The organism is Caulobacter sp. AP07 (assembly GCF_000281955.1).
Taxonomy (GTDB): domain Bacteria; phylum Pseudomonadota; class Alphaproteobacteria; order Caulobacterales; family Caulobacteraceae; genus Caulobacter.
Genome location: NZ_AKKF01000145.1, coordinates 1 through 55,016, shown reverse-complemented (window position 1 = coordinate 55,016; position 55,016 = coordinate 1). Strand labels below are relative to the sequence as shown.

At 70.1% G+C, this 55,016-nt stretch carries 54 protein-coding genes and 1 tRNA gene (1 of these 55 running past the window's edge); 30 read left to right on the top strand and 25 right to left on the bottom strand.

The features are described from left to right. From PMI01_RS11795 to PMI01_RS11770, 6 genes are all read left to right on the top strand, one after another. Positions 1-1,641, top strand: part of the annotated coding region (locus PMI01_RS11795) for a family 20 glycosylhydrolase (protein WP_007668459.1) (this coding region is incomplete at its 5' end). 431 nt of the annotated region lie to the left of the window's left edge; 1,641 of its 2,072 annotated nt are in view. 26 nt (positions 1,642-1,667) lie between these two features. Further along, entirely contained in the window at positions 1,668-4,193 is a 2,526-nt protein-coding gene (gene ptsP / locus PMI01_RS11790) for a phosphoenolpyruvate--protein phosphotransferase (RefSeq protein WP_007668457.1), read from the top strand. A gap of 3 nt (positions 4,194-4,196) precedes the next feature. Further along, positions 4,197-5,975: an N-acetylglucosamine-specific PTS transporter subunit IIBC gene (gene nagE / locus PMI01_RS11785; protein WP_007668455.1), complete on the top strand. Its 1,779-nt coding sequence runs from the start codon at positions 4,197-4,199 to the stop codon at positions 5,973-5,975. Positions 5,976-5,989: 14 nt separating this feature from the next. Then, the gene (locus PMI01_RS11780; protein WP_007668453.1) at positions 5,990-7,582 is read left to right on the top strand and encodes a tryptophan halogenase family protein; all 1,593 of its coding nucleotides are present in this window, start codon (positions 5,990-5,992) and stop codon (positions 7,580-7,582) included. Further along, positions 7,579-8,295, top strand: coding sequence for a DUF6445 family protein (locus tag PMI01_RS11775; RefSeq protein WP_007668452.1), 717 nt, complete (start codon positions 7,579-7,581; stop codon positions 8,293-8,295). Before PMI01_RS11780 ends, PMI01_RS11775 begins: the two co-directional genes overlap by 4 nt. 337 nt (positions 8,296-8,632) lie before the next feature. Then, positions 8,633-9,472, top strand: coding sequence for an alpha/beta fold hydrolase (locus PMI01_RS11770; protein ID WP_007668451.1), 840 nt, complete (start codon positions 8,633-8,635; stop codon positions 9,470-9,472). A gap of 75 nt (positions 9,473-9,547) precedes the next feature. On the opposite strand, the gene PMI01_RS11765 is transcribed toward PMI01_RS11770, so the two are convergent. From PMI01_RS11765 to PMI01_RS11740, 6 genes are all read right to left on the bottom strand, one after another. Continuing rightward, positions 9,548-11,221: an alpha-glucosidase gene (locus tag PMI01_RS11765; RefSeq protein WP_007668449.1), complete on the bottom strand. Its 1,674-nt coding sequence runs from the start codon at positions 11,219-11,221 to the stop codon at positions 9,548-9,550. A gap of 87 nt (positions 11,222-11,308) precedes the next feature. Next, positions 11,309-11,398 (bottom strand) — tRNA-Ser (locus tag PMI01_RS11760). A 137-nt stretch (positions 11,399-11,535) separates the two neighbouring features. Then, positions 11,536-11,961: a PaaI family thioesterase gene (locus PMI01_RS11755; RefSeq protein ID WP_007668447.1), complete on the bottom strand. Its 426-nt coding sequence runs from the start codon at positions 11,959-11,961 to the stop codon at positions 11,536-11,538. A 68-nt stretch (positions 11,962-12,029) separates the two neighbouring features. Then, positions 12,030-12,872, bottom strand: coding sequence for an MBL fold metallo-hydrolase (locus PMI01_RS11750; RefSeq protein WP_007668445.1), 843 nt, complete (start codon positions 12,870-12,872; stop codon positions 12,030-12,032). A gap of 111 nt (positions 12,873-12,983) precedes the next feature. Continuing rightward, positions 12,984-13,721 (bottom strand): hypothetical protein, encoded by a 738-nt coding sequence (locus PMI01_RS11745; protein ID WP_007668444.1) that lies wholly within the window; start codon positions 13,719-13,721, stop codon positions 12,984-12,986. A gap of 94 nt (positions 13,722-13,815) precedes the next feature. Next, positions 13,816-14,892, bottom strand: coding sequence for an RluA family pseudouridine synthase (locus PMI01_RS11740; protein ID WP_007668443.1), 1,077 nt, complete (start codon positions 14,890-14,892; stop codon positions 13,816-13,818). 63 nt (positions 14,893-14,955) lie between these two features. On the opposite strand from PMI01_RS11740, the gene PMI01_RS11735 reads away from it, so the two are divergent. Next, positions 14,956-17,466 (top strand): TonB-dependent receptor, encoded by a 2,511-nt coding sequence (locus tag PMI01_RS11735; RefSeq protein ID WP_007668442.1) that lies wholly within the window; start codon positions 14,956-14,958, stop codon positions 17,464-17,466. Positions 17,467-17,621: 155 nt separating this feature from the next. Then, positions 17,622-19,331 carry an alkaline phosphatase D family protein gene (locus PMI01_RS11730; protein WP_007668441.1) on the top strand — a complete coding sequence of 570 codons (1,710 nt, stop codon included), beginning with the start codon at positions 17,622-17,624 and terminating at the stop codon, positions 19,329-19,331. A gap of 14 nt (positions 19,332-19,345) precedes the next feature. Here PMI01_RS11730 and PMI01_RS11725 read toward each other — a convergent pair whose 3' ends face one another. Beyond that, positions 19,346-19,975 carry a LysE family translocator gene (locus tag PMI01_RS11725; RefSeq protein ID WP_007668440.1) on the bottom strand — a complete coding sequence of 210 codons (630 nt, stop codon included), beginning with the start codon at positions 19,973-19,975 and terminating at the stop codon, positions 19,346-19,348. 81 nt (positions 19,976-20,056) lie between these two features. Continuing rightward, positions 20,057-20,458: a phosphoribosyl-AMP cyclohydrolase gene (hisI, locus tag PMI01_RS11720; protein WP_035035917.1), complete on the bottom strand. Its 402-nt coding sequence runs from the start codon at positions 20,456-20,458 to the stop codon at positions 20,057-20,059. Positions 20,459-20,467: 9 nt separating this feature from the next. On the opposite strand from hisI, the gene PMI01_RS11715 reads away from it, so the two are divergent. After that, positions 20,468-21,346 carry a DUF817 domain-containing protein gene (locus PMI01_RS11715; RefSeq protein ID WP_007668438.1) on the top strand — a complete coding sequence of 293 codons (879 nt, stop codon included), beginning with the start codon at positions 20,468-20,470 and terminating at the stop codon, positions 21,344-21,346. A gap of 65 nt (positions 21,347-21,411) precedes the next feature. Here PMI01_RS11715 and PMI01_RS11710 read toward each other — a convergent pair whose 3' ends face one another. Further along, complete coding sequence (locus tag PMI01_RS11710; RefSeq protein ID WP_007668437.1) at positions 21,412-22,950, bottom strand: UbiD family decarboxylase; 1,539 nt, start codon at positions 22,948-22,950, stop codon at positions 21,412-21,414. A 131-nt stretch (positions 22,951-23,081) separates the two neighbouring features. Between PMI01_RS11710 and PMI01_RS11705 the strand changes: the two genes are divergently transcribed. After that, on the top strand, positions 23,082-24,818 hold the full coding sequence (locus PMI01_RS11705; RefSeq protein WP_007668436.1) for a DUF4153 domain-containing protein: 1,737 nt from the start codon (positions 23,082-23,084) through the stop codon (positions 24,816-24,818). A gap of 56 nt (positions 24,819-24,874) precedes the next feature. On the opposite strand, the gene PMI01_RS11700 is transcribed toward PMI01_RS11705, so the two are convergent. From PMI01_RS11700 to PMI01_RS11685, 4 genes are all read right to left on the bottom strand, one after another. Further along, entirely contained in the window at positions 24,875-26,680 is a 1,806-nt protein-coding gene (locus tag PMI01_RS11700; RefSeq protein ID WP_007668435.1) for an ABC transporter ATP-binding protein, read from the bottom strand. Positions 26,681-26,700: 20 nt separating this feature from the next. Beyond that, positions 26,701-26,973, bottom strand: coding sequence for a DUF454 family protein (locus tag PMI01_RS11695; RefSeq protein ID WP_007668429.1), 273 nt, complete (start codon positions 26,971-26,973; stop codon positions 26,701-26,703). A 196-nt stretch (positions 26,974-27,169) separates the two neighbouring features. Beyond that, entirely contained in the window at positions 27,170-27,439 is a 270-nt protein-coding gene (locus PMI01_RS11690) for a hypothetical protein (RefSeq protein ID WP_007668427.1), read from the bottom strand. 119 nt (positions 27,440-27,558) lie between these two features. After that, complete coding sequence (locus tag PMI01_RS11685; RefSeq protein ID WP_157223763.1) at positions 27,559-27,852, bottom strand: hypothetical protein; 294 nt, start codon at positions 27,850-27,852, stop codon at positions 27,559-27,561. A 248-nt stretch (positions 27,853-28,100) separates the two neighbouring features. On the opposite strand from PMI01_RS11685, the gene ubiA reads away from it, so the two are divergent. Beyond that, a complete protein-coding gene (gene ubiA, locus PMI01_RS11680; RefSeq protein WP_007668424.1) occupies positions 28,101-29,039 on the top strand; it encodes a 4-hydroxybenzoate octaprenyltransferase in 939 nt (312 codons plus the stop codon). A 19-nt stretch (positions 29,040-29,058) separates the two neighbouring features. Here the strand turns inward: ubiA and PMI01_RS11675 are convergent, their stop codons facing one another. Further along, entirely contained in the window at positions 29,059-29,397 is a 339-nt protein-coding gene (locus PMI01_RS11675) for a lysozyme inhibitor LprI family protein (RefSeq protein ID WP_007668421.1), read from the bottom strand. Positions 29,398-29,464: 67 nt separating this feature from the next. Between PMI01_RS11675 and PMI01_RS11670 the strand changes: the two genes are divergently transcribed. The 5 genes from PMI01_RS11670 (at position 29,465) to PMI01_RS11650 (ending at position 32,535) form a co-directional block, all read left to right on the top strand. Further along, positions 29,465-30,406 (top strand): fatty acid desaturase family protein, encoded by a 942-nt coding sequence (locus tag PMI01_RS11670; protein ID WP_007668419.1) that lies wholly within the window; start codon positions 29,465-29,467, stop codon positions 30,404-30,406. Between the two features lie 40 nt (positions 30,407-30,446). Further along, complete coding sequence (locus PMI01_RS11665) at positions 30,447-31,106, top strand: class I SAM-dependent methyltransferase (protein ID WP_007668413.1); 660 nt, start codon at positions 30,447-30,449, stop codon at positions 31,104-31,106. Positions 31,107-31,148: 42 nt separating this feature from the next. Continuing rightward, positions 31,149-31,505 carry a VOC family protein gene (locus PMI01_RS11660; RefSeq protein WP_007668408.1) on the top strand — a complete coding sequence of 119 codons (357 nt, stop codon included), beginning with the start codon at positions 31,149-31,151 and terminating at the stop codon, positions 31,503-31,505. Positions 31,506-31,573: 68 nt separating this feature from the next. Continuing rightward, the gene (locus PMI01_RS11655; protein ID WP_007668406.1) at positions 31,574-32,023 is read left to right on the top strand and encodes a hypothetical protein; all 450 of its coding nucleotides are present in this window, start codon (positions 31,574-31,576) and stop codon (positions 32,021-32,023) included. 167 nt (positions 32,024-32,190) lie between these two features. Continuing rightward, a complete protein-coding gene (locus tag PMI01_RS11650; RefSeq protein ID WP_007668402.1) occupies positions 32,191-32,535 on the top strand; it encodes a hypothetical protein in 345 nt (114 codons plus the stop codon). Between the two features lie 100 nt (positions 32,536-32,635). Here PMI01_RS11650 and PMI01_RS11645 read toward each other — a convergent pair whose 3' ends face one another. Beyond that, positions 32,636-33,526: an NAD-dependent epimerase/dehydratase family protein gene (locus PMI01_RS11645; protein WP_035035914.1), complete on the bottom strand. Its 891-nt coding sequence runs from the start codon at positions 33,524-33,526 to the stop codon at positions 32,636-32,638. 65 nt (positions 33,527-33,591) lie between these two features. On the opposite strand from PMI01_RS11645, the gene PMI01_RS11640 reads away from it, so the two are divergent. From PMI01_RS11640 to PMI01_RS11630, 3 genes are read left to right on the top strand one after another with little or no spacing between them, the layout of a single operon-like run. Next, positions 33,592-33,945 (top strand): MmcQ/YjbR family DNA-binding protein, encoded by a 354-nt coding sequence (locus tag PMI01_RS11640; protein WP_007668391.1) that lies wholly within the window; start codon positions 33,592-33,594, stop codon positions 33,943-33,945. Further along, positions 33,942-34,586 (top strand): Pr6Pr family membrane protein, encoded by a 645-nt coding sequence (locus tag PMI01_RS11635; protein WP_007668388.1) that lies wholly within the window; start codon positions 33,942-33,944, stop codon positions 34,584-34,586. Before PMI01_RS11640 ends, PMI01_RS11635 begins: the two co-directional genes overlap by 4 nt. A 19-nt stretch (positions 34,587-34,605) precedes the next feature. Further along, entirely contained in the window at positions 34,606-35,445 is an 840-nt protein-coding gene (locus PMI01_RS11630) for an aldo/keto reductase (RefSeq protein ID WP_007668385.1), read from the top strand. A 134-nt stretch (positions 35,446-35,579) separates the two neighbouring features. Here the strand turns inward: PMI01_RS11630 and ppk2 are convergent, their stop codons facing one another. Further along, positions 35,580-36,341, bottom strand: coding sequence for a polyphosphate kinase 2 (ppk2, locus tag PMI01_RS11625; protein ID WP_007668383.1), 762 nt, complete (start codon positions 36,339-36,341; stop codon positions 35,580-35,582). 46 nt (positions 36,342-36,387) lie between these two features. On the opposite strand from ppk2, the gene PMI01_RS11620 reads away from it, so the two are divergent. Continuing rightward, positions 36,388-37,104 (top strand): 16S rRNA (uracil(1498)-N(3))-methyltransferase, encoded by a 717-nt coding sequence (locus PMI01_RS11620; RefSeq protein WP_007668381.1) that lies wholly within the window; start codon positions 36,388-36,390, stop codon positions 37,102-37,104. 34 nt (positions 37,105-37,138) lie between these two features. Here the strand turns inward: PMI01_RS11620 and PMI01_RS11615 are convergent, their stop codons facing one another. Continuing rightward, positions 37,139-37,513, bottom strand: coding sequence for a VOC family protein (locus PMI01_RS11615; RefSeq protein ID WP_007668379.1), 375 nt, complete (start codon positions 37,511-37,513; stop codon positions 37,139-37,141). Between the two features lie 294 nt (positions 37,514-37,807). Here PMI01_RS11615 and PMI01_RS11610 point away from each other — a divergent pair, with 294 nt between their 5' ends. After that, positions 37,808-39,166, top strand: coding sequence for a glutamate--cysteine ligase (locus PMI01_RS11610; RefSeq protein WP_007668376.1), 1,359 nt, complete (start codon positions 37,808-37,810; stop codon positions 39,164-39,166). Between the two features lie 88 nt (positions 39,167-39,254). Here the strand turns inward: PMI01_RS11610 and PMI01_RS27470 are convergent, their stop codons facing one another. Both PMI01_RS27470 and PMI01_RS11605 read right to left on the bottom strand, forming a co-directional pair. Next, the gene (locus PMI01_RS27470) at positions 39,255-39,416 is read right to left on the bottom strand and encodes a hypothetical protein (protein ID WP_007668374.1); all 162 of its coding nucleotides are present in this window, start codon (positions 39,414-39,416) and stop codon (positions 39,255-39,257) included. Between the two features lie 107 nt (positions 39,417-39,523). Continuing rightward, positions 39,524-40,078, bottom strand: coding sequence for a DUF427 domain-containing protein (locus PMI01_RS11605; RefSeq protein ID WP_007668371.1), 555 nt, complete (start codon positions 40,076-40,078; stop codon positions 39,524-39,526). Positions 40,079-40,264: 186 nt separating this feature from the next. Between PMI01_RS11605 and PMI01_RS11600 the strand changes: the two genes are divergently transcribed. Next, positions 40,265-42,166, top strand: a complete 1,902-nt coding sequence (locus tag PMI01_RS11600; protein WP_007668369.1) for a peptide MFS transporter — start codon at positions 40,265-40,267, stop codon at positions 42,164-42,166. Between the two features lie 59 nt (positions 42,167-42,225). Here the strand turns inward: PMI01_RS11600 and PMI01_RS11595 are convergent, their stop codons facing one another. Next, positions 42,226-42,690 (bottom strand): cupin domain-containing protein, encoded by a 465-nt coding sequence (locus tag PMI01_RS11595; RefSeq protein ID WP_007668367.1) that lies wholly within the window; start codon positions 42,688-42,690, stop codon positions 42,226-42,228. After that, positions 42,687-43,433, bottom strand: coding sequence for a hydroxyacylglutathione hydrolase (gene gloB / locus PMI01_RS11590; RefSeq protein ID WP_007668365.1), 747 nt, complete (start codon positions 43,431-43,433; stop codon positions 42,687-42,689). Before gloB ends, PMI01_RS11595 begins: the two co-directional genes overlap by 4 nt. Positions 43,434-43,510: 77 nt before the next feature. Between gloB and PMI01_RS11585 the strand changes: the two genes are divergently transcribed. Then, positions 43,511-44,347 carry a class I SAM-dependent methyltransferase gene (locus PMI01_RS11585; RefSeq protein WP_007668364.1) on the top strand — a complete coding sequence of 279 codons (837 nt, stop codon included), beginning with the start codon at positions 43,511-43,513 and terminating at the stop codon, positions 44,345-44,347. Further along, positions 44,344-44,688, top strand: a complete 345-nt coding sequence (locus tag PMI01_RS11580) for a P-II family nitrogen regulator (RefSeq protein ID WP_007668349.1) — start codon at positions 44,344-44,346, stop codon at positions 44,686-44,688. Before PMI01_RS11585 ends, PMI01_RS11580 begins: the two co-directional genes overlap by 4 nt. 130 nt (positions 44,689-44,818) lie before the next feature. Here PMI01_RS11580 and PMI01_RS11575 read toward each other — a convergent pair whose 3' ends face one another. Beyond that, entirely contained in the window at positions 44,819-46,375 is a 1,557-nt protein-coding gene (locus tag PMI01_RS11575; protein ID WP_007668341.1) for an MFS transporter, read from the bottom strand. A 92-nt stretch (positions 46,376-46,467) separates the two neighbouring features. On the opposite strand from PMI01_RS11575, the gene PMI01_RS11570 reads away from it, so the two are divergent. Next, a complete protein-coding gene (locus PMI01_RS11570) occupies positions 46,468-47,997 on the top strand; it encodes a phospholipase D-like domain-containing protein (RefSeq protein WP_007668339.1) in 1,530 nt (509 codons plus the stop codon). Here the strand turns inward: PMI01_RS11570 and PMI01_RS11565 are convergent. The 3 genes from PMI01_RS11565 to PMI01_RS11555 form a co-directional block, all read right to left on the bottom strand. Continuing rightward, positions 47,933-48,730 (bottom strand): endonuclease/exonuclease/phosphatase family protein, encoded by a 798-nt coding sequence (locus PMI01_RS11565; RefSeq protein ID WP_035035901.1) that lies wholly within the window; start codon positions 48,728-48,730, stop codon positions 47,933-47,935. The genes PMI01_RS11570 and PMI01_RS11565 overlap by 65 nt on opposite strands. Next, positions 48,727-49,395, bottom strand: a complete 669-nt coding sequence (gene metW / locus PMI01_RS11560; RefSeq protein ID WP_007668337.1) for a methionine biosynthesis protein MetW — start codon at positions 49,393-49,395, stop codon at positions 48,727-48,729. The genes PMI01_RS11565 and metW overlap by 4 nt, the downstream gene beginning before the upstream one ends. 154 nt (positions 49,396-49,549) lie before the next feature. Next, on the bottom strand, positions 49,550-50,701 hold the full coding sequence (locus tag PMI01_RS11555; RefSeq protein WP_007668336.1) for a homoserine O-acetyltransferase MetX: 1,152 nt from the start codon (positions 50,699-50,701) through the stop codon (positions 49,550-49,552). Between the two features lie 101 nt (positions 50,702-50,802). Between PMI01_RS11555 and PMI01_RS11550 the strand changes: the two genes are divergently transcribed. The 5 genes from PMI01_RS11550 to PMI01_RS11530 are packed head-to-tail and all read left to right on the top strand — an operon-like array spanning position 50,803 to position 54,999. Then, positions 50,803-51,315: a SixA phosphatase family protein gene (locus tag PMI01_RS11550; protein ID WP_007668334.1), complete on the top strand. Its 513-nt coding sequence runs from the start codon at positions 50,803-50,805 to the stop codon at positions 51,313-51,315. Beyond that, complete coding sequence (locus PMI01_RS11545) at positions 51,312-51,656, top strand: DUF952 domain-containing protein (protein WP_007668332.1); 345 nt, start codon at positions 51,312-51,314, stop codon at positions 51,654-51,656. The genes PMI01_RS11550 and PMI01_RS11545 overlap by 4 nt, the downstream gene beginning before the upstream one ends. Next, positions 51,653-52,729 (top strand): quinone-dependent dihydroorotate dehydrogenase, encoded by a 1,077-nt coding sequence (locus PMI01_RS11540; protein WP_007668331.1) that lies wholly within the window; start codon positions 51,653-51,655, stop codon positions 52,727-52,729. The genes PMI01_RS11545 and PMI01_RS11540 overlap by 4 nt, the downstream gene beginning before the upstream one ends. Then, complete coding sequence (locus PMI01_RS11535) at positions 52,726-53,463, top strand: TVP38/TMEM64 family protein (protein ID WP_007668330.1); 738 nt, start codon at positions 52,726-52,728, stop codon at positions 53,461-53,463. The genes PMI01_RS11540 and PMI01_RS11535 overlap by 4 nt, the downstream gene beginning before the upstream one ends. Positions 53,464-53,472: 9 nt before the next feature. Next, entirely contained in the window at positions 53,473-54,999 is a 1,527-nt protein-coding gene (locus tag PMI01_RS11530) for a sensor histidine kinase (RefSeq protein ID WP_007668329.1), read from the top strand. Positions 55,000-55,016 lie beyond the last annotated feature (17 nt).

The window sequence follows — 55,016 nt, the reverse complement described above, 5'->3', positions numbered from 1 at the left end:
GCGGGCCGCGATCCCAAGACCGGCAAGGCCATCCGCTACGGCGGCTTCTACACCCAGGACCAGGTGCGCGACCTCGTCGCCTACGCCGCCGCGCGTGGGATCACCGTCGTTCCCGAAATCGAGATGCCGGGCCACGCCCTGGCCCCGCTGGTCGCCTATCCGCAGTACGGCATGACCAAGACCCCGCCGCGCCAGAACATGGGCGACTGGGGGGTGTTCCCCTACCTCTACAACACCGACGACCAGACCTTCGCCTTCCTCAACGACGTGCTCGACGAGGTCATGGACCTGTTCCCATCGCAGTACATCCATGTCGGCGGCGACGAGGCGGTCAAGGACCAGTGGAAGGCCAGCCCGGCCATCCAGGCCAGGATCGCGCAGCTGGGCGTCAAGGACGAGCACGGCTTGCAGAGCTGGTTCATCCAGCGCGCCGAGAAGCATATCAACGCGCGCGGCCGGCGGATGATCGGCTGGGACGAGATCCTCGAAGGGGGCCTGGCTCCCAACGCCACGGTGATGTCCTGGCGGGGGATCGACGGCGCGGTCGCGGCCGCCTCGCAGGGCCACGACGCCGTCCTGGCCCCCGACAGCACGCTCTATATGGACCGCCGCCAGAGCGCCTCGGCCGACGAGCCGCCCGGCCGGCTGAAGATCATCAGCCTCAAGGACGTCTACGACTTCGACGCCGCGCCCGCCGCCCTGACCGAGGCCCAGCGCGCCCACATCCTGGGCCTGCAGGCCACCGCCTTCACCGAGCACATGCGCACCGACGAGCGCCTGCAGAAGATGACCTTCCCGCGCCTGGTCGCCGTGGCCGAGAACGGCTGGACGCCCGCCGCCCGGCACGACTGGAACAGCTTCACCGCCCGGCTGCCGGCCGAGATGGCGCGGCTGGACGCCCTGGGCGTCGCCCACGACACCGTGCCGTACGAGCCCCAGGCGACCCTGACCCCGGCCGAAGGCGGCAAGGTCTCGGTGGCCCTGGCCTCGGGCCTGGGCCTGGGCGAGATCCGCTACACCGCCGACGGCGCCGTCCCGACGACGGCCTCGCCGCTCTACGACGCGCCGCTGGACGTCGCGCCGGGCAAGACGATCCGTGCTCGGACCTTCCTCGACGGCCAGGGTTTCGGCCGGGTCCGCGACTATCCCGTCAGCCTGCTGGCCGCCAACACCCGCAGCAGCCACCAGCTGGAGGTGTGCGGCAACGGCATCAACCTGTCGCTGGAAGACGACGCGCCGGTGAACGGTCAGCGGGCGGTGTTCGCGGTCGACCTGATGAACCCATGCTGGGTCTGGAAGGGCGCCGACCTGTCGTCGGCCCTGAAGCTGACCGCCCGCATCGGCCAGGTTCCGTTCAATTTCCAGATCGGCGCCGACAAGGCCAAGATCCCCTTGCGAGCCCCAGCCACGCCGGCCGGCGAACTGGACGTGCGCCTGGACGGCTGCGCGGGCGAGGTCATCGCCGCCATTCCCTTGGGCGCCGCCGCGCGCGGACCGGGCCTGGGCACGGTGTCGGGCGTGCTGCCCGCCCGCGCTGGCCGACATGACCTGTGTCTGACCTTTACAGCGCGCAGCGTCGAGCCGACGCTGGTGCTCGACCAGGTGACGCTGACGGCCGCCGGCAAGAGCGGCAAAAACTAGAGTTTCAAGGAAGCAGGGAAGCGTCCGTGTCCAATTTCGTACTGTCCTCGCCGCTCAAGGGCTGGATCGCCCCGCTCGACGAGACGCCCGACGCGGTGTTCGCCGAGCGCATGCTGGGCGACGGCCTGGCCATCGATCCGCTGGGCTCGACCCTGCACGCCCCCTGCGACGCGCGGGTCATCTCGGTGCACGGCACGCGCCACGCCATCACCCTGCGGGCCGACAACGGCGCCGAGATCCTGATGCATGTCGGCCTGGAGACCGTCGGCCTGGGCGGCGAGGGCTTCGAGGCCCACGTCCAGGACGGCCAGGCGGTGAAGTCGGGCGACAAGCTGATCAGCTTCGACCTCGACCTGCTGTCCTTGCGGGCCCGCAGCCTGATCACCCCGATCGTCATCACCAATCCCGACGCCTTCCAGATCGTCCGCCGCGAGCAGGACCACGTGGTCTCGGTCGGCGACTTCCTGATGGAGCTGGCCCCGGCTGGCGGCGCGGCGGCCGTGTCGCCGGTCGCCGAGGGCGAGGTCGTTCGCGAGGTGGTCGTGCCGCTGGCCCACGGCATCCACGCCCGGCCCGCCGCCCGCATCGCCGAGACCGCCCGCAAGTTCGCCGCCGAGGTGGCCCTGGTCGCCGTCAACCGCCGGGCCAGCGCCAAGAGCCCGGTGGGGGTGATGTCCCTGGCCATCCGCCACGGCGACCGCGTCAGCGTGGTGGCCAGCGGCCCCGACGCCGAATATGCGGTCATCGCCGTCGTCGAGCTGATCGAAGGCGGCATGGGCGAGAGCGCCGACCTGCCGGCGACCGCCGCTCCCGCTACCATGGTCGAGGCCGTCCGTGCGAACATGCCCAGCGAGCCGGGCCTGCTGCGCGGCGTGATGGCCGCGCCGGGCTTGACCATCGGCCAGGCGGTGCGCTTCGTCTCCAGCGACATCGTCGTCGTCGAGGCCGGGACCGGCGCGGCCAACGAGCGGGCCGCCCTCGAGGGCGCGCTGGCCCATGTCCGTGCCCGCATCGAGAAGGCCGCCGGCAAGGGTGACACCGCCCGCAAGGCGATCCTCGGCGCCCACCTGGCCTTCCTGGAAGACCCCGAACTGGCCGCCGCCGCCCACCGGCTGATCGCCGACGGCAAGGGCGCGGGCTTCGCCTGGCGCCGCGCGGTCGGCGGCTATGTCGAGGCCCTGCGCGGCCTGGGCGACCGCCGCCTGGCCGAGCGGGTGGACGACCTGATCGACCTGGAGCGCCAGGTGCTGCGCGCCCTGACGGGTGAAGAAGACGAGGCCCGGGTCCTGCCGCCCGGCGCCATCCTGCTGGCCGACGAACTGCTGCCCTCGCAACTGATGGGTGTCGAGGCCGGCCAGGTGGCGGGCTTCTGCACCGCCAAGGGCGGTCCGACCTCGCACGTGGCGATCCTGGCCGCGGCCATGGGCATCCCGGCGCTGGTCGCCGCCGGTCCCGGCGTGCTCGACGTGGCCGAGGGCACGGGGCTGATCCTCGACGCCGAGGCCGGAAGCTTGCGGATCGGTCCCGACGCCGCCGCCCTGGCCGCCGCCCAGACCGCCATCGCCGCCCGCCACGAACGCAAGGCCGCCGCCAAGGCCGCCGCCCACCAGGAAAGCCGCACCGCCGACGGCGTGCGCATCGAGGTGTTCGGCAATGTCGGCTCGCTGAACGACGCCCTGGCCGCCGCCGCCAACGGCGCGGAAGGCAGCGGACTGCTGCGCACCGAGTTCCTGTTCCTGGAGCGCGAGACTCCGCCCGACGAGGACGAGCAGGCCCGCCAGTACCAGGCGATCGCTTCGGCCCTGGACGGCCGTCCGCTGATCATCCGCACCCTGGACGTCGGCGGCGACAAGGCCGCGCCCTACCTGCCGATCCCGGCCGAGGAGAACCCGGCCCTGGGCCTGCGCGGCGTGCGCGTCAGCCTGTGGCGGCCGCACCTGCTGAAGACCCAGTTGCGGGCCATCCTGCGGGTCAAGCCGCTGGGTCAGTGCAAGATCATGGTCCCGATGATCGCCAGCCTCGACGAACTGCGCGCCGTCCGCGCCGTGCTCGAGGAGGCCAAGCGCGAGATGGGCGTCACCGAGCGGATCGAACTGGGGGTGATGATCGAGACCCCGGCCGCCGCCGTTACCGCCGACCTCTTGGCCGCCGAGGCCGACTTCCTGTCGGTGGGCACCAACGACCTGACCCAGTACGTGCTGGCCATGGACCGGGGCAATCCCGAGCTGGCGGCCCGCATCGACGCCCTGCACCCCGCCGTGCTGCGGATGATCGCCCAGACCTGCGCCGGCGCCGCCAGGCACCATCGCTGGGTCGGGGTGTGCGGCGGCCTGGCCTCCGACCTCGCCGCCGTGCCGGTGCTGGTCGGGCTGGGCGTCACCGAGCTTTCCGCCACGGCCGCCACGGTGCCCGAGGTCAAGGCCCTGGTCCGCACCCTGAACGTCGAGGCCTGCCAGGCCCTGGCCCGCCAGGCCCTGGACCAGACCTCGCCCGAGGCCGTGCGCCAACTCTGCAAAGCCTTCCAGGCCCAAATCCTGAAGGCGGGAGCCTAAGCGATGAAGTCCCCGCTCGAATTCCTCCAGCCCCTGGGCCGCGCCCTGATGCTGCCGATCGCCGTCCTGCCGGTGGCCGGGTTGCTGCTGAGGCTGGGCCAGCCCGACCTGCTGAACATCGCCTTCGTGGCCGCGGCCGGCGACGCGATCTTCTCCAACCTGGGCCTGCTGTTCGCCATCGGCGTGGCGGTCGGCTTCGCCAAGGAGAACAACGGCGCGGCCGGCCTGGCCGGGGTGGTCTGTTTCCTGATCGCCACCGAGGGCGCCAAGGCTCTGCTGCACGTGCCGCCGGAGGTCACGGCAGGCCTGATCAAGGCCCATGCCGACCTGGCCGGCGCGGCCTACAAGGCCAAGGCCCTGGCCAAGCTCAGCGTGCCGATCGGCATCGCCTCCGGCCTGATCGGCGGGGTGTTCTACAACCGCTTCTCGACCTTCAAGCTGCCCGAATACCTGGCCTTCTTCAGCGGCCGGCGCTTCGTGCCGATCATCAGCGGCTTCGCCGGCCTGGGCATCGCGGTGCTGATCGGGCTGGGCTATGACGGCATCAACGGCGCCGTCGACGGCGCCAGCCGGGCCATCGTCGGGTCAGGCGAGCTGGGCCTGCTGGTCTACGGGTTCCTCAACCGGATCCTGATCGTCACCGGCCTGCACCACATCCTCAACAACATCGCCTGGTTCGTGATCGGCGACTATCACGGCGCCACGGGCGACCTGCGGCGGTTCTTCGCCGACGACCCCAGCGCCGGCGGCTTCATGAGCGGGTTCTTCCCGGTGATGATGTTCGGCCTGCCCGCCGCCTGCCTGGCCATGTACCACACGGCTCGGCCGGAGAAGAAAAAGGCGGTCGGCGGCATGCTGACCTCGCTGGCCCTGACCTCGTTCCTGACCGGGGTCACCGAGCCGATCGAGTTCAGCTTCATGTTCCTGGCCCCGCTGCTCTACGTGGTGCACGCGGTGCTGACGGGCGTGGCCATGGCGCTGATGAACCTCCTGGACATCAAGCTGGGCTTCACCTTCTCGGCCGGGCTGTTCGACTATGTGCTGAACTTCGGCAAGGCCACCCACCCGCTGTGGCTGGTCCCGCTCGGCCTGGCCTATGCCGGCGTCTATTACGGCCTGTTCCGGTTCTTCATCCTCAAGTTCGACCTCAAGACCCCGGGCCGCGAAGCCGAGGACGACGTCGCGGTGGCCGACGTGACCACCGGCGGCGGCCGCGGCGCCGATTTCCTCGCCGCCCTGGGCGGGGCCGGGAACCTGGTCTCGATCGACGCCTGCACCACCCGCCTGCGCCTGATCGTCGTCGAGCAGGCCGGGGTCAGCGAACCGGCCCTCAAGGCCCTGGGCGCGCGCGGCGTGGTCAAGCCTTCGGACAAGGCCCTGCAGGTGGTGCTGGGCCCGATCGCCGACCAGGTGGCCGGCGAGATTCGCGCCGCCGCCGGAGCCCTGGGGGGCGGCGCTGCGGTCGCCCAGCCGGCGTCCAAGCCGGCGCCCAAGCCGGCGGTAGCGACGACCAAGGCCGCCGCCCTGCCCACCGCCGCCGATGACGATCGCGCCCAGGCCCTGGTCGCCGCCCTGGGCGGGGCGGGCAATGTCGAGACGGTCAGCAGCTGCTCCAGCCGCCTGCGCCTGCTGGTCCGCGACAACGACGGGATCGATGACACGGCGCTGACGGCGCTGGGCGCGCGCGGCGTGGTCCGTCTGGGCGACCGCGTCGTGCATGTGGTGCTGGGCGCCGACGCCGAACGCATCGGCGAGGCCGTGCGCTGCCTGCTGCCGGGCTGAAGGGAGGGGCGGGGGTGACTCAGCCGATCAATGACATCCTGATCGTCGGCGGCGGCACGGCCGGCTGGATGACGGCCGCGTACCTCGCCCGCCGCCTGGGCTCGATGCGGCCGGACGGGGTGCGCATCACCCTGATCGAGTCCAGCGAGATCGGCATCATCGGGGTGGGCGAGGGCACCTTCCCGACCATCCAGAACACCATGCGGACGATCGGCGTCGATGAGGCGCGGTTCATGCGCGAGGCCGGGGCGGCCTTCAAGCAGGGCATCCGGTTCGTCGACTGGAAGACCGCGCCCCGGGACGGCGTTCACGGCCATTACTACCACCCCTTCGCCCAGCCCCGGCTGCTGAACGGCGGCCTGGACCTGGCGCCCTACTGGCTGATGGGCGAGGCGGGCAATGTCCCGTTCTCCGACGCCGTCACCCTGCAGGACAAGGTCTGCGACGCGATGCGCGGGCCCAAGCGCGTCGACGACCCGCAGTACGGCGGGCCGATGGCCTACGCCTACCATTTCGACGCGGGGAAGCTGGCCGGCCTGCTGCGCGACGTCGGCAAGGCCACGGGCGTCAAGCACCTGCTGGGCAACGTGCTGAGCGTCAACAGGACCGACGACGGGTCGATCGCCTCGGTCACCACCCGCGAGCACGGCGACCTGACCGCCGACCTCTATGTCGACTGCACCGGGTTCGCCGGCGCCCTGATCGGCGACGCCATGGGGTCCAGCTGGATCGACAAGAGCGACGTGCTGTTCGTCGATCGGGCCCTGGCCCTGCAGGTCCCCTACGACCGGCCCGACGCGCCCGTCGCCACCACCACCATCTCCACCGCCCACGAAGCCGGCTGGACCTGGGACATCGGCCTGCCCGAGCGCCGGGGCACGGGCTATGTCTATTCCAGTCGTCACACCACGGACGATCGGGCCGAGCAGATCCTGCGTGGCTATGTCGGCAAGGCCGGCGAGGGGCTGACGCCGCGCCTGCTGAAGCTGAAGGTCGGCCACCGCGATCGGCACTGGGTCAAGAACTGCGTCGCCGTGGGCCTGTCGGGCGGCTTCCTGGAACCGCTGGAATCCACCGGCATCGTGCTGATCGAGGCCGCCGCCTACATGCTGGCCCGCAACCTGCCGCGCCGGGGTGGCATGGAGGCGGCGGCCCGGCAGTTCAACACGGCGATGACCGACCGCTACCTGCGGGCCATCGACTTCATCAAGCTGCACTACTGTCTCAGCCAGCGCACCGACAACAGCTTCTGGACCGACAACGCCGATCCGGTGTCGATCCCGGAAACCCTGCGCGACCACCTGGCGATGTGGCGGCACCGGCCGCCGAACGTCTTCGATTTCCCCAACCTCCACGAGTCGTTCAAGTACTTCAATTACCAGTTCATCCTGTACGGCATGGGCTTCGAGACCCAGGTCGATCCCGCCGCCCACGTCCACGGCGAACTGGCCCGGGCCGACTTCGCGCGCGTGCGGGAGGCCGGGGTCCGCGCCGCCGCCGGCCTGCCCGACCATCGCGCCTTGCTGACCCAGGTCTACGCCCACGGCTTCAGCACCAAGGTCCCGGACGCCGCCATGGCCGAGGCCGCCGAAAGCCTGCGCCGGTGAGCGAGCCGGCCTTCGACGCCGCCCCGGACCCGCGTGTCGAGGTCCTGCGGGTCGGCGCCGAGCGGCATCCGGTGCTGCTGATCGACGGCCTGCTGACCGGCGCTGAGGGCCTGGTCGACTTCGCCGCCGACACCGCCGTCCTCGCCCCCGTCAGATCGGCCGCCAACTTCTATCCCGGCGTGCGCGCCCCCGCCCCCGGCGGCTATGTCCGGGCGCTGATCAAGGCCCTGCGGCCGCACTTGGCCCAACTGTTCGGCGCGCCGATCGACGGCCAGGCCCACGTCACCAGCGCGCTGTCCATGGCCACCCTGCCGGCCCAGGCCGCCAACCTGGCCCAGCGCCTGCCGCACATCGACACCACGCAGCCCAGCCAGCTGGCGATCCTGCATTACCTGTGCGGCCCCGAGCACGGCGGCACGGCCTTCTATCGCCACCGCGCCACGGGGTTCGAGGCGATCGACCCCGATCGCGGCCCGGCCTATTTCGCCGCCCTGCGCGACGAGATCGCGGGCAAGGACGGCCCGGGCGGCTACATCGTCGGATCCGGCGATCTGTTCGAACAGACCGCCGCCGTCACGCCGGTCTTCAATCGGGTGATCGTCTATGCCAGCAACCTGCTGCACGCCGGCGTGCTGCCCGATCGGCCGCTGAGCCTGGACCCGCGCCTGGGCCGGCTGACGGCCAACACCTTCTTTCGCTTCGGGCCGCCCTGACCCCACGCCCCGCGCCGTCCACGCAAGGTCGGAGCGAAGAAAATGCAAGTCACGGCAATCGCGTCCAATCGCCCGGTCGGGGAAACGCCTAGCGTCCCTCGGGGCCCGCCAAACCAGCCGGGCCGACCGACAGCCGAGAGACGGGCCCATGACCACTTCTTCCAGCGGATCGCCGTCCAGCGAAACGCCCATCAGCGAAACGGAGGACGTGTCGCGGCGCGGCGTCGTCACCGGCGGCCTCGGCCTGGTCCTGATGGCCGCCGCCGCCCCGTCGCTCGCGCCGTCCGCATCGTCCGCGGCCACGCCCAAGGCGTCGCCCAAAGCTCCAGGAGCCACCATGAGCAGCAGCATCATCAAGACCAAGGACGGGACCGAGATCTACTACAAGGACTGGGGCCCCAAGACCGCCCAGCCGGTGGTCTTCCACCACGGCTGGCCGCTGAGCGCCGACGACTGGGACGCCCAGATGATGTTCTTCCTGGGCCAGGGCTTCCGGGTCATCGCCCATGACCGCCGGGGCCACGGCCGCTCGTCCCAGACCGACACCGGCAACGAGATGGACACCTACGCCGCCGACGTCGCGGCCCTGGCCGCCCATCTTGACCTGAAGAACGCCATCCACGTCGGCCACTCGACCGGCGGCGGCGAGGTGGCGCGCTACGTGGCGCAGTATGGCGGCGGCGGCCGGGTGGCCAAGGCGGTGCTGATCAGCGCCGTGCCGCCGATCATGGTCAAGACCCCCGCCAATCCGGGCGGACTGCCGATCGAGGTCTTCGACGGTTTCCGTGCCGCCCAGATCGCCAACCGCGCCCAGTTCTTCCGCGACGTCGCGGCCGGCCCGTTCTACGGCTTCAACCGTCCCGGCGCGAAGGTCTCGCCGGCCGTCGTCGACAACTGGTGGCGCCAGGGCATGATGGGCGGCACCAAGGCCCACTACGACTGCATCAAGGCCTTCTCCGAGACCGACTTCACCGAGGACCTCAAGAAGATCGACGTGCCGGTCCTGGTGCTGCACGGCGAGGACGACCAGATCGTGCCGATCGCCGACTCCGCCCTGCTGTCGGCCAAGCTGCTCAAGCACGGCACGCTGAAGACCTATCCGGGCCTGCCGCACGGCATGTGCACGACCCATCCGGAGGTGATCAATCCGGACCTGCTGGCCTTCTTCAAGGCCTAGGGGTTTCGGGGACTGAAAGTCGGGAAGGGCGTCCGCTTCTGGCGGGCGCCCTTGCTCCATTCTCCAAAGGTTGGCTCAAGCCGCCCGCACCGCCAGGATCACCGACGTCCACCCCGCCAGCGTCACCATCTGGCCCTCGACCTCGGCCGCGCCGAAGGCGACGCCCTCGACCCCCAGGGCGGCGGGCAGCGCGTAGCGCACCGTTTCGCGCCCGAAGTTCAGCACCACCACCAGCCCCGCGCCGCGCCGATAGGCGAAGACCTGTTCGTGGTCCGGATCGAGGTCCTCATAGGTCCCGTCCCGCAGGTCCGCCGACCCCCGCCGCCAGGCGATCAGGGCGCGGCAGTGGTTCAGCACCGAGTCCGGTCGCGCCGCCTGGTCCTCGGCGTTGATGGTCGCGGCGTTGGGATTGACCGCCAGCCAGGGCGCGCCCGTCGTGAAGCCGCCCTGCGGGCCGGCCGTCCACTGCATCGGGGTGCGGGCGTTGTCGCGGCCCATGGCCCGGACGTTGGCCAGGTACTCCGCCTCCGGCACCCGTCCGGCCAGGTCGCGCCAGCGGCCGGCCACCTCCAGGTCGTCGAAGTCGTCCAGGGCTTGGAACGGGTAGTTGGTCATCCCCAGTTCCTCGCCCTGGTAGAGGAACGGCGTGCCGCGCTGGGTAAGGATCAGGGTGTTGAGGACCTTGGCCGAGCGCTCGACCCAGGCCGGGTCGTCGTCGCCGAAGTGCGAGACCGAGCGCGGATTGTCGTGGTTGGACAGGAACTGGGTGTTCCAGCCGTAAGGGCCCGCCGCCGTGTCCAATTGACTGTACAGCGCCTTGAGCTGGGGCAAGGTCCAGGACGTCTTGCGCCAGCCGTCGATGTCCATGCGGACGATGTCGAAATTGATCACCAGGTCGAGCTCGCCGCGCCGGCTGTCGATCAGGTCGCGGGCCGCGTCAGGGGTCACCCCGAACGCCTCGCCGACCGTCAGGGTGTCGTAGTGGGCCAGCACCTCGCGGCGCATCTCGCGCAGATGGTCGTGCAGCCTGGGACCCGAGGCATAGACGAACTGCGGCGCCCGGCGCTGGGCCGGCGTCAGGTCCGGCAGGCCGGGCTGCTTGGCGATGAACGGGATGACGTCCATCCGGAAGCCCGACACCCCCTTGTCCAGCCAGAACCGCATCAGGTCGTACACTTCGGCCCGGACCTCGGGGTTCTCCCAGTTGAGGTCCGGCTGCTTGGCGGCGAAATAGTGCAGGTAGTACTGGCCGGTCGCCGCATCCAGCGTCCAGGCCGGTCCGCCGAAGAAGGCGCTGTAATTGTTGGGCGGCCCGCCTTCCCTGCCGTCGCGCCAGATGTAGTAGTCGCGAAAGGGGTTGTCCCGGCTCTTGCGGCTCTCGACGAACCAGGCGTGCTCGTCGCTGGTGTGGTTGACCACCAGGTCGATGATCAGCCGCATGCCGCGTTGTTTCATCCCGGCCAGCATCGTGTCGAAGTCGGCCATGGTCCCGAACTGGGCCATCACCTTGCGGTAGTCGCGGACGTCATAGCCGTTGTCGGCGTTGGGACTGTCGAAGTGCGGGCTGAGCCAGACCACGTCGACGCCGAGGTCCTTCAGGTAGTCGAGCCTGGCGGTGATCCCGGGGATATCGCCGACCCCGTCGCCGTTCGAATCCATGAAGGACCGGGGGTAGATCTGGTAGACGACGGCGTCCTTCCACCAGGGGCGGAGGGCGTCTGGCGGCGTCTTGCGATCATCATGGCTCACGAAGCGTCTCTCCCTGACGCACGGCGTACAGGACGAGACGCTACCGCGCCGAAGCGTGGTCGTCGCGGGGGATGTCGGTGGGGTTAGTGGCGGAGAGGGTGGGATTCGAACCCACGGTGCCCTTCCAGGCACGCCGCATTTCGAGTGCGGTACATTCGACCACTCTGCCACCTCTCCAGGGGGTCTTCGGGGCCGCCCGGGGGCTGGCCTTGAGTGAGGGCGGGATACCTAGCGGCGTCGCCGGAAGAGCGCAAGGGCCTGTGACAAGCTTTTGTGTCGCGGGGCGCGGTTTCCCGGCGGCGGGCGAGCCGCGCCTAGGCTTTCGGGTACAGAACCATCTGGGTGCAGCGGAAAAGCGCGATGGTCTTGCCGGTGGCCTCGGCGGTGACGACGGCGTCCCAGACCTGGGTGGTGCGGCCGCCATGGACCAGTTTGGCCTCGCAGGCCACCCCGTCGCCCTCGCGCGCCGTGCCCAGGAAGTTGGACTTCAATTCGATGGTCGTGAAGCCGCTGGCCCCTTCGGGCAGCGAGACCACGCAGCCGTAGCCACAGGCGCTGTCGGCCAGGGCGACGACGCTGGCGGCGTGCAGGAAGCCGTTGGGGGCCATGTGGTGGCGGGCGACGGTCATCCGGCCGCGCACCAGGCCGGTGACGGCCGTGCTCCATTCCAGGCCCAGCAGGCCTGGCAGGGCGCCGGCCTGGGCGGCGGTCAGTTCGGCGCTTCTATCGATGTCGGTCATGGTGGCGATCCAAGTGCTTCGTACGCGAAGCATCTAGGCGCGAAGGTCGGGTCGGCGCAAGTGGGTTTTTAAATAGAACTGATGTCGACCGGCTGGAACCGCAGGCCGTCGTCGTTGGCGGGCGGCAGGCGGAAGGCGCGGATCCCGACCTGCAGGGCGGGGGCGGTCATCGGGCCGGGCGAGGCCAGGGCGGCCGCGCGGCGGGCAGTGAAGGCTTCGGCGGGAACGGCGTCGCCGGCGTCGACATTGCCGGCGCGGTGATCGGCGACCGTGGCGCTCCAGGCGTCGCCGTCGGCCCCGACCTGGCCGCTCAGCAGCCGGGTCTGGGGCGGCAGGGCCAGCAGCTGGCGGGCGGCGGCGTGCAGGCCCTCGGCGTCGGCGCCGGGCGCGTCGCTGTCGCCCAGGCCCTGGTCCGGCGGCAGGATGGCCGCGCCGGTGAAGACGACGTCGCCGATCCGGTAGGCCACGGCGCCGGGCAGGCGGCCGGGCAGGGCGATGGCGGTGATCTCGACGCCGCCCATCGGCAGGGCCTCGCCGTCCTGGGCCAGCTTGTCGAAGTCCCAGCCGTCGAGGTCGACACCGTCGGCGCCGAGCACCGGGACCAGGCGCTTGAGGCTGTCGAGCACGCCGGCCCCGATGCAGATCGAGGCGCCGGTCTCGTACTTGACGTGGCCGGCCGCCGAGATGTGGCCGGTGTGGACGCCGGTCTCGAGGATCCAGGTGGGGCCCAGGTCGCGGGCCCGGACGTCGGCGATGATCGCGTCGACGAAGCCGGTGTCGACGGCCTGGGTCAGCGGGTCATAGTCGAGCACGGGGTCGACGAAGGCGCAGAGCAGGGTGGCTGGGTCGGCGATCAGATAGGTCACCCGACCGGTGGCGGGGTGATGGAAAGCGGTTATTTCCGGCTGCATGCTTACGCCCGATAGTGCCCGAGGCGGGCACCTTGACGGCAAGCTCTTAAGTATAGGCGAACGCCGATCCACGTCTTTCGCTCGCGAGGCGATTGGTCGCGACCTGAACGGTCAGGGGCGATCGGCGGCCGTGCAGGTGCGGGCGCTGCCGCGCATCTCGGTCACCCAGGGCGGCTCGACATAGCGGTCGCCGTCGCGGAAGCCGGGGGCGCAGCCCTCGGGCGTGTCGCTCTTGGAGCGGCCGCCGCCGCGCATGTCGAGCGACAGGGCCAGGGACTGCGAGCTTCCGCCGCGCGGGCCCCAGCCGTAGCCGCCATAGCCGCCGAGCCCGTCATAGCCGTAGCCGCCGCCATAACCGTAGCCATAGCCCCGGCCGTGCTTGCCGTAGTCGGTCTGACCGACGGCGATGCCCAGGGTGCTGGCTTCGCCGATCGGGATCAGGGTCGAGACATAGCCGCTGCGATAGCCGCCGGTGCCGATGCTGACGCCGGTCTCGCCGTGGATCTGACGCTTGCCGTCCGGGCCCAGGGGGTAGCCGTTCACGTCGACGTTCGGCCGCATGGCGTAGCCGTTCGGGCCGTTATCGACCCGCTCGATCGGCGGCGAGTCGGCCAGCCAGGCGGCGACCTGGTCCTGGGTGCTCACCGGCTTGGCCGCTCGGGCGGCCTCGGCCTGGACCTTGGCGTCGGCCTGGGCCTTGGCGATCTCGGCCTCGGTGGGCGGCTTGGCGGCGGTGCGCGAGGCGGTGGCGACGACCTCGTCGGAGGCGTCGCGAGCCAGGGCTGCGCCCGGCAGGGCCAGGGGCGCGGCCAGAAGCGCGAAAGCGAGGGCGAAACGGGACGCGAGCATGGACGTAACCTCCGACCGTTCCATCCTGAACCCGGCCGTGAGCCGAATTAGGGCCTTAATGTATCGGAACCGCAAGGTGTAGCTGGGGAGGCGGTCACAGGGCTTCAAGGGCGGCCTCCAGCGCCGCCATGTCGGGCGGCAGGGGGGTCTCGAAGCGCAGGGTCTGGCCCGTGATCGGATGGACGAAGCCCAGCACGGCGGCGTGCAGGGCCTGGCGGGCGAACCCGATCTCCTGGATCGCCGCCTTGACCGGCGCGGCCGGGGCGCCGGCCCCGTAAACCGGGTCGCCCAGGCAGGGGCTGCCCCGGCTGGCCATGTGGACGCGGATCTGGTGGGTGCGGCCGGTTTCCAGCCGGCAGGCGACCCGGGCGGCCAGCGGCTTGGCGGCCGGGCCGAAGGTCTTCTCGACGCGGTAGTGGGTGGTCGCCTCGCGGCCGCCGCTCTTCAGCACCGCCATCTTCTTGCGGTCGCCGGGCGAACGGCCCAGGCGGGTCTGGATCGTGCCGACCACCGGGTGCGGCGCGCCGCGGGTCAGGGCCAGGTACATGCGGTCGATGTCGTGCTCGGCGAACAGGGCGGAAAGGCCCTGGTGGGCGGCGTCGGTCTTGGCGGCGACCATCACGCCCGAGGTCTCCTTGTCCAGCCGGTGGACGATGCCGGGGCGGGCGACGCCGCCGATCCCCGACAGGCTGTCGCCGCAGTGGTGCAGCAGGGCGTTGACCAGGGTGCCGGTCTCGCAGCCGGGCGCCGGGTGGGCGGCCATGCCGGCCGGCTTGTCGATGACGATAAGATAGGCGTCCTCGTAGAGCACGCTCAGCGGAATGTCCTCGGGCAGCGGCTCGGCGGCGACCGGCGGCGGCACCACCACGGCATAGGTCCCGGCCACGGCCTTGGCCGAGCCGTTGGTCAACGGGACGGCGGCGCGGCCCGGCGTCGCCAGCGACACCTGGCCGGCGGCGATCAGCGCCTGCAGCCGGGCCCGCGACAGGTCCGGCGCGGCGGCGGCCAGGGCCTTGTCCAGCCGCTGGCCGGCCAGGTCGGCGTCCAGGACGATCAGCAGCGTCTCGCCGGCGCCTGCTTCCTGGGCGTCGAAGTCCTCCAGTTCGTCGTCTGGCGTGGTCGGGGGCTGACTCAAGGTTGTCTTCACGGCTCCGTCACGAGGATGTCGCATCGACGACACCGCCCGCGCCTAACGGCTCAGGTTCATAAGCTTAGCGTACGAAGGGGATAGTCGATGCGCGCGATCCGCACCACCTTGCTCATGGCCGCCGTCAGCGGCCTGGCCCTCTCCGCCGGACTGGCCCACGCCGCCGACGTCGCCCCGGCCGCCGCCGAACCGGCCGAGACCCAGGTCGAGGAACTGGTCGTCACCGCCCAGAAGCGCGAGCAGAAGACCGTCGAGGTGCCGATCGCCTTGACCGCCTATTCGGGCGCCATGCTCGAGAAGCTGGGCGTCCAGGAGTTCGACCGGCTGTCGGCCTTCGTCCCCGGCTTCCAGGTGCAGAACCAGTCGCCCAACAACCCCGGCTTCGTGATGCGCGGCATCACCTCCGACAGCGGCGACGCCACCACCGAACCGCGCGTCTCGGTGTTCCAGGACGGGGTGTCGATCTCCAAGTCGCGCGGCTCCTATATCGAGCTGTTCGACATCCAGCGCATCGAGGTCGCCAAGGGCCCGCAGTCGACCCTGTATGGCCGCGGCGCGATGATCGGGGCGGTCAACGTCATCCAGAACAAGGCCAGCACCCAGGCGCTGGACTGGCGGGTCGGGGCCGAGGGCGGCAACGCCGGCTACGGCCTGTTCGAGGTGATGGCCAACGTGCCGCTGGGCGACACCTTCGCCGTCCGCGTGGCCGGCCGCTACAAGGAGCGCGACGGCGCGATCGACAACGTGCTGGGCGGCCCGGCCCTGGGCTCGACCGACACCGGCGCCCTGCGGCTGTCGGCCCACTGGGCGCCGACCAGCAGGCTGAACGCCGACGTCATCGTCAACTACGAGGCCGACCACCCGACCGGCACCTCGTTCAAGTCCAACCAGTTCAACCCGACCGACATCGCCACCGGCCAGCCGCTGGGCGACCGCGACCCCAACAGCCCGGCCGGCCTGTCCAGCGGCTACGGCTTCGAGGGCAATGCGCGCCTGGGCCTCAAGCGCTATGTCTCCGGCGTCACGGCCCTGGTCGACTACAGCTTCAACGACGCCTGGAAGCTGTCGTCGATCTCGGCGGCCCGTCACTTCCAGAGCGAGGAGGTGTTCGATCCGGACGGCTTCTCGCTGCCGATGTTCGTGTTCGCCGAAGACGCCCGCGGCACCCAGTACAGCCAGGAATTGCGCCTCAACTACGACAATGGCGGCAAGATCAGCTGGTTCGGCGGCGTCAGCTATTTCGACGAGGACGCCCAGACCCGCGTGCCGCTGCAGTTCGACGAGCGCTACGTGCTCAGCCTGCTGACCGGCCAGCTGGGCAAGCCCAACCCCAAGCCGACGGCGGTGCTGACCAACACCACCTATCTGGCCGCCCTGCTCACCGGCCTGAGCGGCGGCGCGGCCAGCGGCGCGGTCGCCCAGGGCATCGCCAACAATCTCGGCGTCCACACCGAGCAGTACACCAACTACGGCCGGATCAAGTCGTGGGACATCTATGGCGACGCCACCTGGCATGTCACCGACCGCTTCGAGCTGTCGGCCGGCCTGCGCTACACCAATGACGACAAGTCCAGCGGCATCGCCTCGCGGGTCAGCGATCGTTCGATCCTCGGCGGGGTGCTGGGCGCGCTCAGCCAGCCGGCGGCGACCCGGCTGGCCATCCTCGGGGCCCTGGCGGTTCCCGGCGCGGCCAACATCCCGACCTCGGCCGGCTATCCGATCCCGATGTTCGGCCTGTTCGCCCAGCCGACCACCGGCAATGGCCAGATCACGACCCAGGACTTCACCGACGACGGCCTGACCTGGCGCCTGGTCGGCCGCTACGCGGTCAGCCCCGACGCCAGCCTCTACGCCTCCTACGCCCGCGGCCGCCGGCCCAAGGTGCTGTCCGCCGCCGCGCCCGGCGCGCCGATGGGGGCCGGCAAGTTCACGCCCGTGGCCGCCGAGACGGTCGATTCCTACGAGGCCGGCGCCAAGAGCCGGCTGCTGGACGGCCGGCTTTCCCTGGAGGGCGCGGTCTACATCTACAACTACGAGAATTTCCAGACGACGGTGCAGTCGGGCGCCCAGATCATCACCACCAACGCCGGCGAGGCTCAGGCCTACGGCTTCGAGGGGCAAGCCACCTGGCAGGCGGCGTCGTTCGCCGAGGTGTTCGCGACCTACGGCTACAACCACGGCCGCTTCAAGACCGGCATCCGCGACGGCAACCGCTTCCGCCTGGCGCCGGACAACAAGTTCTCGCTGGGCTCCAGCCTGCACGCCGAGATGCTGAACGGCCGCGTCACCTTCACCCCGATCTACACCTGGCAGTCCAAGACCTTCTTCGACGACGACAACGACATCCCCGCCCTGCAGGCCAGCAACCTGATCCCCGACCTGGTGCAGGACGAGTTCCAGAAGAGCTACGGCCTGCTGGACCTGCGGCTGGAATATCAGCCGTCGTTCGCCAACTGGAAGGTCGGGGCCTTCGTGACCAACGCCACCGACGAGGACTACATCAAGGACGCCGGCAACACCGGCGACGCCTTCGGCATCCCGACCTTCATCGCCGGCAACCCGCGCTACTACGGCGTGACGTTCGCGATCCGGCGATAGGGACGGGCTGAGTTGGGGACACGCGCATGCGCGTGTCCCCGTCCGTCCTTCGTCCGTTCCCGTCTTGTATTTGGGCCGGCGTCACGCTCCTGTTGTGTCCCGCCGGTAGGGCACGAGAAGACCAAGCCGCGCAGTGACCGCCTGGGGAGATGACCATGACCATCGATCGACGCAGGGCCCTGGCCCTTTTCGGCCTGGGCGGCGTCGGCGCGGCGGGCCAGGCCATGGCCGCCTCGCCCAAGGGGCTGCACGCCGGACCGGCGACCTTCGAGCACGGCGTGGCCTCGGGCGATCCGTTGCAGGACCGGGTGATCCTGTGGACTCGGGTCACCGCGCCGGGCGCCAAGGCGCCGGTCGGCGTGCGCTGGGACGTGGCGACCGACGCGGCCTTCAAGACCATCGTCAAGCAGGGCCACGCCACCACCGACGCCGGGCGCGACCACACCGTCAAGGTCGACGTCGTCGGCCTGAAACCGGCCACGGACTATTTCTACCGCTTCCGCCAGTCCGTGAACGGCAAGCCGGTGGGCAAGCCGGTCACCGGCCGCACCCGCACCCTTCCGGTCGGTCCGACCCGGGACGTGGTCCTGGCGGTGGTGTCCTGCGCCCTCTATCCGGCCGGCCATTTCAACGCCTATGACGCCATCGCCAGGCTGCCGCGCGTCGACGCCGTGCTGCATCTGGGCGACTACATCTACGAATACGGCGCGGCGGCCGAGGACTACGGCATGGCCTCGCCGACCGCCAAGACCCGCGTCCCCGATCCGCCGCGCGAGATCCTCAGCCTGGCCGACTACCGCCGCCGCCACGCCCAGTACAAGACCGACCCCGCCCTGCGGGCGGCCCACGCCCGCGCGCCGTGGATCGTGGTCTGGGACGACCACGAGACCGCCGACAACAGCTGGATCGGCGGGGCCGAGAACCACCAGCCGGACAAGGAGGGCGACTGGGCCACCCGCAAGGCCGCGGCCCTGAAGGCCTATTACGAGTGGATGCCGATCCGCGAGGTCGCGCCCGGCGCCCTGCCGGAAGCCGCCTGGCGGCGCTTCCAGTTCGGCGACGTCGCCACCCTGATGATGACCGAGACCCGGCTGACGGCCCGCACCCACCAGCTGGACTACGGCCGCGACCTGCCGGTGAAGGACGGCAAGCCCGACGTCGCCGCCTTCCGCGCCAAGCTGGCCGACCCGATCCACCGGATGATGGGCGAGGGTCAGGAGCAGTGGCTGGCCCGCGAGATCGACGCCTCGGTCAAGGGCGGCGTGGCCTGGCAGGTGCTGGGCAACCAGGTGGTGATGGCGCGGGTCGCCAGTCCCGACCTCAAGGCGACGATGGGTCCCGAGGCCTACGACGCGATGCTGGCCAAGCTGCCGGCCTATGTCGCCAAGGCGGTCGAGCAGGGCCGGTCGCTGTCGGCGCTGGACGTTCCCGGCAACCTCGACGCCTGGGACGGCTATCCGGCCGACCGGGCGCGGGTCTACGACATCTTCAAGGCCGGCAAGGCCCGGCCGATCGTGCTGGCCGGCGACAGCCACGCCTTCTGGGCCAACGAGCTGTGGGACGACGCGGGGACCAGCCGCGTGGCGGCCGAGTTCGGCGTCACCTCGGTGACCTCGCCGGGCTACAGCGACTATCTGCCGGGCGCGCCCATCAGCGCGGCCTATGTCGCCCGCAACAAGGAAGTGAAGTTCACCGACCAGGGCGCCAAGGGCTTCCTGCTGCTGACCCTGGAGCGCGGCCGCGCCGTCGGCGAGCTGATGGCGGTGTCGACGATCCTGTCGCCAACCTACGAGACCAAGGTGCTCAAGCGGTTCGTGGTGACGCCCGGGGACGACGGCGGGGTCAAGGCGCTGGCGGAGGGTTAGCCTCAGCGCCGCCCCTACCGCCGCTCCAGCGCGATCCGCACCCCGAACGCCACGAACACCCCGCCGGTCACCCGGTCCAGCCACTTCACCACGCCCGGTCGCCGCAGCGCCCGGGCGATCGGGGCCGTCGCCAGGATCAGGCCGCCGGCCCAGACCAGTCCCATCACCACGTGCAGGGACGCCAGCAGCAGGCCGAAGGCCGCCGGGCTGGCGCCGGTCGGGATGAACTGCGGCAGGAACGACACGTAGAACACCCCGACCTTGGGGTTCAGCAGGTTGTTCCAGAAGCCCTTAGCCAGGGCCGCGCCAAGCCCGCCGACCGGCGGCGCCTCGCCGGCCCCGGTGTCGAAGCTGGCGCGCGGCCTGCGCAGTAGGTTGATCCCCAGCCAGACCAGATAGGCCGCCCCGGCCCACTTCAGCGCGGTGTAGGCGGCGTGCGAGGCGACCAGTAGCGCCCCGGCTCCGAACGCCGCCGCCGCGCCCCAGGCCAGGCAACCCAGGCCGATCCCCACCGCGACCGCCGTCGCCCGCCGCCAGCCTTCGGCGGCGGCCGTGCGCAGCACCAGGGCGGTGTCGAGGCCGGGCGTGATGGTCAGCAGGCCGGCGGCGACGCTGAAGGCGAGCAGGGCTTGGGCGGTGGTCATCGCGCGATCTCCACGAACTCTGCAAATCTCGTCGGCGCCGGCTTCATCCGACGCGTTCAGCCTGGCGCGATGAACAGAGCCCTACGCCTCGCGCTCCACCAAGGCGCCGTTCTCCCACACCCGGTAGAAGCACGAGCGGAAGCCCACATGGCAGGCGCCGCCGTCGCCTTGCGGACGGACCTTGATCAGCACGGCGTCCTGGTCGCAGTCGATGCGCAGCTCGGTGACGACCTGCAGCTGGCCGCTGGTCTCGCCCTTCTTCCAGAGGCTGTCGCGCGAGCGGCTGAAATAGTGGGCGATCCCGGTGTCGAGGGTCAGTTTCAGGGCCTCGTCGTTCATCCAGGCGAACATCAGAATCTCGCCGGTGTCGGCGTGCTGGGCGATGGCGGCGACCAGGCCGTTGGCGTCGAAGCGCGGGGCGATGGCGGCGCCGCGCTCCAGCGCGGTGGTGTCGGGGGCGGGGGGGAACAGGGACGAGGTCATGGGCGACATATGGCGCCGGAGACCCTGGTCGCGCTAGCCCGGCGATGGGCGGGCCGTTCGCGCCTCAACGGCTGGGCCCACGAGTTCCTGCTGTTCGGCCTCAAGCAGGCCTGGGCCTGCCTGTTCGGCGGGCTGATGCTGGCCCTGATTGTCGGGACGCATCTGTTCTGGCCCAAGGCCGCGGCGCTGGCCCGCTATGATTTCCTGGTGATCGCGGCGGTGGCGATCCAGGTCGGCCTGCTGGCCCTGAAGCTGGAGCGCTGGGACGAGGCCCTGGTGATCCTGGTCTTCCACGGGGTCGGCACGGTGATGGAGGTGTTCAAGACCGCCCACGGCTCGTGGATCTATCCCGAACCCAGCCTGCTGCGGATCGGCGGCGTGCCGCTGTTCTCGGGCTTCATGTACGCCTGCATCGGCAGCTACATCGCCCGCATCTGGCGGCTGCTGGACTTCCGCTTCGTCCGCTATCCGACGGTCTGGGCCCCCTGGGTCCTGGCGGTCCTGGCCTATCTGAACTTCTTCACCCACCACTACGGGCCGGATATCCGGATGGGCCTGTTCGCGGCCTCGGCGCTGCTGTTTGGCCGGACCTGGGTGGTGTTCACCCCCGACCGGACGCCGCGCCGCATGCCGCTGTTGCTGGGCTTCGTGCTGGTGGCGCTGTTCATCTGGCTGGCCGAGAACCTCGGCACCCTGGCCGGCGCCTGGGCCTATCCCAGCCAGAAGGACGGCTGGCGCATGGTGCCGATCGGCAAGCTGGGCGCGTGGTACCTGCTGATGCTGCTCAGTTACGTGTTGGTGACGGCGGTGCATAGGCCGAGGCGGGTTGGGCAAGCCAGGCCCTCCCCCTGTGGGGGAGGCGGCCCGGAGGGCCGGTGGGGGGAATGATTGGACAGTTCGGCAAACTCCCCCCACCGTCGGCTGCGCCGACACCTCCCCCACGGGGGGAGGACCTACGTCTTCGCCTTCCAGATCGGCGCGCCATCCCCCGGCAGGCCCAGCCGCGCCCACTTCTCGCTGACCGCGTCGATCACCGCCTGGTCCATGCGAATCTCCTCGCCCCACTCGCGGTGGGTCTCGGGCGGCAGCTTGTCGGTGGCGTCCAGGCCGATCTTCGACCCCAGGCCGCTCTCGGGCGAGGCGAAGTCGAGATAGTCGATGGGGGTGTTCTCGATCACCGTGATGTCCCGCGCCGGGTCCATCTTGGTGGAGATCGCCCACATCACGTCCTTCCAGTCGCGGGCGTTGATGTCGTGGTCCACGACGATCACCCACTTGGTGTACATGAACTGGCGCAGATAGCTCCAGACGCCCAGCATCACCCGCTTGGCGTGGCCCGGATAGGCCTTCTTCATCGACACCACGGCGATGCGGTAGCTGCAGCCCTCGGGCGGCAGCCAGAAGTCGACGATCTCCGGGAACTGCTGGCGGATCAGCGGGATGAACACCTCGTTCAGCGCCTCTCCGAGCACGGACGGCTCGTCCGGCGGCCGGCCGGTGAAGGTGGTCAGGTAGATCGGGTCCTTCCTCATGGTGATCGCCGTCACCTGGAAGACCGGGAATTTCTCGACGCTGTTGTAGTAGCCGGTGTGGTCGCCGTAAGGGCCCTCGTCGGCGTATTCGTCGAGCAGGACGTGGCCCTCGATGACGATCTCGGCGTGGGCCGGCACCATCAGCGGCACGGTCTTGGCGGGCACCAGGTCGACCTTGGCCCCGCGCAGCAGGCCGGCGAACTGGTATTCGCTGAGGGTGTCGGGCACGGGGGTCACGGCGGCCAGGATGGTGCCGGGGTCGGCGCCCAGCACGGCGCAGGCGGGCAGGGGCTCGCGGTTCCCGGCCTTCTTGTGGCGGGCATAGTGCTGGGCCCCGCCGCGATGGGCCAGCCAGCGCATGATGCAGCGGTCCTTGCCCAGCACCTGCATGCGGTAGATGCCCAGGTTGAAGTCGTCCTCGCGGTCCTTGCCCGGCCCCTTGGTGACGACCAGCGGCCAGGTGATCAGCGGGGCCGGCTCGCCCGGCCAGCAGGTCTGGACCGGCAGCCTGGTCAGGTCGATCTGGTCGCCGGTCAGCACCACCTCCTGCACGGGGGCCTTCTTCACCGTCCCCGGCCGCATGGCCATCACCGTCTTGGCCAGGGGCAGCATGTCCAGGGCGTCCTTCAGGCCCTTGGGCGGCGCGGGCTGGCGCAGGAAGGCCAGCAGCTCGCCGACCTCGCGCAGCTCGCCGGCCGTGGTGCGCGGCTCGCCGCCCAGGGTGACGCCCATGGCCACCCGCTTGACCGTGCCGAACAGGTTGGCCAGGGCCGGCATCGGCGAGCGCGACCCGTCGGGCAGGATGACGTTCTCGAACAGCACCGCTGGCCCGCCGGTGGCCAGCAGCCGGGTCTGGATCTCGGTCATCTCCAGCACGGTGGAGACCGGTTCGGTCACCCTGACCAGTTCGCCCTTCGCCTCGAGGACGTCGATGAATTCGCGCAAGCTGCGATAGGCCATGGGGCGCTCCTGAACGCGGCGGAACCTAGAGGCGCCCCCGTCCCCCGGCAAGGTCGCGCCGGAAAGCTTCGCCCTAGGCGCCGCCCGCTCGGCGTGATCTCTGGCCTGACGACATTCGAGGTTGCAACAAGATGACCGACGCCTTCCACGACGCCGCCCTCCCCGACTCCCGCGCCGTCCGTCGGGCGACGATCATCCGCCTGGCCACCGGCCTGGCCCAGGGCCTGCTGCTGTACGGCCTCTACCAGGCCGACAAGTCCAAGGTCTGGCCGGCCACCCAGCGCGAGCTGTACGCGGCCCTGCTGATGGTCTTCCTGTTCGCGCCGTTCGTGGTGCTGGCCGGCGTCTCGGCCCTGCGCTTCCGCACCCTGGCGGTCTGGAAGGGTGTGGCCGCGCTGGTCGCCGCCGGCCTCGGCGCTTATGGCGTCTGGAGCGGCGACCCCGCCGCCAAGGGCGTCAATGGCCTGGGACCGCTCACCGTCCTGGGCGTCGCCGCCCTGATCTTCATCGGCCACCACCTGGTCCAGCCGGCCGACATGGAGCGGCGGCGGATCGCCCGCTACGAGGCCTATTTCGACGTCACCTGGAAGCACGGGGTGCAGGCGGTGCTGTCGCTGGGCTTCACCGGGGCCTTCTGGTTGTTGCTGTTCCTGGCCGCGGCGCTGTTCAAGCTGATCGGCGTCGACGCCATCGAAAAGCTGATCCGGCACGAGTGGTTCATCTTCCCCGCCACCGCCGTGGTGTTCGCCGCCGCCGTGCAGCTGACCGACGTGCGGGCCAATCTGGTGCGCGGGGTTCGCACGGTCGTATTGACCCTGCTGGCCTGGCTGCTGCCGTTGATGGCCCTGATCGCCGCCGCCTTCCTGCTGACCCTGCCCTTCACCGGTCTCGAGCCCCTGTGGAAGACCAAGAGCGCCACGGCCATCCTGCTGGTCGCCGACGCCTTCCTGATCCTGCTGACCGACGCCGCCTACCAGGACGGGACCGAGACGACCGCCGTGGTGCTGAAGTGGGCGGCGCGGCTGGCGGGGGTGCTGCTGGTCCCGATCACCGTGCTGGCCGCCTATGGCCTGTCCTTGCGGATCGGCCAGTACGGCCTCAGCCCCGACCGGATCATCGCCGCCGCCTGCGTGCTGGTCGCGGCCGGCTACGCCGTGGGCTATGCGGTCGCCGCCGTGCGGCCGGGCGCGTGGATGCGGACCCTGGAGGCCACCAACATCGCCATGGCCTTCGTGGTCATCGCCGTGCTGCTGGCCCTGTGCACGCCGATCGCCGATCCGAGGCGACTGTCGGTGAACGATCAAGTCGCACGACTGGAGAAGGGCAAGGTGAGGGCCGAGGCGTTCGACTATCAGTTCTTGCGCTTCGACGCTGGCCGGTTCGGGCGGAACGCTCTTGATCGACTGAAGACGAGCTCCGATCCGAAAATTGTCCAGCGAGCCAAGGCTGTCGCCGTGCAAGCCGGACGAAACTACAGCCCGCCGCCGCGTCCCGCGTACAATCCTAGGATCGTCTTCCACCCCAAAGGCGCTCGTCCGCCTGAAGGGTTCCCCACAGCCGTGCCGCCTGAGTCGCGGTTTGGCGGATGTCTCTCCAGCGACGCCGTATGCGACGCAACCGTGCTCGACATGACCGGCGACGGGCGTCCCGAGGTGTTGATGACGAGCGGCTGGGAGATCGAGGTCTATGGCGCCGGCGCGGACGGCGCGTGGCTCAGGTTGGGCGGCTTTCAGCCGCCGTGCAGCGGCTTCGACTCCCGGGCGGCCATCCGCGACGGCAAGCTGAGCGCGGCTACACCGGCGGTTCAGGACCTGGTCTCGGCGAATGGGCCGATGCGCTTCGCGAAGGATCTCGCCGCCTGCCCATAGCGGCGTGAAGTCGCCACACGGCTGGGGACGCACGCATGCGTGCGTCCCCAGCCGTGTTACCCCACGCCCTCGCTGACCGCATTCAGCCGCGCATAGACCCCACCCGCCGCCTTCAGCTCCCCATGCCGGCCTTCCTCGACCACGCGGCCGTTCTGGAACACCAGGATGCGGTCGGCGCCGCGCACCGTCGACAGGCGGTGGGCGATGACGATGGTGGTGCGGCCGGCCATCAGCGCCTCGGCGGCTTCCTGCACCTGGCCCTCGGTCTCTACGTCCAGCGACGAGGTGGCCTCGTCCAGCACCAGGATCGGGGCGTCGGTCAGGAAGGCGCGGGCGATGGCCACACGCTGGCGCTCGCCGCCCGACAGCTTGATGCCGCGCTCGCCGACCAGGGTGTCGTAGCCCTGGGGCAGCTTGAGGATGAAGTCGTGGGCGCGGGCCTTCCTGGCCGCCGCCTCGATCTCCTCCAGCGTGGCGTCCGGTCGGCCATAGGCGATGTTGTCGCGCAGGGAGCGGTGGAACAGGGCCGGGTCCTGCGGCACCACGGCGATGGCGCGGCGCAGGCTGCCCTGGGTCACGCCGGCCACGTCCTGGCCGTCGATGACGATCCGCCCGCCTTGCAGGTCGTGCAGGCGCTGGACCAGCTTGACGAAGGTCGATTTGCCCGAGCCGGTCGGCCCGACCAGCGCCACCCGCTCGCCCGGCGCGATGGTCAGCGAGAAGTGGTCGTACAGCGGCGCGCCGGCCGCCTTGTAGCGGAAGGTGACGTCCTCGAAGGCGATCCTGCCGTGACCTTCCCGGCCCGTATGGGGCCGGAAATCGGGCGCGCCCGGCGCGTCGGCGATCTGCGGCGCCAGGTGCTCCCAGGCGGCCAGGTCCTCGGTGTCGTCCAGGCCCTTCTGCAGCATGCGGATGTTCTCGCCCATGTTGCGCAGATAGCCGCTCATCAGCATGAAGGCGGTGATGGCGAAGGCCACGTCGCCGGGCGTCGCCTGGCCCTGGCTCCAGGCATGGATCATCGCCGCCGTCAGTCCGCCTTGCAGCACCACCAGCAGCAGGTTCTGGCCCAGCCAGACATTGGTGAACTTGTGCCAGGTGACCATCACCGCCTCGCGCCAGGCGGCGGTGACCTGCGCCACGCGCACGCTCTCGCGAGCCTCGGCCCCGAAGCTCTTGACGGTCGGGTTGGAGGTCACGGCGTCGGCCAGGCTGGCGCCGATCTTCGAATCCAGGGCGTTGGACCTCAAGTTGGCCGGGCGGACGTAGCGGGTGGTGACCACCACGTTGACGGTGACATAGGCGGCGACCACCACCAGGGCCACGACCCCGGCCAGGGGCTGGCGCAGCAGCAGCATCACCGACAGCCCGACCAGCACGATCAGGCTGGGGGCCAGCCAGATGGTCACCGCGTCGGTGACGCTGTCATAGCCCCACATCGCCCGGGTCAGCTTGCGCACCGTGGCGCCGGCGAAGCTGTCGGCGTGCCAGTCGGACGAGAAGGCCTGGACGCGGGCGTAGCCCTCGTTGGTCATCTCCTCCATGTTGCGGGCGGCCAGCGGGATCCAGAACCGCATGGCCAGGTTGCGGATCAGCGAGAAGCCCAGATAGACGCCGACGAACCACGCCCAGGCCGTCCAGGCCGAGGGCAGGGCGGCGGGCCCGCGCGACACGGTGTCGATCAGCTTGCCCGAGGCCCAGGGCAGGGCCAGGTCGAAGCCGATGGCCAGCAAGGTCAGGCCGACGCCGGCCACGAACAGCCCTTTGCGGCGCAGCCAGAAGCGCGCGATGAAGCCCAGCACGCGAGCATTGCTCAGGGCGCGGCGGCGGCCGGTGTCGTCCTCGTCTTCGAATTCGTCGCTCATGGTGAGGGGTAGATAGGCGCTTAGCGCTTGTTTTTCGACCCGCCAAACGGACGCCACCGCAAGTACCAGCGGATCGCCGGCCCGATGACGGGCGTGCGCAGCAGCGGCCGCACGGCGTGGGGCCGGGTCTTCAGGAAGCACAGCACCGCGCCGATCCAGAACACCGTGGTCGGCAGGCCGGGCGTGACGACGCCCACCGCGCCGATCGCCAGCAACCCGCCGCCCAGGCCGTCCAGCGTCCAGCGCACCGGGCGGGACAGGGGCTTGCGGGGCGGGCGGGGGGCGTCGGTCATTGGAGGTGAATGTGGGGGATCGTGTGAGGGTTCGCCAGCTTTGAAGATTCACCAAAGTCTTCTCCCTCCCCCTCGTGGGGAGGGTGGCCCCGAAGGGGTCGGGTGGGGTTTGATGACTCAAGGCGGCGGTGAAGCCCCACCCACCAGCTTCGCTGGTCCCCCTCCCCACAAGGGGGAGGGAGAAGACCTTGCCTCATCAAGCGAACCGCAGGTGGCTCGACGTCCGACCCCGCAGCCCCGCCTTGATCCGCGGCCCGAACTTCGTGCCCGAGGTCAGGCGCTCGACCATGCCGAGGTCGCCGGCCCGGCCGAAGGCCCGCGCCGCGGCGGTCCACAGGGCGGTGGTCACCGGGTGGGGCGCGACGACGCCGGCGGTCAGGCCCAGGGCCAGCAGGGCCCAGGCTTCGACGCGGTCGATGACCTTGGCGGGCGCGCCGAAAGGGGTGATCAGGGTGTTCCGGGCCATCTGTCGCCTCCGTCATTTCGATGGCGTCACCCTGATCGTCGCGGCGCGATCAATCCAATTGATCGTTTTTCGGAACGAGATCGGAAAACTCTATGTGGGCGAACCTCGCCTCGGCCATGTCAGGCGGCGCGCGACAGCCAGCCGCCGAACCGCGCGGCGGCGATCAGGTAGTTCAGGCCAAACAGCCCCAGCCAGATGGCGCCCGACACCCCCAGGGCCAAGACAGGATCTTGCCCGATCACCCCGGCGACGAGGCCGGCCGCCAGGCTGAGGCCCGTCGCGATGGCGAGCATTCGGCGCGTGCTGTTGCGGTAGATCAGCCAGGCCTCGTCCCGCCGACGGACGATGCGGATTTCGCCCCGCTCGTAGGGGTCCAGGATGTTCCATCGGTTGCTCGCCTTGACGAGGCTCATCCGGAAGATGACGACGCCGTCGCGGATCGCAGACCATGTGGCGCCGGTCGCGTCGAGCCGGTCCTGGACCCCTTTCAGGACCTGATCATCGTTTCGAGCGCTTTGGAGACGCACCCGACCGTCGACCGAAAAAGGAAACATCGACGCCTCGCCCCCGTGAGCCCCGTGACCGTTCCTAGCGCCGCGCGACCTGATCGCCAATCGCCAGCCGTTGCGCGAGGCGGGATCGCGGGGCTAAGCCATGGACCATGAGTTCGCCAGACACCGCCATCCTGCCCGACGCCGCCGCCGGCAACTGGGTCGACCGCCATGCGCCGCCGCCTCTACGGCCCTGGCTGAAGCTGGGCCGGTTCGACCGGCCGGCGGGGATCTGGCTGCTGATGCTGCCCGGCTGGCAGGGCATCGCTCTGGCGGCGGCCGGCAAGGGCCAGTGGCCCAACCCGTGGCTGCTGATCGCCTTCTTCGTCGGCGCGGCCCTGATGCGGGCGGCCGGCTGCGCCTTCAACGACATCGTCGACCGCGACTTCGACGCCCAGGTCAGCCGCACGGCCATGCGGCCGATTCCGGCTGGGCTGATCAGCGTCCGGCAGGCCTGGGGCTTCGTGGTCGGCTGCTGCCTGGTCAGCCTCTGCATCCTGCTGACCCTGGGCTGGCTGGCGGTGGGCCTGGGCGTGCTGTCGCTGGGCCTGGTGGCGGCCTATCCGTTCATGAAGCGCATCACCTGGTGGCCGCAGGCCTGGCTGGGCCTGACCTTCAACTGGGGGGCGCTGCTGGGCTACGCCGCCGCCACCCACACCCTGGCCTGGCCGGCCGTGCTGCTCTACGCCTCCGGCATCTTCTGGACCCTGGGCTACGACACGATCTACGCTGTGCAGGACTTGGAGGACGACGCCCTGGCCGGGGTGAAGTCGTCGGCCCGTCGGCTGGGCGAGGCCGCGCCGCGCGGCGTGCTGGCCTTCTATGTCGCCTGTTTCGCGCTGGTGGTCGCCGCGGCCTGGGCCGGGAACCTCGGACCGCTGTTCCTGCCGCTGGCGGGGCTGCTGGCCCTCCATCTGTCGCGCCAGGCCGCGGCCCTGCGGCTGGACGACCCGGCTGGGGCCCTGGCCCTGTTCAAGTCCAACACCCATGCGGGGTTCGTGCTGTTCCTGGCCCTGGTGGCGGGGATGTGGAAGCCGGCGGGGTTCTAGAGACCGCCGCCGTCAAATCTCAGAACGGCCCGTTGCGATAGACCCGCTCCAGGCTCCGCTCCAGGTCGCCCAGCCGGCGGTCATACGACCGGTTGAGGCAGGCGCGCTGGGCCCCGCAGCCCCGGCGGTCGCGCAGCCACTGGCGCTGCTGGTCCTCCAGGGCGCCGCGACCGCCCATGGCCAGGGTCTTGCGGTTGATGTCGTAGAGCACCGCCATCCGCACGTCCTTGTCGTTCAGCGCCAGGTTCGCGCAGATCGCCTTCTCGTCGGGGGCGCGGGCCCGGTCGCAGTCGAAGCTGGCGGCGCTAGCGGAACCGGCGACGAGGGCCAGCGCCAGGGTGGTCAGAAGCATTTTCATGGGTCTCTCCAGACGGTTACGCCGCGTCATCCTGTAAGCCTGATGCTGAATGTGGCATGATTGTCCCATGGCCGTAGCATCCCGCGTCAAACCCTCGGAGCTGTTCACGCCCGCCGAATGGGCCCCGCTTTCGGCGCGTTCGCGCTGGATCGGGCTGGCCCTGGTCGCCCATGCCTGGGCGGTGATCATCGCGGCCGGCGCCCTGTTCGTGATCTGGCCCAACCCGCTGACCTATCTGCTGGCGGTGATGCTGATCGGGGCGCGCCAGCTGGGCCTGGCCATCCTGATGCACGAGGCGGCCCATGGCGGGCTGCACCCCGACCTCAAGGTCAACGACGGGGTGGGCGAGTGGCTATGCGCGGCCCCGACCGGGGCGTCCCTGGCCAAGTACCGGCCCTACCACCTGACCCATCACAAGTTCGCCCAGCAGGCCGAGGACCCGGACCTGGTGCTGTCGGCCCCGTTCCCGACCACCCGGGCCTCGCTGCGCCGCAAGATCATCCGCGACCTGACCGGCCAGACCTTCTTCAAGCAGCGGTTCGGGCCGCTGCTGGGCAAGCTGAAGGGAGACCAGCCGAAAGGCGCGATCTTCAGTGGCGAGGTCGCGCGGCAGAAGCCGTTCCTGCTGTGGAACCTGGGTCTGCTGGTCGTGCTCAGCGCGGCCGGTCTGTGGTGGGCCTGGCTGGCCCTGTGGATCGTGCCGATGGCGACCTGGTTCCCGCTGGTCACCCGCCTGCGCAACATCGCCGAGCACGCCCTGGTGGCCAAGGACGAGCCCGACCCGTTCCGCCACGCCCGCACCACCCGCGCCAACTGGATCGAGCGCGCCCTGATCGCGCCCTACCACGTCAACTTCCACGCCGAGCATCACCTGTTCATGCACATGCCGTGCTGGAACCTGCCCAAGGCGCACCGGCTGCTGGTGCAGAAGGGCCTGACCGGGACCATGCTGACCGCGCCCGGCTATCTGTCGGTGCTGAAGGCGGCGTCGAGCCGGGTTCCGGCCTAAGGTCTCGCGTCGAAACGGCCGCGATGCTCTAAGGCGGCGCATGATCGAAGCCACCCTCGCCGGCCGCCGCGTCTTCATCCTCGAGAACACCCGGCTTCAGGCTCCGCCGCACACGCCCGAACTGCGGCTGCACCTCGCCGACGAGATCACCCCGATCTGGAAGCTGACCGAGGAGGCCCTGGCCGAGATCGGCCTGCCGCCGCCGTTCTGGGCCTTCGCCTGGGCCGGCGGCCAGGCCCTGGCGCGCTACATCCTCGACAATCCCGGGATGGTGGCGGGGAAACGGGTGATCGACTTCGCCAGCGGTTCGGGGCTGGTGGCGATCGCGGCCATGAAGGCGGGCGCGGCCAGCGTGCTGGCGGCCGACATCGACGTGTTCTGCGAGGCGGCGATCGGCGTCAACGCGGCGGCCAACGGGGTCGAGGTCGCGTTCACCGAGGTCAACCTGCTGGACGCCCCGCCGCCGGCTGCCGACGTGCTGCTGGCCGGCGACATCTGCTACGAGCGCCCGATGGCCGAGGCCGTGATGGCCTGGCTGGCCCAGGGCCGGGCGGCGGGCGCGACGGTACTGATCGGCGACCCGGGCCGCACCTATTTTCCCAAGGACGGCCTGGCCAAGCTGGCCGAGTACCAGGTGCCGACCACCCGCGAGCTTGAGGACATGGCGGTCAAGCGCACCAGCGTCTGGACTCTGCCCTAGTCGCGAACTAGAACAATAAGGGAACAACTGAAAGGCTCGGCCATGCGCGAAGACGGCAAGATCGACTATATCGAATGGTCCGCTGGCGATCTTTCGGCCACCAAGGCCTTCTACGGCCAGGCCTTCGGCTGGACCTTCACCGACTATGGCCCCGACTACGCGGCCTTCGAGGGGCAGGGCGCGGACGGCGGCTTCTTCCACGACCCGGCGGACGTCCCGGCCAAGCCGCTGGTGGTGCTCTACGCCCACGACCTGGAGACCATGCTGGCCAAGGTGACGGCGGCGGGCGCGGCGATCACCAAGCCGATCTTCGCCTTCCCCGGCGGGCGGCGCTTCCAGTTCACCGACCCGTCCGGCAACGAGCTGGCGGTGTGGAGCGAGGGCGCGGCGCCGGAATAGGCGCGCGCGAAAAACCGTCACGAAAAATCGATAAATCCGTCTCCTGACGATTTGCGAGGCGACGAACGGTGGGCGAGGCGGCGCAAGACAGGACCTGCGGCGACTGCGGCATGTGCTGCAAGCTGATGGGCGTGAAGGCCATCGACAAGGCGCCGCATGTCTGGTGCGGCCATTTCCGCAAGGGCGCGGGCTGCGGGATCTATGCCGAGCGGCCTCGGGCCTGCGCCGATTTCTCCTGCTACTGGCTGCGCGCGCCCAACCTGGACGACCGCTGGCGGCCCGACCGGGCGCGGTTCGTCCTGCACCGCGAGAACGACGGCCAGGCCCTGGTGGTCGAGGTCGATCCGGCCTCGCCCGACGCTTGGCGGCGCGCGCCGTTCTACGACACCTTCAAGGCCTGGGCGGCGCGCGGCGCGCCCAAGGGCCTGACGCTCAACGTGCTGGTCGGACAGCGGGGCTACGAGATCCTGCCTGACCGCGACGTCGACTACGGCCTGGTGCGCGAGATCCCGGCATGACCGACACCACCGTTTCGAAGGCCTGCGGCGACTGCGGCATGTGCTGCAAGGTCCTGCACATCAGCGAGCTGGACAAGCCAGCCGGCGCCTAGTGCGGCAAGTTCCGCAAGGGCTCGGGCTGCGGCGACTATGACGGCCGGCCCAGCGCCTGCCGGGGCTTCCATTGCATGTGGCTGACCTCGGAAAAGCTGGACGACGCCTGGCGGCCCAATCGGGCGGGCTTCCTGATGTACGCCGACCGCGACGGCAAGCGGCTTAACGTGGTGGTCGATCCGGGCAAGCCGGCGTCGTGGACGCGCGAACCCTACTATTCGCGGCTCAAGGCGATGTCGCAACGGGCCCATGACGGCTACGAGCTGCTGATCTGCATCGGCGACCGCCGGGTGGTGATGTTCCCCACCGAGGACGTCGACCTGGGCGTGCTCAATCCCGACCACAAGCTGGTCAGCGGCTATGTCGACCGCGACGGTGCGCGGGTTCCGTTCGCCATGGTGCTGAGCGACGTGGAGTAGAGGTCAGCGGCAGGTCCGGGGACACACACTCGCGGCAAGTTCTTGGTTCACATGGCGAAAGCGGTGGGGCGAGTGTGTGTCCCCAGTCTATCCTCGGCGCTCAGAACCGAGGCCGGAAATCCCTGGGCGCCCACCCGAAATCCCGCCGGGCCGGCGCGTCGTCGAAGGTCAGGTCCTGGGCCATGCGGTCGCCCATGGTCGCCGTGGCCCCGGGATAGAACGGCCGGGCCAGGGTCAGCAGCAGGCGGAACAGCCACGGCGGCAGGCTGAGGATCGCCGGCCGGCGGCCCAGGCCCTCGAACACCCGCTGGGCCATCACCCGGTAGGTCAGGGTCTCGCCGCCGGTCAGGTCGTAGGCCTTGTCGTGGGCGGCCGGGGCCGCGGCGGCGGCCAGGGCGCCGATCGCCAGGTCCTCGGCATGGACCGGCTGGCGCAGGCCCTCGCCGCGTCCCGACAGCGGCAGGATCTTGAAGCGCTGGATCAGGCTGGCCAGGCGGCTGACATTGCCGTCGCGGCCCTCGACATAGATCAGGGTGGGGCGAAGGATCGTCCAGGCCACGCCGCGCTCGGCGCAGAACGCCTCGACCTTGGCCTCGGCGTCGGCCAGGGCCTTGGCGACGCCGCGCTCGGCGGCGTCGGGCGAATTCTGCTTGGTGAAGCGGCTGGTCGAGGAGAACGCCACCAGCCGCGTCATGCCGGCGGCCTTCAGGGCCGGCAGGGCCTGGGGCAGCAGCCAGATCGGCGACAGCGAGAACACCGTGGCGACGGGCGGCAGTTCGTCGGCCAGATCGGGATCGGCCAGGTCGGCGTCCACCCAGCAGACGTCGTCGCTGGGCGGCTGGCGGCTGAGCGCCATCGGCTCGATCCCGGCGGCGTTCAGGCGAGCCAGCAGGAAGTCGCCGATCAGGCTGGTGGCCCCCAACACCAGGACCGGTGACGCCAAGCTCGATGGGGCCAGCTCTTTGGGGGAGGGGGTGTTTTCAGCGTCCATCTTCTCCCTATAGTCGTCGCGGGCGGGACAGCCCATGGATCTTTGACCCCCCGGGATCTGCGATCATGACCTTCGACGAGGTGCGCGCCTTCGCGTTCAGCCTGCCCGGCGTCGCCGACGGCACGTCCTATGGCTATGACTGCCTCAAGGCGCACGGCAAGTTCCTGACCCGGCTCAAGGAGGACGGCGACACCCTGGTCTGTCCGGGCGTCGGCCTGGACGAGCGCGAGATGCTGATCGAGGCCGAGCCCGAGACCTTCTACGTCACCGACCACTACCGCAATTATCCCTATGTGCTGGTCCGCCTGTCGCGCGTCCATCCCGGCACGGTGGAACGCCTGCTGGAGCGCCGCTGGCGCGAAGTGACGCCGAAGAAGGCGTTGAAGGCCCATGACGCGATGAAAGGTTCTGGATCATGAAGACCTGGCGAGCTTGCGCGGCCCTGATCGTCTGGGGCGGCGTCATCCTGCAGCTTTGGCTGATGATCCACGGCAAGGCGGGGCCGGAGCTGGGCCAGGCGGTGGTGCGGTTTTTCAGCTTCTTCACGATCCTCAGCAACCTGGCGGTCGCGGTGTTGCTGGGCGCGTCGGTCCTGGCGCCGGCGACACCGCTGGGCCGGTGGGCGGCGCGGGCCGGAACCCGGGTGGCGGTCTCGGTCTATATCGCCGTGACGGCGGCGATCTATCACACCCTGCTGGCCGGGCTCTGGAACCCGCAGGGCGCGCAACTGGTCGCCGACACCCTGCTGCACAGCGTGACCCCGGCGCTGTACCTGCTGGACTTCCTGATCGCGCCGCCGCGCGAGGCGGCGCGGTGGTCCACGGCCTGGAAGGCGCTGGTCTTCCCCGCCCTGTACGGCGCCTGGTCGCTGCTGCACGGCGCGTTCAGCGGCTTCTATCCCTATCCGTTCCTCGACGTGGCCAAGCACGGCTACGGCGCGGTGCTGGTCACCATGCTGGCGATGGGCGCCGGGTTCTACGTCGTGACCCTGGCCCTCACCGGCCTGCAGCACCTGCAATCGCGGCTGGCGCCCCCGGCGCGGCGTCCTATATCCGCCTGAGCCTTTCCGGAGCCCCGCCATGCCGCATTCCATTCCCGACATCCGCTCGGGCGACGTCGCCATGCCGGTCATCGGCCTGGGCACCTGGCAGCTGGAGGACGGCAGCGCCCAGCCGCTGGTCGAGCGGGCCCTGGAACTGGGCTATCGCCACATCGACACCGCCCAGATCTACGGCAACGAACAGGACGTCGGCGCGGCCCTGGCGGCCACCGGCGTGTCGCGCGCCGAGATTTTCCTGACCACCAAGGTATGGGTCGAGCATTTCGCGCATGGCGATCTGCAGCGGTCGGTCGACGAGAGTCTTCGCAAGCTGAGGGTCCCGCAGGTCGACCTGCTGCTGCTGCACTGGCCCAAGCCCAGGCCGGCCCTGGTCGAGACCATGGCCGCCCTGAACGACGTGCGCGACCGCGGCCTGACCCGGGCCATCGGCCTGTCCAACTTCCCCTCGGGCCTGATGGCCAAGGCCCAGGCGGCGTCGGAGGCGCCCATCGCCACCAACCAGGTCGAGTACCACCCCTACCTGTCGCAGAAGACCCTGATCGCCAAGGCGCGGGCGATCGGCGCCTCGATCACCGCCTGGTCGCCCCTGGCCCAGGGCAAGGTCGCCGGCGATCCCGTGTTGATCGAGATCGGCGAGGCGCACGGCAAGACGCCGGGCCAGGTGACGTTGCGCTGGCAGGTTCAGCAGGGCGTGGTGACCATCCCGCGCACCAAGAATCCGACCCGACTGGCCGAGAACTTCGACATCTTCGACTTCGCGCTGTCGGATGGCGAGATGGCGCGAATCTCCGCGTTGGCGCGGCCGGACGGACGGCTGGGAGACTGGCTGGACAAGGCGTTCGAGTGGGACGTGGAGTGAGGCGGGGGACTTGCCCCCACCTGACCGCTTCGCGGTCTGTCCGCCCCCATAGGGGGCGGAGCCTCGCGCTCTAAACTCTTCCCCCTATGGGGGAGGAGGGCCGCAGGCCCGGAGGGGGCAAGTGATCACCCCGCCTACTTCGCCAGCCGCCCATCCTCGATCGCCGCCGGCTCGAACGGGAAGATCACCTCCGGATCGGGCTTCTCCACCCCCTTCAGCGCCTTCTTCGACCCGGCCGCGTGCAGCAGCCAGCGCAGGATGTTCAACCGCGCGGCCTTCTTGTGGTTGGCCCGCACGCAGATCCACGGCGCGGGGGTCGAGTGGGTGCGGATCAGCATCTCGTCGCGGGCCTTGGAGTAGTCGTCCCACTTGGCCTGGGCCACGGCGTCCAGGTCGCTGACCTTGAAGGCCTTCAGCGGATCCTTGCGGCGGGCCTCCAGGCGCACGGCCTGTTCCTCGCGGTCGATGTCCAGCCACAGCTTGGTCAGCCGCGTGCCGTTCTGCACCAGCATCAGCTCGAAGGCCGGCACGTCGCGCAGGAACTGCTCCTGCTGCTCCGGCGTCGAGAAGCCCATCACCCGCTCGACCCCGGCGCGGTTGTACCAGGAGCGGTTGAAGACCACGGCCTCGCCGGCGGCCGGCAGTTCCTTCACATAGCGCTGGAAGTACCACTCGCTCCGTTCGCGTTCGGAGGGCGCGGGCAGGGCGATGACGCGGGTGGCGCGGCGGTGGGCGTGCTCGACCACCCGGGCGATGGCCCCGTCCTTGCCAGCCGAGTCCCGGCCCTCGAACAGGGTCAGGGTTTTCCAACCCTCCTTGATCGCCTGTCGCTGCAGGGTGATCAGGGCCAGCTGCAGGTCGCGCAGCTCTTCGTCATAGTCGCGGGACTTGGTCATGGGGGGAGCCTACCCCCGGAACATGCAGTTGCGCTAGAAGGGCGTCATGATCCGTCTTTTCGTCCCCCATCCCCTCAAGGCCGGCGCCGGCGTCGCGCCCAGTATCGACCAGTCGCGCTACCTGACCGCCGTCATGCGGCTGTCGGTCGGCGACGAGATCCTGGTGTTCAACGGCCAGGACGGCGAGTGGCGCGCCAGCCTGACCGAGGCCGGCAAGCGCGGCTGCCTGCTGCGCGCCGAGGAACAGACCCGCCCGCAGGACCACGCGCCCGACCTCGACCTGGTGGTGGCCATGGTCAAGCGCGGCCGGGTCGAGACCATCGTCGAGAAGGCCGCCGAACTGGGCGCGCGCCGCGTGCGCCTGACCCAGACCCGGCGCACCAATGTCGACTTCCTCAAGCTGGGCCGGCTGGACGCCATCGCCATCGAGGCCGCCGAGCAGACCGGTCGCCTCGACGTGCCGGTGATCGACGACCCGCAGAAGCTGGACAAGATCCTCGACACTTGGGATCCGGCCCGTCGCCTGGTCTTCTGCGACGAGGGCGGCGACGCCAGGCCGATGATCGAGGCGGTGACCGGCACGGGGGCGCCGGCCGCCATCCTGATCGGTCCGGAAGGCGGCTTCGCGCCGGAGGAGCGCGAGCGGCTGCGCAGCCTGCCCTTCGTCATCCCGGTCTCGCTGGGCCCGCGCATCCTGCGGGCCGACACCGCCGCCATCGCGGCCATGACCTTGTGGCAGGCGGCGGCGGGGGACTGGCGGTAGGGCGGACGCGATCCGGAGTCCGGTCAACCGACGTTCAGAGTTCCTCGCCCACGTCGATGCGGTTGCCGTCCGGGTCCGCGAAGACGAAGGCGCGCTGGCCATAGTCCTTGTCTTGCAGGGACTTGATGATCCGCACGCCGGCCGCCTGGCAGACCGCGTAAAGGGCCGCCACGTCGTCCACGTACATGTGCAGGACGTTGATCGTCGTCGCGCGATGCTCGCGGGCCTGGCTGAGATGGATCTCGGCGGCGTCCTTCTCGAGGATCATGAACCCGACGGGGTTGCCGTTCTCGAACGTCTTCCGGAAGCCGAGAACCCCGGAATAGAAGGCGTAGGCGGCCTGGATGTCGCGCACGACGACGCCGGGGGCGGCGCGACCGAAGGTGATGTGCTGAGTGGCGTGGGGCATCACGTGAACCGTTGAGGGTCGGGCAGGGGCGGCGGTGCGCGTGCCGGGCTGAGGAGCGGTGTCCCAGGGTTGAGCTTCGCACGGCAAGTCCGTCGGGAAAAGACCTTGGTCCGATCGACCTGACGCCAAAATTCGGCTTGGAGGCCGCGAGCGGAACCTCGACTGTTGCGAAAGGCTGGGCGCGCCCCTTGAGGTTCGCTAAGAAAACGCCCAACTGCGCAGCACGGCATTTCGCGGGCGGGTCGGAGGGAAAATCCCCTCTCTTCTGGATGCGTGTTTTGGGAGGGAAGGCCGATGGCCGAAGCCATGAGCCAGGAGCGTCCGCTGACGCTGGACGATCTGACCGCCTATTTCGCCGAGGGCTCCAAGCCCAAGGCGCAGTTCCGGGTCGGGGCCGAGCATGAGAAGTTCGGCTTCTACCTGGGCACGAACCGGCCCGTTCCCTACGAGGGGCCCAGCGGCGTGCACGCCCTGCTGACCGGCCTGCAGCGCTTCGGCTGGAAGCCGGTGATGGAAGGCCCGACGATCATCGGGCTGGAGCGTAACGGCGCCAATGTCAGCCTGGAGCCCGGCGGCCAGTTCGAGCTCAGCGGCGCGCCGCTGCTGACCATGCACGACATCTGCGAGGAGACCGGCCAGCACCTGGACGAGGTCAAGACCGTCGCCGACGAACTGGGCCTGGGGTTCCTGGGCCTGGGCTTCTCGCCGCTCTGGCGGCGTGACGAGGTTCCGGTGATGCCCAAGGGCCGCTATGTCATCATGCGCAACTACATGCCCAAGGTCGGGAACCTGGGCCTGGACATGATGCTGCGCACCTGCACCGTGCAGGCCAATCTCGACTTCTCGTCCGAAGCCGACATGGTCGCCAAGTTCCGCATGAGCCTGGCCCTGCAGCCGATCGTCACCGCCCTGTTCGCCAATTCGCCGTTCACCGAGGGCAAGCCCAACGGCTTCCTGTCGGCCCGGGCCAACGTCTGGAACGACACCGACCCCGACCGCACGGGCCTGCTGGACTTCGTGTTCGAGGACGGCTTCGACTTCGAACGCTACGCCCGCTACGCCCTGGACGTGCCGATGTATTTCGCCAAGCGCGGCGACCGCTACATCGACCTGGCCGGCCGCAGCTTCCGCGACTTCATCGACGGCAAGATTCCCGAACTGCCGGGCGAGTACGCCTCGATCAAGGACTGGGCCGACCACACCACGACCCTGTTCCCCGAGGTGCGGCTGAAGACCTATCTGGAGATGCGTGGGGCCGACGCCGGGCCGTGGAGCCGTCTCTGCGCCCTGCCGGCCCTGTGGACCGGGGTGTTCTACGACGACGCCGCCCTGGCCGCGGCCTGGGACCTCTGCAAGGACTGGACGGCGGAGGATCGCGCCGGCCTGCGCCGCGACGTGCCGAAGCTGGGCCTCAAGGCCAAGGTGGCCGGCCGCACGGCCCAGGAGGTGGCCAAGGACTTCGTGGCCGTCGCCAAGCAGGGCCTCAAGGCCCGCGCCCACCTCAACGGCGGTTTCCTGGACGAGTCGATCTATCTGGGCGAGCTGGAAGAGATCGCCGACAGCGGGATCACCCCCGCCGAACGCCTGCTGGCGCTTTATAACGGCGCCTGGAAGGGCGACATCAACCGGGTGTTCGAGGACTTCGCCTACTAGGGGCGCAAGCGCCTGCGTTCACGCATTGGTCCCGGATCGGCGCGCTGCGGGCTGGTCCGGGATGACGGCCGTGGTGGGCGTGAGAGCGTCAGAAGAAGATGGCGCGCGCCGCCGCGATGATGCCGGCCCAGGCCACCAGGCTGGCGGCGACGGCCACCAGGCGTCCCCAGGCCACGGGCGGCAAGCTGCGTCCGGGCGCTGTGGGCCGCGCCGCGGCGCGGGCGTGGGGATCGTAGCCTACATAGGCCATGGCGTTTCCTCCGGCGCCCCTCTGGGGAGGCTTCGCGCTCAAGCGCTGCCGTTATGGAGCGCCTGAAACGCTAACGAACATTTACGAACCTCATAGGCGAACGCGGCTCATATGGCGCCGGTTCCCCGATAGGGTCGGTCAATGAGCCCCGGCTCGTCGTCCCGGATGGCGTCGCCTTCCCAGGCCTCGTCGTCGGGCATGTCGACATTGGGCGGCCAGTGCTCGGCCTGGCTGGCGCCCGAACCGCTGTCGGTGTGGCGGACCACGTCGTTGACATCCAGCGCCCGGGTCTCGGCCGGCGTCAGTCCGGCGCGCTTGAACTCGACGTAGTCGGGATGGAAGGCCAGGCGGCCGGTGATCTGGCTGACGCCCAGCGGCGGGGCCTCATGGGACCAGGCGGCGTCCTCGATGATCTGCCGGTCGCGCACCAGGGTGTAGTAGGTCGCCGGGCCCTTGTACGGGTCCTGGGTGACCGTGCCGGACTTGCGCAGGAAGTCCATCGCCACGTCGGCGCGCGGGAAATAGCGGACCGGCGCGAGGTTCGCCTCGCGCAGCAGCAGCACGTCGCCACTGTCGGCCAGCTCGTGGCCCTCGAACAGCACCTCCACCCGTCCCGGCTCGCGCGAGCACGTGATCGGATGATCCTGACCTGGCGTCGTCATGCTGGTTTCTCCCGTATCGTGATGACGGTCTTGAAGAAACGCGCGGAGCCCCCGTGGGGCTCCAAGGCGGCAAGCCATTGCTTGTGAAACGCCGACTCCCGTGATCTTCTCCCCGCCGAATGGGGAGGGCGAGGGCGAAACGACCAGATCGACGCCAGCGCCGCTTGAAGATCTCAAGGTTCGTGAATGAATATCGTTGTCGCCGTGGGGATCCTGGTCACGCTCGTGACTGGCGTGCCCGTGCTTATCCAGCTTTTGCGCGGCCACCCGCGCGGCCTGATCATCTGCTTCCTGGCCGAGATGTGGGAGCGGTTTTCCTACTACGGCATGCGCGGCCTGCTGATCTTCTACCTCACCCAGCACTTCCTGTTTGATTCGAAGACCGCCGGCGGCCACTACGGCTCCTACACCTCGCTGGTCTATATCGTGCCGCTGCTCGGCGGCTTCCTGGCCGACCGCTATCTGGGCACCCGCAAGGCCGTGGCCTTCGGGGCCATCCTGCTGGTGGCCGGCCACCTGACCATGGCGGTCGAGGGCCGTCCGGCGACCCAAACCCTGGCCTATGCCGGCCAGACCTACGAATTCCAGGTCCACGGCCGCGGCGAGGAACGCGTCGCCAAGATCCTGGTCGCCGACAAGCCCTACGAGGTGTCGGCCAACGACAAGGGCGACTTCGAGATCAAGAACCTGCCGGCCCAGTCGGCGATCCCCGGCGTGCTGCCCAAGGGCAGCTACGAACTGGGCGTCAAGGACCGCGACCCGCTCTATCTCAACATCTTCTGGCTGGCCCTGGCGCTGATCATCGTCGGGGTGGGCTTCATGAAGGCCAATGTCGCCACCCTGGTGGGCCAGCTCTATCCGCAGGGCGACCCGCGCCGCGACCCCGGCTTCACGCTCTACTACTACGGCATCAATCTCGGCTCGTTCTGGGCGGCGATCCTCTGCGGCCTGCTGGGCGTCAATGTCGGCTGGAACGCCGGTTTCGGCATGGCGGGCATCGGCATGCTGGCCGGCTTCATCGTCTTCGTGCTGGGCAAGCCCTGGCTGCTGGGCAAGGGCGAGCCGCCCGAGCCCAAGCGGCTCAAGGCGCCGGTGGTCGGCCCGGTCAACCGCGAGGGCCTGATCTATCTCTCGTCGCTGGGCGTCGTCGGCCTGGTGTTCTTCCTGGTGCAGTACACCCCGGTGGTCAGCGCCACCCTGATCGCCGGCATGTTCGGCTCGCTGGGCTACATCCTGTGGTTCGCGTTCGTGAAGTGCCAGAAGGTCGAGCGCGAGCGGCTGCTGCTGGCCGTGGTGCTGGTGCTGGGCGCGGTGGTGTTCTGGACCCTGTTCGAGCAGGCCGGCTCCTCGCTGAACCTGTTCGCGGCCACCAACGTCAACCTGCAACTGCTGTCCAAGCCCGTGACCTGGTTCAACGGCGCGGTGATCCTGGGCGCGCCCGAGCAACTGGCGGCGGCGGGGATCGACCCCAAGAGCGGCTTCTGGGTCAACACCTCGTTCAACGCCGCCCAGACCCAGGCGATCAACGCCGGCTGGATCCTGATCTTCGCCCCGGTGTTCGCCGCGATGTGGACCTTCCTGGGCTTCCGCGGCCGCAATCCGGGCCCGATGGTCAAGTTCGGCCTGTCGCTGATCCAGGTCGGCGCCGGCTTCCTGATCCTGCTGATCGGGGCGAACTTCGCCGACGGGGCGTTCCGCATGCCGCTGATCTTCCTGATCGTCATGTACATGCTGCACACCTCGGGCGAGATGTTCATGTCGCCGGTCGGCCTGTCGCAGATGACCAAGCTGTCGCCGCTGTCGATCGTCTCGTTCGTGATGGCGGTCTGGTACATGGCCCTGGCCATGGCCAACCTGTTCGGCGGCTGGATCGCCGGCATCGCCTCCACCGAGACCATCGGCGGCCAGGTGCTGGACCCGGCCGCGGCCATGGCCCAGTCGCTGCTGGTGTTCAAGATCATCGGCCTGATCTCGATCGGGATCGGCGTGCTGTTCCTGGCCCTGTCGCCGGTCCTCAAGAAGTGGTCGCACGGCTCGGACGACACCAATCCGGAGCCGGTCGCCGAGCCGGCCTCGATCGCCCCCTGAAGGAAAGGCCCCGGAGCGATCCGGGGCCTTTTTCGTGGGCGTCCGCCGCGCGCTGCGCTTCAGGCCGTCGGCCGCCACCCTTCCGGCGCCAGTTCGAACCCGGCGAAGTCGAACCCCGGGGCGACGGTGCAGCCGACGAGGGTCCAGGCGCCCAGGCTGACGGCGGTCTGCCACCAGCCGGTGGGCACCACCACCTGCGGCCGGCAGCCGGCCCGCAGGTCGGGGCCCAGGGTGTGGGCGGTCATGCCGACGCCGTCGGGCGGCGACAGGGTCAGCGAGATCGGCGCGCCGGCGTGGTAGTGCCAGATCTCGACCGCGTCGATCCGGTGCCAGGCCGACATCTCCTCGGCCTGCAGCAGGTAGTAGATCGCCGTCGAGGCCGGCCGGGCGCCATCGACTGAAGCGTCGGCGAAGGTGCGCTTGTACCAGCCGCCTTCCGGGTGCGGGGCCAGGTCGAGCAGGCGGATGATCTCCTTGGCGCCCAGGTCGCCGGAAACGCCCAATCCCGAAGCCGTCGTGTTCATCCCTTGAAACCGTCCTTGGCGGCGCGAATCTCGCCGAACGCTTCGGCGGGCGCCAGATGGGGGCGCAGCAGGGGCGCGCGCAAGAACGGATTGGTCGCCTTCTCCAGGCCGATGGTGGTCGGCACCGTCGGCTCGCCGTGTTCGCGGGCCGCGAACACCTGGTCGGCCCGGGCCCTGAGCGCCGGGTCGCTGTCCACCGACAGGGCGAAGCGGGCGTTGGTAGCGGTGTATTCGTGGGCGCAATAGACGGTGGTTTCGTCGGGCAGGGCGGTCAGCTTGCCCAGCGATCCCCACATCTGCTCGGCCGTGCCCTCGAACAGCCGGCCGCAGCCCAGGGCGAACAGGGTGTCGCCGACGAAGGCGATGTGGCCCTCGGCGTCGTGATAGGCGATGTGGCCCAGGGTGTGGCCGCCGGTGTCGATCACCGACAGGGTCGTCTCGCCCAGCTGGACCGTGTCGCCCTGGCCGACGGGGCGGTCCAGCGGCGCGATGCGGGTGACCTCGGGCGGGCCGACGATGGTCGCGCCGGTCGCCGCCTGGATCGCCGCGTTGCCGCCGGCATGGTCGGGATGCCAGTGGGTGTTGAGGATCAGGTCGAGCCTCCAGCCCAGCTTTTCCAGCTGCGCCAGGATGGCGTCGGCGTCGGGCGTGTCGATGGTCGCCGTCGTTCCCGTGGCGTCGTCGCGCACGAGAAAGCCGTAATTGTCGGACAGGCAGGGAAACTGGTGGACGGTCAGCGACATGCTGGGACTCCTCAAGGCGGGCGTGACGCGACCGGTTCGCCCACCTACATAGATGACGCTGCAGACCGGGAGACTCAATGCGTCGCGACGTGCTCGATCTCAGGGCCTTCTACGCCACCCCCCTCGGGCGGTCGGCGCGCGAGATGCTTGGCCGCAAGGTCGAGGAGGCGTGGGGCGACGCGCGCGGCCTCGACGTGCTGGGCCTGGGCTACGCCACGCCCTTTCTCGACCTGGCCCGCACCAGCGCCCGGCGCGTGGTGGCGGCCATGCCGGCGACCCAGGGGGTCGAGGTCTGGCCCAGCGGCGGGCGCAACCAGGCGACCCTGGTCGAGGAGACCGCCCTGCCGTTCCCCAACGCCATGTTCGACCGCATCCTGGCCGTCCACGCCCTGGAGGAGGCCGACGACCCCGCCGCCGTGCTGCGCGAGATCTGGCGGGTGATGGCCCCGTCAGGCCGGCTGATCGTCGCTGTGGCCTCGCGCGACGGCCTGTGGGCCGGGGCCGAGGGCACGCCGTTCGGCCATGGCCGTCCGTTCAGCCGCCACCAGCTGGAGGCCCTGCTGCGCGAGGCCGACCTGGAGCCGGCCGGCTGGACCCGGGCGCTCTACGCGCCGCCCATGGCGGTGATGTCGCGCTGGGCCGAGGGCTTCGAGCAGGTGGGGGCGCGGCTGTGGCCGCGCTTCGCCGGCCTGATCCTGATGGAAGCGGTCAAGCAGACCTTCGCGGTCAAGCCGCGCGGCAACCGTGCGCGGGTGCGGGTGTTCGCGCAGGGGGTGCTGTCGCCCTCTCCAGGAGGTCCGGCGCCTGTTCGAAAGGCGCCGAGCGGTCTAAATGCCGCAAGACCCTTGGAGCCGTCGATTTCCAGGCCTAGCCTTGAGTCGCACACACCGTCGCCAGCGAGAGCCGCGCCATGAAGATGATCGTCGCCGTTATCAAGCCCAGCCGCCTCGACGCCGTGCTTGAGGCGGTCACCGAGGCCGGTGCCTCGGGCCTGACGGTCACCGAGGTTCGCGGCTACGGCCGCCAGAAGGGCAAGACCGAGGTCTATCGCGGCGCCGAGTACGAGGTGAAGCTGCTGCCCAAGGTCAAGCTGGAGATCGCCGTGCCCACCGACGTGGTCGACTCGGTGGTCGAGGCCCTGCAACGCACCGCCAACACCGGCAAGATCGGCGACGGCAAGGTGTTCGTGCTCGACCTGGAACAGGCCCTGCGCATCCGCACCGGCGAGCGCGACGCGGCGGCGATCGCGGGGTAGTTACTACCCCCTCCGTCATCCCCCGCTTTATGCGGGGGACCCAAGCCGCGCTGGCCGGTTGTAATTCTGAAACTCGGCTTGGGTCCCCCGAACAAGTCGGGGGATGACGACCGTGGGTGGGGCCAAGCTCCTACCGCTCCAGCTCCCGCAGATCCCGACCGCGCGTCTCGGTCCCGAACCAGGCCATCAGCGCCATGGCCAGGACCAGGGGCGCGATGATCATCAGGGCCGCCACCTTCAGCGGCGGCACGGCGGCGAGAATGCCCAGAAGCTGGGCGATCAGCCCGCCCGACTTGCTGCAGGCCGCCACCCAGCCGGTGGCGCGGCCGCGGATCTTCAGCGGATAGCTTTCGGCGGTGTAGGGCAGCAGGATGGCCAGCAGGCCGTTGGTGCCGATGATCATCAGGGCCACGGGCAGGACCGGGCTGACGCCGGGCCCGATGGTCAGCACCCCCGCCACGCCCAGGGCGCTGACGCCGATGCTGACGACCAGCGACCACTTGGTGCTCCAGCGGCTGTAGAGGAAGGCGCAGACGAACACCGTCGGGAAAGCGATCAGGGCCGACTTGGCCAGCAGCTGGCTGGAGACGCCGACGCTGTGCCCCTCGGCCACCAGCTCGGCCGGCAGCCACAGCAGCAGGCCGAAATTGACCAGGCCCCAGGCGACGGCGGCGATGCTCAGGGCCAGGGTCATGCCGGCGTAGCGCGTGGAGATCGGCGGGACGGTCAGGACGTGGTGATGCTCCTCGGGCGTCTCGACGCGCTCGCGCACCACCGAGCCGAAGCGCTTCATCACCGCGTGGGCGGCGTCCATCCGGCCGATGGTCATCAGGAACTTGGCGGATTCGGGGATCGCGCCGGACAGGGCGATCAGGATCAGGCCGGTCGGCAGGTTGAGGAACCACATGATCCGCCAGCCGAACTCCGGCTGCAGCAGGGCCGAGCAACTGCTGGAGGCCAGGTAGCCGCCCACCGCGCCCAGGCCGCCGACCAGGACCAGGCTCCAGCCGCGATGCTTGGACGGCATGGTCTCGGCCAGCAGGGCGTAGACCACGGGCAGCAGGCCGCCGGCGGCCGCGCCCATCATGAAGCACATGATCACGTTCCACCAGAAATCGGGCATGGCTCCGCAGATCGAGGTGCCGACGAACATCACCGCCGACAGCAGGATCGAGGCCCGCCGCCCGAACACGTCGGCCAGGATTCCCCAGATGATCGAGCCGGTCACCGTGCCGCTCAGGGCCGCGAACGGCAGCCAGGCGACCATGGCCTTGGAGACCCCGTACTCCTTGAGCATGCCCGGCACGACGAAGCCCAGGCTGGCCGGCTTCATGATGTCGATGATCAGGGCGACCACCAGCACCAGCATCAGGCTCCAGTGGGCCAGGGACAGCGGCGCGTCCTCGGGCGGGGTGACATCGACGGTGTGGTGGTCATGCTCGTGGTGGACGCCCCGGCGCGGCAGCAGGCCCCAGCCAGCCAGCGCGCAGCCGGGCGGGATCATCAGCATGCCCACCGTCATGCCCAAGTCCATCGGCATCCCGGCCAGCCGGTAGCCGATGTCGGCGCCCATCAGGTACATCGGCACGTGCAGGACGACCCCGGCGGTGACGACCAGGCAACCGACCCAGAACGCCCACAGGCGCTTGCGGTCCGACAGGACGTGGTGATCGGCGTGAGCGGTCATGGCGGTCCAGAAATCGCGTTGCGGGGGGAAGTGCAAGCGGAGCCATAACATGGGTCAATGCGTTGAGGAATTTCCATGGCAAAAGGGGAACCATGGCCGAAGACGCATCTCCGCTCACCCACGCCTCGCTGCTTGCGCCGGGCTCCACCTGCTGGCGTGTCGAGACCGCGGATCGGCTGGCGCTGTTCATCGACAATGACGAGGCGTTCGACGCCCTCAAGGCCATCCTGCTGTCGGCCAAGACATCGATCTGGATCCTGGCCTGGGTGTTCGACCCGCTGACGCGGCTGGACCCCGACCGGGTGAGGAAGAGCCGCGACCCGCAGCACGTCGATCGCATCGGCCTGCTGCTGCGCCGCCAGGCGGCGCTCAACCCGGCGCTGGACGTGCGGATCCTGGTCTGGGACATGCCGTTCCCGATCGCCGCCTCGCAGCTGTTCGGCCCGCATCGCGGCCAGGTGTTCTTCGCCGGTTCGCGGGTGAAGTACCACCTGGACAACACCCTGCCGGCCAGCGCCAGCCATCATCAGAAGGTGGTGGTGGTGGACGGCTCGGTGGCCCTGGTCAGCGGCGGCGACATCGGCGTCGACCGCTGGGACACCACCCAGCACCTGGACAACGACCCGCGCCGTCGCCTGCCCACGGGCCATCATTATCCTGCTCGTCACGAAGTGGCGGCCATGGTCGACGGCAAGGCCGCCGAGGCCCTGGGCGAGCTGTTCATCAGCCGCTGGCGCAAGTCCACCGGCGAGGTCCTCGCGCCCTCCCCGAAGCCCGAGGCGGCGCCCTGGCCCGACTTCCTGACGCCGGACCTGCGGTCCGTGGACCTGGCCATCTGCCGCACCCAGCCGGCCTGGAAGGGCGACCCCGAGATCAACGAGGCGATGCTGATGCACCTGGCGTGCATCAAGTCGGCCAAGCGCCTGATCTATCTGGAGAACCAGTACCTGACCTCGCCGATCATCGTCGAAGCCCTGGCCGAGCGGCTGGCCGAGGCCGACGGCCCCGAGGTGGTGACGGTCGGGCCGGCCCACAGCCCCAGCTATTTCGACCAGATGACCATGGACAGCGCCCGGACGGCGGCGATCAACCGCCTGCACGCGATCGACGTCCACGGCCGGTTCTCGGCCTTCAGCGCCCGCACGCCGAAGGGGGCGGCGATCATCGTCCATTCCAAGGTGGCGATCATGGACGACCGCGTGCTGCGGCTCGGTTCGGCGAACCTGAACAACCGCTCGATCGGCCTCGACACCGAGTGCGACATCGCCTTCGAGGGCGACGACGAGACCTCCCGCGCGGCGATCCGCGCCTTCCTCGGCCGGTTGATCGGTCACTTCCTCGATCACGAGACCGGCTATGTGCTCGAGACCTACGACCGCGAGGGCGGCCTGGCGGCGACGATCAACGCCCTGGACCGCAAGGGCGGCGAGCCGCGGCGGCTGGCGCCCGTGCCGCCCCGCCCGCTGACCGGGGTGCAGCAGTTCATCGCCGACTGGAGCCTGGGCGATGCCACCGCCCCGGACGACGCCTGGCGGCCCTGGGGCCGCCGCACGCGGCTCAGGCGTGAGTTGGCGCGCCTGATGGGCCCGCCGCCGGCCCTGCCGGATCATCTGCGGGGGTGATCTCCAGGTCGACGACCAGCGGCAGGTGGTCCGAGGCCGCGCGGGCCAGGGCGCCATAGGGCGAGCTGACGCCAACGGTCTCCAGGCCCTTGGTCAGGAAGACGTGGTCGATACGCATGAACGGGAAGCTGGACGGGAAGGTCGCCGTGGGCGTCTGCCGCCAGGTGGGGCTCTGGGACTGGGCGTCGCGCAGGGCGGCCCGCAGCAGCCGGTAGGTCGCCGAATAGGGCGTGGCGTTGAAGTCGCCCAGCAGGATGCCCGGCGCCTTCCAGGCCTCGTGCGCCATCCATTGCTCGCCCAGCAGGGCGGCGGCCTGCCGCCTCTGCTCCTGGGGCACGAGGCCCAGGTGGGTGTTGATGATCTGCACCGGCGTGCCGCCGACATCGACCGTCACCCAGATCGCGCCCCGCGGCTCCAGGCCCGGGATGCGGGTGTAGAGCGGCAGGCCGTCGGCCTTGACCTTCTTCTCGGGCAGCCAGGTCAGGATGGCGTCGCCGTAGAGTTCCTCCTCCACCGTCATGGCGGGATGGAAGTGCGAGGTCATCTTCAGCAGTTCGGCCAGCCGGTGGGCCTGGTCCACGCCCCGGGTGCGGGCCCGGCGGACGTCCAGCTCCTGCAGCGCCACCACGTCGGGCTGTTCCGCGGCGATGACCTCGGCCACGCGCTCGACGTCGAGCCTGCGGTCCGTGCCCACGCAACGGTGGACATTGTAGGTCATGAGACGAAGTTTCATCCGTCGAAGAGATCGCCCGAGATCGCCGGAGGTTCCCCCGCCGCCGAAGTTCCCGCCGCCGGCGGATTGCGGCTGAGCATGAACAGGCAGCTCTCGGCCCGCCAGTTCTCGATGGCCTTGGTCGGGTCGATCTGGCGGGCCGGGCCGTGGCCGGCGAAGGCGGCGCAGGCGTCGATCCGCACGTCCAGGTCGTCGGTCAGGGCCAGGAAGTCGGCCAGGGTGCACAGGTGGATGTTGGGCGTCGACCACCAGGGCAGGGGCAGGGCCTCGGTCTCGGGCATGCGGCCGCGATGCAGCAGCGACCAGCGCACCCGCCAGTGGCCGAAATTGGGGAAGGAGACGACGGCCCGGTCGGCGATGCGCAGCAGCTCGTCCAGCACATGGCGCGGCTGGCGCGTGGCCTGCAGGGTCTGGGACAGCACCGCGTAGTCGAAAGTGCGGTCGGGGAAGTGGTCGAGATCCTGGTCGGCGTCGCCCTGCACCACCGACAGGCCGCGCGACATGCAGGCGGCGACCCCGGCGGCGCTGATCTCCAGTCCCCGGCCGTCGACCTGCTTCTCCCGGGTCAGCAGGTCCAGCAGCACGCCCTCGCCGCAGCCGACGTCCAGCACGCGTGAACCGGGGCGGACGAGGCGCAGGATTTCCTTGAAGTCTTCCCGGATCATCTAGGTCCTCCCCCTCTGGGGGAGGGGTCGGCGAAGCCGACGGTGGGGGGAGTGATACGGCGTCGATCACTTCCCGGACCAGCCGCCCCAAAACTCCCCCCACCGGCCTTCGGCCGCCTCCCCCACGGGGGGAGGGCCTTGGAAACGCGACCCATCACAGTCCTCTTTCCCGGTCCACCGAACCCATGAACCCCTGCAGGGCGGCGTCCATCACCGGTTCGTCCAGCAGGAAGGCGTCATGGCCCTTGTCGCTCTCGATCTCGACGAAGGCCGCCCGGCAGCCGGCGGCGGTGAGGGCGCGGACGATGTGGCGGTTCTCGGCGGTCGGATAGAGCCAGTCGCTGGTGAACGACAGCACGCAGAAGCGCACGTTCCGGGCCCCGGCGAAGGCCTGGGCCAGCACCCCGCCGTGGCTGGCGGCCAGGTCGAAATAGTCCATGGCCCGGGTGATGTAGAGGTAGGAGTTGGCGTCGAAGCGATCGACGAAGCTGGCCCCCTGGTGACGCAGGTAGCTCTCCACCTGGAAGTCGGCGTCGAAACCCCAGGACAGGCCGTCGCGCTGCAGTTCGCGGCCGAACTTCCGCTGCAGGGCCGGCTCGGACAGATAGGTGATGTGGGCGGCCATCCGCGCGACGGCCAGGCCCTTCTCCGGCCGCGACTTGCCTTGCGCATAGGCTCCGGCCTTCCAGTCGGGGTCGGCCATGATCGCCTGGCGACCCACCTCGTGGAAGGCGATGTTCTGGGCCGAATGGCGCGAGGCCGAGGCGACGATCACCGCCGAGAACAGGCGCTCGGGATAGTCGGCCGCCCACTGCTGGACCTGCATGCCGCCCATCGAGCCGCCGACCACGGCCGCCAGGGTCTCGATCCCGAGCGCGTCGATCAGCATGGCCTGGCCGCGCACCATGTCGGCGATGGTGATCACCGGGAAGGTCAGGCCGTAGGCCTGGCCGGTGGCCGGATTGATCGAGGCGGGGCCTGTCGAGCCCATGCAGCCGCCGATCACGTTCGAACAGATGACGAAATGCCGGGCCGGGTCGATCGGCTTGCCGGGACCGATCAGGCGGGTCCACCAGCCGGGCTTGCCGGTGGTCGGATGCACGCCGGCCACGTGCTGGTCGAGGGTCAGGGCATGGCAGATCAGGACGGCGTTCGTGCCGTCGGCGTTCAGCGTGCCCCAGGTGCGATAGGCGATCTCCAGATTTTCCAGCTGGGCGCCGGAGTCGAGCCGCAAGGGCTGGCTGGACGGGAACCGCCAGGTTCCGCCCTCCGACAGCACGGGCCCGGCGAAATCGAGATTTGCCATGCCCGCCTTGGACCGCTTGGCGTCCCCTGTGTCAACTGGCCCCATCACAAGAGGTCTTCAACCGTGCTTCCGGAGCGCGACGGCGAAGGCTATGGAGGATCATGGACCGACTGATCCTCATGCGCCACGGCAAGGCCGAGCAGCACGCCGCCACGGGCGGAGATTTCGAGCGCGCCCTGGCCCCGCGTGGCCAGGCCGACGCGACCCTGATGGGACGGGTCCTGGCCAAGGCCGGCCTGACGCCCGACCTGGCGCTGGTGTCCTCGGCCAGGCGCACCCGCGAGACCTGGGATGCGGCCAGCCCGGCCTTCCCGGGCGCCCAGGCGCAGGTCCGCCGCGACCTCTATCACGCCGAGGCCCAGGACGTGCTGGCGGCGATTCGCGAAGACGCCCCCGACACCGGCACGGTGATGGTCGTGGGCCACAACCCGGGCCTGCACGAACTGGCGGTGCGCATGGCGATGGGCGGACAGGCCGATCCGGCGCGCCTGGCCAAGCTGCGGGGCAAGTTTCCCACCGCCACCGTCGCGGTTTTCTCGATCGATCCGGATGGAGCCCCGGCCTTGATCCACCTGTTCTATGCTTCGGAAAACGGCGGGCACGGCGGCGAATGAGCAAGATCTACAAGATCCTTTCCCTCGGGGAGTGGAACGCCGCGCGCGCCGCGGGCCGGTTCACCGGTTCGGCGGTCGACGTGGCCGACGGCTACATCCACTTCTCGGCCGCCGACCAGGCCCAGGAAACCGCCGCCCGGTACTTCACCGGCCAGGCCGACCTGGTCCTGCTGACCGTCGAGGCCGACCTCCTCGGCGCGGCGCTGAAATGGGAAGCCTCGCGCGGCGGGGCGCTGTTCCCCCACCTCTACCGTCCGCTGGAAATCCACGAGGTTTCGGCCGAGCGCCCGTTGCCCCTGGGCGCCGACGGCGCGCCGGCCCTCGGCGAGCTGCCCGCATGAGCCTGCACGACATCGCCGCCCGCGCCCTGCTGGCGCTGGACCCGGAAGACGCCCACGGCTGGGCGATCAGGGGTCTGAAGGCGGGGCTGGGTCCGCGCCAGTCCGACGTCGACGACCCGATCCTGGCGATCACCGTCGCCGGCTTGCCGCTGTCCAACTGCGTGGGCCTGGCCGCCGGCTTCGACAAGAACGCCGAGGTTCCGGCCGCCATGGCGAAGGCCGGCTTCGGCTTTGTGGAATGCGGCACCGTCACGCCCCTGGCCCAGGCCGGCAATCCGCGCCCGCGCCTGTTTCGCCTGACCCAGGACCAGGCGGTGATCAACCGCATGGGCTTCAACAACCAGGGCCTGGAGCCGTTCGCCGCCCGGCTGTCGCGCCTCAAGGCCCAGCGCGGGCCCAAGAACGGGGATGTCATCGTCGGGGCCAATATCGGGGCCAACAAGGACGCCGCCGACCGCATCGCCGACTATGTCACCGGCCTGACCCGGCTGTGGGGTCTGTCGGACTATTTCACCGTCAACATCTCGTCGCCCAACACTCCGGGCCTGCGCGCCCTGCAGACCAAGGCGGCGCTGGAGGACCTGCTCGGCCGCATCGCCGAGGCGCGGGGTCTGCTGAAGGCGGCGGGCACGGTCGACTACCCGATCTTCCTCAAGGTCGCGCCCGACCTGGAGGACGGCGAGGTCGAGGCCATCGTCGCCACGGTCAAGGCCGCCGGCCTGGACGGGATCATCGTCAGCAACACCACCATCGCCCGTCCGGGGGACCTCGCCTCGCCCCAGGCCGACGAAGACGGCGGCCTGTCGGGCAGGCCGTTGCTGCGCGCCTCCACCGCCATGCTGGCCCGGTTCCACGCCGCCAGCAAAGGCGAGCTGGTCCTGATCGGGGCCGGCGGCGTCGCCAGCGGCGCCCACGCCCTGGCCAAGATCCGCGCCGGGGCCAGCGCCGTGCAGCTCTATTCGGCCCTGGTCTATGGCGGCCCCGGCCTGGTCGAGCGCATCAAGCGCGACCTGGCGGCGCGGCTGCGCGCCGAGGGTTTCGCCTCGGTGACCGACGCGATCGGCGCCGCATGACGCCCGACAGCACCCTGGCCTGGCTGCGCCGCTTCGGGCCGCTGGGCGCGTTGCTGATTCTTCTGGTCGTGGCCCTGGCCACCGGCCTGGCCGGCAAGCTGTCGCTCGAGACCCTGCAGGCCCAGGGCATGGCGTTGCAGGGCTTCGCGGCGGCCCATCCGCTGAAATGCGCGATGATCTACGTCGTGATCTATGTGGCCACCGTCTCGATCTCGCTGCCCGGCGCCCTGATCCTGTCGCTGACCGGCGGCTTCCTGTTCGGGCCGATCGGCGGCGGCGCGGCGGCGGTGACCGGGGCCACCGGCGGCTCGACGGTGGTCTATCTGGTCTGCCGAACCGCCTTCGGCGACTTCCTGCGGCGCAAGCCGGGCGCGCTGCTGGCCCGGGTCGAGGAGGGCTTCAAGACCAACGCCTTCTCCTATCTGCTGACCCTGCGCCTGATCCCGGCCTTCCCGCTGCTGCTGGTCAATGTCGCCTCGGGCCTGATGAACATTCCGCTGCGCACCTACCTGCTGGCCTCGTTCCTGGGCATGATCCCCAGCTCCTTCGTCTATGCGGGGATCGGCTCGGGCCTGGGCCACATCTTCGCCAGCGGCGAGCCGGTGACGATGCACAGCCTGTTCTCGCCCAGGGTCTATCTGCCGATCGTGGCCATGGGCGCACTGGCCTTGCTGCCGCCGCTCTGGCGTTATTGGCGGCGCCGGCGCGTTGCCGAAGCCGCCGACGTGAAGTAACCCAGACAGATGGCCGAGCCGGTCACGCCGTCAGAGACTGAAACTCCCCGACCAGGGCCAGGGCCCGGGCGGCGCTTCCCGTGGCCCGGCGGCCTGTCGGCGCGCCTGCTGCTGCTCACCGTGCTGTTCGTCGCCATCGCCGGGGCCGTCATCCTGCCGCCGGCCCTGGCCGCCTTCGAGGAACAGTGGCTGCTGGATCGGGTGCGGGCCGCTGAACTGGCCTCGACCATCGCCGACGCCGACCCCGAGCGGCGGGTCACCGAACAGGTCTCGCAGCAGCTTCTCGACCAGGCCGGCGTGGTGATCGTGGCGCTGGAGGTCGACGGCGCCCGCCGCCTGGTCCTGCCCGCCGAGCCGCGCGGCCTGAAGATCAAGCCGCCCTACCTGGTCGACCTGCGCCGCCAGAACCCCGGCTCGTGGCTGGCCGCCCCGTTCTTCACCCTGAAGAGCGCGCCGGGCAGCATGGTGCGGGTGATGGCCGAGCCGCGCTTCCGCCAGGAGGCCGAGTTCGTCGAGATCGTCCTGCCCGACGCCCCCCTGAAGGCCCAGCTGATCGGCTATTTCGGCCGGCTGGCGGCGGTCACCGTCTTCGTCGCCGCCCTGGCCGGCGGGTTGATCTACCTGTCGCTGAACTTCCTGCTGGTGCGGCCGATGCAGCGCATCACCCAGGCCATGGAGCGGTTCCGCGCCGAGCCCGAGGACCCCGCCGCCCGCGTCGTGGTCTCGCGCCGCCGCGACGAGATCGGCCGCGCCGAGCGCGAGCTGGACCTGATGCAGTCCGACCTGCTGGCCGCCCTGCAGGCCAAGGCCCGGCTGGCCGCCCTGGGCGAGGCGGTGGCCAAGATCAATCACGACCTGCGCAACATGCTGACCAGCGCCCAGATGGCCTCGGACCGCCTGGCCGCCCTCGGCGACCCCAAGGTGGCCCAGGCCCTGCCGCGCCTGGAGCGGGCCCTGGACCGGGCCATCACCCTGGCCACCGACGTCATGGCCTACGGCAAGACCAAGGAGCCGGCCCCGGTGGTCCGTCCGATTCCGCTGCGGTCGGCGCTGGACATGGCGGCCGAGGACTCCGGCCTGCTGCCCACCGGCGTGGCCCTGGAGACCGTGATCGACGCCCGCGAGCAGGTGCAGGCCGACCCGGACCAGTTGCACCGCATCCTGACCAACCTGCTGCGCAACGCCCGCGAGGCCATCGAGGGCGCGCCCGACCGCGGCGGCAAGGGCAAGGTCTTCGTCGAGCTGCGCCGGGCGGACGGCATGAGCGTCCTGCGGCTGTCGGACGACGGCCCCGGCGTGCCGGAGCGGGCCCGCAACAACCTCTTCCAGCCGTTCGTCGGCTCGGTGCGGCGCGGCGGCACCGGCCTGGGCCTGGCCATCGCCCGCGAGCTGGCCCAGGGCCACGGCGGCGACCTGGCCCTGGTCGAGACCGGGCCGGGCGGATCGGTGTTCGACCTGACTTTGGCGGGCGCGCCGGAACCGGCCCCGGAAGCGCCGGCCGAGCCGGTCAAACCGAAGGCGAAATCGAAGCCCTAGCGCGGAAACCCTCTCCC

What these genes read in the sequence shown, in the direction of transcription:
- PMI01_RS11610 (WP_007668376.1), top strand. Translation starts at nt 37,808, where the DNA reads ATGGCCGAAGCCATGAGCCAGGAGCGTCCGCTGACGCTGGACGATCTG.
- nagE (WP_007668455.1), top strand. Translation starts at nt 4,197, where the DNA reads ATGAAGTCCCCGCTCGAATTCCTCCAGCCCCTGGGCCGCGCCCTGATG.
- ppk2 (WP_007668383.1), bottom strand. Translation starts at nt 36,341, where the DNA reads ATGACCAAGTCCCGCGACTATGACGAAGAGCTGCGCGACCTGCAGCTG.
- PMI01_RS11550 (WP_007668334.1), top strand. Translation starts at nt 50,803, where the DNA reads ATGGACCGACTGATCCTCATGCGCCACGGCAAGGCCGAGCAGCACGCC.
- PMI01_RS11750 (WP_007668445.1), bottom strand. Translation starts at nt 12,872, where the DNA reads ATGCAGCCGGAAATAACCGCTTTCCATCACCCCGCCACCGGTCGGGTG.
- PMI01_RS11695 (WP_007668429.1), bottom strand. Translation starts at nt 26,973, where the DNA reads ATGACCGACGCCCCCCGCCCGCCCCGCAAGCCCCTGTCCCGCCCGGTG.
- PMI01_RS11545 (WP_007668332.1), top strand. Translation starts at nt 51,312, where the DNA reads ATGAGCAAGATCTACAAGATCCTTTCCCTCGGGGAGTGGAACGCCGCG.
- PMI01_RS11770 (WP_007668451.1), top strand. Translation starts at nt 8,633, where the DNA reads ATGAGCAGCAGCATCATCAAGACCAAGGACGGGACCGAGATCTACTAC.
- PMI01_RS11675 (WP_007668421.1), bottom strand. Translation starts at nt 29,397, where the DNA reads ATGAAAATGCTTCTGACCACCCTGGCGCTGGCCCTCGTCGCCGGTTCC.
- PMI01_RS11700 (WP_007668435.1), bottom strand. Translation starts at nt 26,680, where the DNA reads ATGAGCGACGAATTCGAAGACGAGGACGACACCGGCCGCCGCCGCGCC.
- metW (WP_007668337.1), bottom strand. Translation starts at nt 49,395, where the DNA reads ATGATCCGGGAAGACTTCAAGGAAATCCTGCGCCTCGTCCGCCCCGGT.
- PMI01_RS11630 (WP_007668385.1), top strand. Translation starts at nt 34,606, where the DNA reads ATGCCGCATTCCATTCCCGACATCCGCTCGGGCGACGTCGCCATGCCG.
- PMI01_RS11725 (WP_007668440.1), bottom strand. Translation starts at nt 19,975, where the DNA reads ATGACCACCGCCCAAGCCCTGCTCGCCTTCAGCGTCGCCGCCGGCCTG.
- PMI01_RS11710 (WP_007668437.1), bottom strand. Translation starts at nt 22,950, where the DNA reads ATGGCCTATCGCAGCTTGCGCGAATTCATCGACGTCCTCGAGGCGAAG.
- PMI01_RS11635 (WP_007668388.1), top strand. Translation starts at nt 33,942, where the DNA reads ATGAAGACCTGGCGAGCTTGCGCGGCCCTGATCGTCTGGGGCGGCGTC.
- PMI01_RS11620 (WP_007668381.1), top strand. Translation starts at nt 36,388, where the DNA reads ATGATCCGTCTTTTCGTCCCCCATCCCCTCAAGGCCGGCGCCGGCGTC.
- ubiA (WP_007668424.1), top strand. Translation starts at nt 28,101, where the DNA reads ATGAGTTCGCCAGACACCGCCATCCTGCCCGACGCCGCCGCCGGCAAC.
- PMI01_RS11670 (WP_007668419.1), top strand. Translation starts at nt 29,465, where the DNA reads ATGGCCGTAGCATCCCGCGTCAAACCCTCGGAGCTGTTCACGCCCGCC.
- PMI01_RS11755 (WP_007668447.1), bottom strand. Translation starts at nt 11,961, where the DNA reads ATGACCGACATCGATAGAAGCGCCGAACTGACCGCCGCCCAGGCCGGC.
- PMI01_RS11580 (WP_007668349.1), top strand. Translation starts at nt 44,344, where the DNA reads ATGAAGATGATCGTCGCCGTTATCAAGCCCAGCCGCCTCGACGCCGTG.
- PMI01_RS11605 (WP_007668371.1), bottom strand. Translation starts at nt 40,078, where the DNA reads ATGACGACGCCAGGTCAGGATCATCCGATCACGTGCTCGCGCGAGCCG.
- hisI (WP_035035917.1), bottom strand. Translation starts at nt 20,458, where the DNA reads ATGACCTCGTCCCTGTTCCCCCCCGCCCCCGACACCACCGCGCTGGAG.
- PMI01_RS11565 (WP_035035901.1), bottom strand. Translation starts at nt 48,730, where the DNA reads ATGAAACTTCGTCTCATGACCTACAATGTCCACCGTTGCGTGGGCACG.
- PMI01_RS11575 (WP_007668341.1), bottom strand. Translation starts at nt 46,375, where the DNA reads ATGACCGCTCACGCCGATCACCACGTCCTGTCGGACCGCAAGCGCCTG.
- PMI01_RS11715 (WP_007668438.1), top strand. Translation starts at nt 20,468, where the DNA reads ATGGCGCCGGAGACCCTGGTCGCGCTAGCCCGGCGATGGGCGGGCCGT.
- PMI01_RS11555 (WP_007668336.1), bottom strand. Translation starts at nt 50,701, where the DNA reads ATGGCAAATCTCGATTTCGCCGGGCCCGTGCTGTCGGAGGGCGGAACC.
- PMI01_RS11640 (WP_007668391.1), top strand. Translation starts at nt 33,592, where the DNA reads ATGACCTTCGACGAGGTGCGCGCCTTCGCGTTCAGCCTGCCCGGCGTC.
- PMI01_RS11690 (WP_007668427.1), bottom strand. Translation starts at nt 27,439, where the DNA reads ATGGCCCGGAACACCCTGATCACCCCTTTCGGCGCGCCCGCCAAGGTC.
- PMI01_RS27470 (WP_007668374.1), bottom strand. Translation starts at nt 39,416, where the DNA reads ATGGCCTATGTAGGCTACGATCCCCACGCCCGCGCCGCGGCGCGGCCC.
- PMI01_RS11530 (WP_007668329.1), top strand. Translation starts at nt 53,473, where the DNA reads ATGGCCGAGCCGGTCACGCCGTCAGAGACTGAAACTCCCCGACCAGGG.
- PMI01_RS11585 (WP_007668364.1), top strand. Translation starts at nt 43,511, where the DNA reads ATGCGTCGCGACGTGCTCGATCTCAGGGCCTTCTACGCCACCCCCCTC.
- PMI01_RS11650 (WP_007668402.1), top strand. Translation starts at nt 32,191, where the DNA reads ATGTGGCTGACCTCGGAAAAGCTGGACGACGCCTGGCGGCCCAATCGG.
- PMI01_RS11600 (WP_007668369.1), top strand. Translation starts at nt 40,265, where the DNA reads ATGAATATCGTTGTCGCCGTGGGGATCCTGGTCACGCTCGTGACTGGC.
- PMI01_RS11615 (WP_007668379.1), bottom strand. Translation starts at nt 37,513, where the DNA reads ATGCCCCACGCCACTCAGCACATCACCTTCGGTCGCGCCGCCCCCGGC.
- PMI01_RS11740 (WP_007668443.1), bottom strand. Translation starts at nt 14,892, where the DNA reads ATGCGACATCCTCGTGACGGAGCCGTGAAGACAACCTTGAGTCAGCCC.
- PMI01_RS11745 (WP_007668444.1), bottom strand. Translation starts at nt 13,721, where the DNA reads ATGCTCGCGTCCCGTTTCGCCCTCGCTTTCGCGCTTCTGGCCGCGCCC.
- PMI01_RS11730 (WP_007668441.1), top strand. Translation starts at nt 17,622, where the DNA reads ATGACCATCGATCGACGCAGGGCCCTGGCCCTTTTCGGCCTGGGCGGC.
- PMI01_RS11570 (WP_007668339.1), top strand. Translation starts at nt 46,468, where the DNA reads ATGGCCGAAGACGCATCTCCGCTCACCCACGCCTCGCTGCTTGCGCCG.
- PMI01_RS11660 (WP_007668408.1), top strand. Translation starts at nt 31,149, where the DNA reads ATGCGCGAAGACGGCAAGATCGACTATATCGAATGGTCCGCTGGCGAT.
- PMI01_RS11735 (WP_007668442.1), top strand. Translation starts at nt 14,956, where the DNA reads ATGCGCGCGATCCGCACCACCTTGCTCATGGCCGCCGTCAGCGGCCTG.
- PMI01_RS11665 (WP_007668413.1), top strand. Translation starts at nt 30,447, where the DNA reads ATGATCGAAGCCACCCTCGCCGGCCGCCGCGTCTTCATCCTCGAGAAC.
- PMI01_RS11685 (WP_157223763.1), bottom strand. Translation starts at nt 27,852, where the DNA reads ATGAGCCTCGTCAAGGCGAGCAACCGATGGAACATCCTGGACCCCTAC.
- gloB (WP_007668365.1), bottom strand. Translation starts at nt 43,433, where the DNA reads ATGTCGCTGACCGTCCACCAGTTTCCCTGCCTGTCCGACAATTACGGC.
- PMI01_RS11705 (WP_007668436.1), top strand. Translation starts at nt 23,082, where the DNA reads ATGACCGACGCCTTCCACGACGCCGCCCTCCCCGACTCCCGCGCCGTC.
- PMI01_RS11645 (WP_035035914.1), bottom strand. Translation starts at nt 33,526, where the DNA reads ATGGACGCTGAAAACACCCCCTCCCCCAAAGAGCTGGCCCCATCGAGC.
- PMI01_RS11535 (WP_007668330.1), top strand. Translation starts at nt 52,726, where the DNA reads ATGACGCCCGACAGCACCCTGGCCTGGCTGCGCCGCTTCGGGCCGCTG.
- PMI01_RS11540 (WP_007668331.1), top strand. Translation starts at nt 51,653, where the DNA reads ATGAGCCTGCACGACATCGCCGCCCGCGCCCTGCTGGCGCTGGACCCG.
- PMI01_RS11595 (WP_007668367.1), bottom strand. Translation starts at nt 42,690, where the DNA reads ATGAACACGACGGCTTCGGGATTGGGCGTTTCCGGCGACCTGGGCGCC.